The following is a 57671-nucleotide window of genomic DNA, read 5'->3' on the forward strand; positions in this document are numbered from 1 at the left end:
ATATAACAGGCTTTTATATATCTATTCCGTTTATAGCCAGTTACCAGGTAAATGTCTTAAAGCTTCCCTATACCTTTATGATGCTGGTGGGATTTTTCTGTAATCTGTACCGCATCTATATTACACCTAAGATCGGCAGAATGGCGGACAAATACGGCATGGCAAAAATGCTGCGCTACAGCCTGGCAATACTGGGTTTAAACCTCTTAGCGATAGCTTTTACAGTACCGGCAAATGCCTATCCCTTTCATATCCTGGGTGCCCTGTTATCCTCAACGGCCTGGGCTTTTGTAGGTATTGGTTTATTCGGAGTACAGTTGGACTTCTTTAAGAATGAAAAGAGAATGATATGGTTATCCTTAGTATCCTCTTTGTCCGGCGTATTGGGATTCTTTGTCTCGGTAGTTGGCGGAAGGCTGCTAAATTTCCTTGAGGGACATTCGGTTACAATCAACGGCATTTATATATATCCCCAGCAGATACTAAATGTGTTAGGCTTTCTTATACTGATTGGCTGCTCCATTTATATCAAGTTTCAGATTGAAACAGAGAAAATCGATACGAACAGACAGGATGGGAGGGTTTCCGTTTAAGGATTTGCGAAGGATTCAATATGAAGCATTCATTACACAGGAAAATGAAGCACTAATTAAATGAATAACAGATATCAATTATTGAATAACAAAAAATAAGTAAATATGACAGAAGAATTGAATATAATAGTAGAAGAACTGCTATTGAATAGTTTAGAAACAGGCTGTTCGATAGCAGTTTCTTATTATCATAGCTGTATTGAAAACGATATTTTAAGTTTGAGGGAGTATTATATATAAAGTTTGAGGAGTATGTATATATACAACAGGTAAGTATATATGCAAAAGTATATTATGGTCTTTAGACATGATATTGCTGACCGGCATCAAGCTTAAAATATGTTTAGCCCAGGAACGGAGAGAAGTATGGAATTCTTAAATCAATATGTAGTATTGATTATTGTTGGTATCTGTTACTGCCTTGGGTATATCATTAAACACAGCATAACTGTAGTTCCCAATAAATTTATACCTTTAATTATGGGTGTAATAGGTATTTTACTAAACATGTGGATGAATAAATGGATGTTCTCTCCGGAAATCTTATTGGGAGGACTGGCAAGTGGTCTTGCCAGCACCGGAGCTTTTGAACTCCTTCGAAATATAAAGAACAATAGTGATTGTTCAGATAAAAAGGTTATTAGAAAGAGCACAAGTAAGAGGACACCCCGTAAAAAGGAATAAAAGAATAAAGTTTAAATTACAGCCGGAAGAAGCCCTCTGTTACGAATAACAAAGGGCTTCTTTAGCAAAAGCTCCCCCCGATTGAGGGTGGAGCCCAATATATTGGAATTTATTTGTTTTTTTATTATTCACTGTTTTCTTCAACAAATGCCAAATATAATTTGTAAACATCATCAATCTTCAAATTAATTAAATGAGCAAAATTATATTTCTTAATAAGATGATGAACAAATTTCGTTCCAAGGTAATAACCTACATCTCCATATTCCTGATAATTTACCCAGTCTCCAAAATATCTCTGGTTTAATTTGTCCATAATCGGCAAATCATTATAGAAATCCATTACTATTTGTTGAAAATGATCATCGCACCATTTTTTCCATTCCTTCACATCTTGGTGATAATAATTAAGGTCATTAACCAGCATCTGTTCAAAATACATGGCAGTACCTTCTGTGAATAATTTCCATACGAAGTACTGTTTATTGTCATCACAATGTTGGTTTAAAATACCATGTTGTTTTTGATATACATGGCCTAATTCATGATAAATAAGACCATACATTGATTCTATATCCTGCCAATTCAGTTCGATTATCTTTTCTACGCCTAACAAAACAGTATCTTTTCCATTGATATTAGTTACCCATCCAGCTGCATTGCAAAGACCAAGGTATAATACAATTTCAACCTCAAACTCATTACCAAAGCATTCAATAATCCTCGCATTTAAATTTTTTGTCGCCTTAGTAAAAGAGTTATGTAATCGTTCTAAGGAAGGGTTTTTATTAACAGCATTAATTATTGGAAAAATATCGCTTTCGTAAGTATATGTTCCGTTATCAAGATATTCTTTTATGTCATCTTTGAAAATATGAGCAGAATTATCAAAAATCGAATTTATATATATTTCCCACTTATCGAAACTGAAATTTTCATTTTCAAATAATGAATTGATTTGCGAATAAGTATCAATAATTTTAACCATACACACCTCCACAAATACAAAAAAAAACACTACCAGAATCTGATAGTGTTTACAGGGGATGAGAGAATCGAACTCCCGCTAAAGGTTTTGGAGACCCTTGTCATACCATTTGACCAATCCCCTAAAGCTCAGCCGCTTGTCGCGACTGCTAATATAGAATACAATAAATTGTGTCAATTGTCAAGAATTTTTTATTAAATATTACTTATTGGACAAGGAGTCAGAGTTTCAAATAAAATATGTGGCAAAAGAGGCTTGCTGTAAATATATCCCTGAATAATATCACATTTATTTTTCTTTAAAGCCTCTAATTGTTCTGCCTTCTCAACACCTTCTGCGATAACCTCAAGCTTCATGCTGTGAGCCAGATGGATGATTCCGGAAGCTATCTGTGCATCTTTTTCATTGCTGCTGATGTTGTTCACAAAGGACTTGTCCATTTTAAGAGTATTAATTGGTATATTCGTCAGATAATTCAAGGAGGAATAGCCTGTACCGAAATCATCCAGTGATATACGGATACCCAAGTCCTGCAGGGAGGTTAATTGCACAGAGGCCTTTGTAAGAGAAGATACCAAAGTACTTTCTGTTACCTCCAGTTCCAGGTTGCAGGCAGGAAGACCGGTTTCCGCTAAAATATTACGAACCACATCGATAAAATTCGCCTTACTTAATTGAACACTGGAGATATTGACAGAGACAATAAGTGATGGAAATCCATGATCTATAAGGGTTTTATTAAATATACATGCTTCTTTTAGAATCCACTCACCAAGTTCTGTAATCATGCCGCTTTCTTCTGCTATCGGTATAAATTCCACAGGATTCAGTTCACCCAGTTTCTGGTTGCGGATACGCATAAGTGCCTCAAAGCCTGTCATCTTTTCTTTGCGGATATTGTATTGAGGCTGATATACCACATAGATTTCTTCGTTGGCAATGGCATGGCGTAAAACCTCGGTAATAAGGGAACTGCGGTTTAACTCTTCCTCCATGGTCACGTCAAAAAGTGTATATTTGTTTTTACCGGTATCTTTTGATTTGTACATGGCAATATCGGCATTTTTAATCAGTGTTGTATGAGTAAGCCCATTCTTTGGATACAAAGCAATTCCGATGCTCATGGATACATAGATGGACTCATTGTTTATATGAAAAGGAGTTTTTAGCGATTCAATAACAGAGGCCGCAAAATCCAGGGCTTCTTTCTCGCTGTCCAGATTCTCGCGAAAAAGAAGGAATTCATCCCCTCCGGCTCTGGCCAGAATATCGTCTCCGGAGGTAAGGGAGAGCAGATGGGCAGCTGTTTGTGACAACAGATTATCCCCGTATTCATGACCCAAGGTATCATTAACTGTCTTAAAATCATCCAGATCCACAAAATAAACGGCATGCAGCTTATTAGACCCCGGTGAGGAAGCAATAGTCTGATTAACTCTTTCAATAAAGGACATCTTGTTAGGAAGGTTCGTTAAAACATCGTGATAGGCGAGATATTCAATGTGATTATAATTAAGCCTCAATTGTTCTTCTTTGGTTATAAGCTCTTCGTGCATGGCAGAAAGTTCGTTGTAGCTGCTTCTGACAATATGCAGCATTTTATTTAGATTCCTGGAGAGCTCACCGAATTCATTCCTGGATTTTATATTACTTTGTGCTTTTAGGTTACCCTCGGAAGCAACCCGCAGCGTATTTTTGATTTCAATAATGGGTTCTGTGTAAATATCAGCTATACGATTGCCGGCGAGATATATAACCAGAGAACAGCCGATAATTCCAATGAGGAAAATATATAAGATAATTCTTGCAAGACCGGTCACACTTCCTACATCCTGTTTCATGATAATGACCCAGCCGGTATTTTTTAAGATGCTGTAGCCGTAGATGGTATCTGTTGCTTCAAAGACATATTGAAAATTTCCGGAGGCATTAGCCTTACCACTATAGAAATCAGTTACAAGCCTGCCCAGCTGATCGTCCTTTATATTGGTACCGATGTACCTGCTGTCAGGATGATAGATATAATTACCGTATTTATCCAGACAAAAGGCATAGTCCTTTTTACCGGAGGATAAAGTACTCATATAGTCATTGAGACTTTGGAGATTCAAGGTACTAACCAGATAACCCAGAGTTATCTTACTATTCGAACGGCTCTTAATGGGAGAACCGATTTCAATGAAATACTGACTGGAGCCATTCTCCTGCTTTTTCTTAATAATACCGCTGACGCCGCAGGCTGGATTGCCCGTGGCCTTCATATAGGATAACGTAAGGTTGTCGGATAATTTTGTATTGATGCGTTGTTTTTCTGTACTTAGGATAACGGTATTATTTGTATTAAATATTTGAATGTTCTGATAATAGGGCATAGTATTGCTCTGACGGATTAATAAATCCATAGCATTGTTATAGAGAATTTTTTCATCGTTTTTTCCTGTGGAATCAGAGGACAGGGCAAAGGCATAATCGTAAATATCACTTTCTGTAGCAAGAAGGCTGGTTTCTGACTGTTTACCGCTAAGAAATATCTGAAGTCCCTGCTGTCCTGTTACAGCTCGTTGCTCAAGGTTTGTTTTTTCGGTCCTGATCAGCTTTCCGGTCATCAGATGATAGGAAAGTACAGAAAGGAGGATAATAGGAAGGATAGATAATATAAATAAAGTAATCCGTAAATTATTTCGAATAGACATAATGGTCTTCTTTCATGTGTATTTTATTTATAATTTAAAACGCTTTAATTTAGGATTTATATTTACACATATTTTAGCTGGCCGGTACTGCTCTGCATAAGAAATGCTATTTAACACCGCAGTCCAGGCTGTTTTTTAGGTTGCAGACAGGTGCATTATTATTGTTTGGATAGAGTATGCTTCAACAGATTTTGGTAGTAAAACAACGATAAGTGTTTTACAAGGATGTTTTGTGGATATTATGATAATCGGATTTATATGTAATTATTTAACATATTAACAAATATACAGAAAAAAAGCAATAAAATTGGTAACAATACTATAAATTTTAGTTGAAAAAGCTTCCTGTAACAGGTATACTTGTACCAGTAGTGTGCGTCGTTTATTTTGCAGATGAACACGGGTGGGGCAAGAATTAGCAGAATCTTGTATTCTGTAATATACCCAGGGAATGAACAGATCGGAGAGTAAAATGTACAAGTTATTAAGAAGAGACGGAAGAGCCAAGCGTGGAGAATTCCACACCGTTCATGGTACCATTCAGACCCCGGTTTTTATGAATGTTGGAACGGTAGCAGCTATTAAAGGTGCGGTATCAACCCAGGATCTTCAAGAGATTAAAACCCAGGTGGAATTGTCCAATACTTATCACCTTCATGTCAGAACCGGTGATGAGGTAATCAAGAAACTTGGAGGACTTCATAAATTCATGGTATGGGATAAACCAATACTGACAGATTCAGGAGGCTTTCAGGTGTTTTCTCTTTCAGGACTGAGAAAGATAAAAGAGGAAGGCGTATACTTTAGTTCCCATATTGACGGCCGTAAGATATTTATGGGACCGGAAGAAAGTATGAGAATCCAATCAAACCTTGCATCAACCATAGCTATGGCATTTGACGAATGCCCTCCGCATCCTGCTGAAAGAAGCTACATGCAGAATTCAGTGGACAGAACTACGAGATGGCTGTTACGTTGTAAGACTGAGATGGACAGACTTAATACCTTACCGGACACAATAAATAAGCAGCAGATGTTATTTGGAATAAACCAGGGCGGCACCTATAAGGATATTCGTATAGAACATGCAAAAACCATATCAGAATTAAATCTTGACGGTTATGCACTGGGAGGGCTTGCAGTAGGAGAATCACATTCTGAAATGTATTATATTCTTGAGGAAACAGTACCTTACCTGCCTTTGGAAAAACCCACTTACCTCATGGGTGTTGGTACACCCGAGAATATCTTGGAGTCAGTAGAGAGAGGTGTGGATTTCTTTGACTGTGTATATCCCGCAAGAAACGGAAGACATGGTCATGCTTATACCAATCACGGTAAAATGAATCTGATGAATGCCAAATATGAACTGGATGATTCACCAATTGAAAAAGGCTGCGGTTGTCCCGTTTGCAGACAATATAGCAGAGCTTACATCAGACATCTGTTAAAAGCAAAAGAAATGTTAGGATTAAGATTCCTGGTAACACATAATCTTTATTTCTATAACAATATGATGGAAGAAATCCGCAGTGCCATTGAAGAACAAAGGTACGCAGAATATAAGAAAAACAAGCTGGAGGGTTTCGCCCAGGGTGAACTTGCCTAAGAAGGAATATTAAACACAAGAATTATATTATTTAGGAGGAACAAGATGCAAATCGGACTTTTAACACAACCAAGCGGTGCTTTGAACTTAGCCACATTAGTAATGTGGATCGTTTTCATGGTAGGAATTTTTTATTTCATGGCAATCCGTCCCCAGAAGAAACAGCAGAAGAAAATGGACGCTATGATGTCAACCTTGGAAAACGGTGACAGCGTGGTGACCACCGGAGGATTTTACGGTGTAATCATTGATGTAATGGAAGATGTAGTAATCGTTGAATTCGGTAACAACAAGAACTGCCGTATACCTATGAAGAAATCAGCAATCGTTGAAGTTGAGAAACCTCAGTCAGCAATTGCTTCAAAAGAATAAGGAACACAAAAGGGACGCCACGGCGTCCCTTATTTTAACCTCTTTTCCAATGACTCAAGGAGTGATTCAGGTATTTGTAAATTACCTTTTCCGCTACCCAGAGAAATATCCGGCTTATTCATACCATGAAAATCAGAACCGCCAGTAATAGCTAGATTATAACGATTGGCATAACGTCTGATTATGCCTTCATCAAAACCGGTATTCAAGGAATAAATAGCTTCAATGCCATCCAGCCCAAATCCGGCTAAAAGAGCAATAAGAACATCTAGCTGCTCTAAATTATACTTATACAATAAAGGATGGGCAAGCACTGCAAGCCCTCCCGCTTCATGAATCAAATCAATAGTGGCTTCCGGGGAGAGATAATCCCTGGGCACGTAATATGGAGAAGAATCATTAAGAAATCTGTCAAAAGCATCCTTGTTAGACTTCGTAAAACCATGCTCCGTCATATACTTGGCAAAATGTGCCCGGGTCAGGACAGCTTCACCTTCTGCAGCCTTTAACTTATCCACCGTGATATCAATCCCGGCACCTCTTAAATTAGCTGCCATTTTCTCATTACGTTCTTCTCTTTTGGCAACAGCCTCGTTAAGAGTCTTAATCAAAGCATTATTCTTCGTATCCAGAAACAGTCCCAGAATATGAATATCCCTGCCATTATAAGCAGCAGAGATTTCCGCACCGGGAATAATTCTTAAAGGATTGCTGGCATCGGACATTACAAGAGCAGCAGCCTGGGCTTCCGCTACACCGGCAACCGTATCATGATCCGTAAGAGCAATAGCGGATAAAGACAACGAAGCGGCAAGGCTGACAACTTCCGCCGGAGTAAGAGTACCATCCGAAGCATTAGAGTGCACGTGTAAATCAATATATTTCATAAGAGTTCTCCTATAGCACTGTATTTACTGTATATTAAGCTTTTGAGATATAGATTGACTGACTGAAAAAGAGTCAAAGTCAATCTTTAATTTTCTTTAACAAAATGTGTGGGCAATAGTGAGTTTTTTTCTTACTATTATGTGTTAACGCATCCATCTTTACTATTATGAAATAATAATCTAATTTTATTAGTGTAATAACTCACTCTCAAAGATTGGATACAAAGGTTCAAAAAATAAGTAATGTACGTATTCCAGCTTTTGACCATCAACTGTCAATCACACATTTATTGTTTTTAATTTTAAATCATTATCTTTTACTTGTAAAGATAATACTTCACCTTGCTCATTCCCGTATATAGTATTTGAAATGAGTATATCTGAGAATAATATAAAGTGATAACAGGTATAAGGTTGGAAAAAATATACTTTTTCTTGACTGAAATGTAAATATATGTTAATGTGGGTGAGGAACAAAGTATAAATAAATCATGGAGGGATGTAAATGAGTAGGAAATTGAAGTTGTTATTTAGTTTAATGGTTTGTGTAGTGATAATGGGTGTTATGCCAATGAATGTGCTTGCAGAGACGTATACTGACGAGTATCAAGCAGCAATAGTTAGAATTAATGAAAAATATGGAGTAGATTTTAAATTAAGTTATATACATAAAGAGCAAATTACTGTAGAAGAATTTGAATCAAAACTGAATGAATTAGCAATTGCCCAAACTGTTTCAAATAATAAAGAACGATTTGGAATTACAGCTGAAAGCACAATGTCTACTGTGACTAAAACAAGAACAAAAGATTCACAGGATTTACCTTCTCATTTTTCTCTTACACTAACATATGATGTGACTTCCAATAGAGTTAGTAATTTAAGAAATGCTGAAATTAATTACAAAGCAGCAGCTATATTGGGCAATGTATATCTTACAAATATATCAAGTCCAACGTATAAAACTTTAGATAGTGGAAGAACAGCGACCGTAAAATATACAGCGACAGTTCATTTTGATTCTATTTTTGGAGTTGATGCAACTTTATATGCAGAGTATGGATATGATGCATAAGCAATATCCTGTAATAAAGTAAAAATATTTAAGCACCCTAAGGGGTGCTTTTTCTATATGAAAAAACACCAAGATAATATAAAGGTAATAATATGTATTTTTATTGCAGAAAATAAACTAAGATTCCATCTTACCAGGTACCCAGATGATTGGAGGGGCTGTCTGGTAGTTTTGTATTGAAAGGTTCCTTATGACACTTAAGCGCCAGTAACTGTGAATAGGTTAAATAGTGCCACTGTCTGAGCACAATAACCTGCCACGGCCATAACCGTACAGCGAGTTTGGCACTCTTTAACCTGCCATGAACAGTTACTGGCGCTTTAGTGGAATAAGGGTCCTTGAACAACAAAACGGACAGACAGCCCCTCCAATCATCGTCCCCTTCCAAAGCCCCCCTCCCCCCCTTTTCCCACAATCATTCACAAAAATTCACATTCCAGGTCATATACTAAGGACATGAAAAATATAATACTGTATAAATGTATGGAGGTATTTCATGGACAAAGTACTTCACCGGAATTCCAAAGTAACCGTCGCGTTAAAGAATCTTCTCTTTTCTTATGTCATAACCGTACTTATGATACTGCTGCTCTCTTTCCTTATGCTTAAGCTGGACGTATCCAATAAAATATTAAGCGGAGGCATCATAGCGACCTATATCCTCTCGACCTTTCTGGGAGGCTTCCTGTTCGGGAAAAGTGCCGAGCATAAAAGGTTTCTGTGGGGACTAATGATGGGAGGGCTTTATTTTGCCATCCTGCTGTTAGCATCAATACTGACCGGTTCCGTAATGGGAATGGAACCTGCCAGAGTATTTACAGTCATGCTATTATGCCTGTTCGGAGGGATGCTGGGAGGCATGGTGAGCTGAAAATTTCTCTTTTCAAATCTTGGAGGCTATGGTATAATAAGCTTTGAATTTTGGATATTATCATCCATAGGGAAAATATAAGGAGGAAACTCATGAAACGTATTAAGACTTTAAATACAAGAAATCTTAAAGAGTCCATGAAGAAGGGCGGATGCGGCGAGTGCCAGACTTCTTGCCAGTCAGCATGTAAGACATCCTGCACAGTAGGAAATCAGAGCTGCGAGAACGATAATAGATAATAATCCTGCAGTATACATAAGTAATGCAAGGTAGTACTAAGGTTACTGATAAAGTTGATAATTAATCATGTAAACTAAGCAGCGTCTTACAGTCGCTGCTTATTCCTTGTGCATGGATAAATGCACATAGAAGGAGGAAATTTTGGTTCACCAGTATAAAAATAACGGCTATAATATTGTGCTGGACGTTAACAGCGGCATGGTCCATGTGGTGGATGATTTAATTTATGATATTATAGAAGGATACAACAAGGCTTCCAGAGATGCTAAGCATAAAGTAAGCAAGGAAGACAGAGAAGCCATAATCAATCATATAGCGGATAAATACAAAGGAGAGGAATATACCTCTTTATTTGAAGAATATAAGGAACAAGCAGACCCGGTAGTTACGGCGGTAACCGAAGCCTTATCCGAAGTAGAAGAGCTGATAACGGAAGGTGCTCTGTTTACTGAGGATATCTATGAGAATTACATATCGGAATTTAAGAACCGTTCAACGGTTGTAAAAGCACTTTGCCTTCATATAGCACATGACTGTAATCTTGCCTGCAAGTATTGCTTCGCGGAAGAGGGCGAATACCAGGGAAGACGTGCACTGATGAGCTATGAGGTTGGGAAGCAGGCCCTGGACTTCCTGATTACCAGTTCCGGTAACAGAAAGAACCTGGAGGTAGATTTCTTTGGCGGTGAACCGCTGATGAATTTTGACGTAGTGAAAAGACTGGTGGAATACGGAAGAGAGCAGGAAGTAATTCATAACAAAAAGTTCCGCTTCACCCTTACTACAAATGGAATTCTGTTAAATGATGATATCATGGAATTTGCTAATAAAGAAATGAGCAATGTGGTATTAAGCATTGATGGCCGTAAAGAGGTAAATGACATGATGCGTCCTTCCAGAAACGGTAAAGGAAGCTATGATGTTATCATTCCCAAATTCAAGAAACTTGCTGAAAGCAGAAACCAGAAAAACTATTATGTAAGAGGAACCTTTACCCATAATAATCTGGACTTCTCAGAAGATGTTATACATCTGGCAGAGAACGGCTTTAAGCAGATCTCCGTTGAGCCGGTAGTGGCTTTACCCGAAGAAAACTATTCCTTAAAGGAAGAGGACTTAGAAAAGATTTATGAAGAATATGATAAGCTGGCAGCTTATATTCTCGAAAGGAAACAAAAAGGGGAAGGCTTTAACTTCTTCCATTTCATGATAGATTTATCCGGCGGTCCCTGCGTTGCCAAAAGACTGTCAGGCTGCGGTTCAGGAACCGAATATATGGCGGTAACTCCCTGGGGTGATTTATATCCCTGCCATCAGTTTGTTGGAGAAGAAAAATACCTGATGGGAAATGTCTTTGAAGGAGTGAAGCAAAAGGAGATGCAGGAAGAATTCAAGTGCTGCAACGTATACTCCAAGGAAAATTGCAAAGAATGTTTTGCCAAATTCTATTGCAGCGGCGGCTGTGCTGCCAATTCTTATAAGTTCCATGGCAGCATCCATGATACTTATGATATCGGCTGCAAGCTTCAGAAGAAACGTGTGGAATGCGCACTCATGATAAAAGCAGCAGAGGCTTCTCTTTCAGAGGAAGCTTAAAAGATTATCAATAGAAGGATAATGCCTGTTGGGCAGTCAGTAATGAGACTGCCTTGTACAGGCATTCTCTGTTTTTAGTTACAATGAAATCGAAGATAGTTTTCGAACTTATTTATGGGGGTATTCTGTTTTGTCCGCCTCTTCGTGGCAGCTAGGATTGTACCATAAATTGAAAGGAGAAAATATCATACGATTTCAATGGAAAGGAGACACCTATGGCAGAAAAATGGGTACTCAAAAATAAAAAAGCAGATTTTCAAACGATTATGGCAAGGCACGGTATCAGTGAATGCCTTACGAGACTCCTTGTTAACAGAGGGTTAACAGAAGAAGAGGATATCAGCTTCTATCTGAACCCGGATTATGAGAGAACATACAATCCGCTGTTAATGAAAGATCTTGCAAAAGCCTGTGATATTCTGGAAAAGAAGATAGCAGAGGGAAAAAGCATTCGTATTGTAGGAGATTATGATGTTGACGGAGTTGCTTCGACTTACATACTGTATAAGGCGCTGAACTTATGCGGGGCAAAGGTTGATTATGAGATACCGGATCGAATCAGGGACGGTTATGGAATAAACGAACAGATTATAGATGAAGCCTATGAAGCAGGTATTGATACCATCCTGACCTGTGATAATGGAATTGCCGCCGCCGAGCAGGTGAAAAAGGCCAAAACCCTTGGAATGACAGTAATCATAACAGATCACCATGATATCCCTTTTCTCATTGAGGGAGAGAATAAGAGGCACATTCTTCCGGAAGCTGATGCCGTGGTTAATCCCAAGCAGGAGGATTGTTCGTATCCTTTTAAGCAGCTTTGCGGGGCTGCCGTTGCTTATAAACTCATGGAAGCGTTCTTTGACAGAAAACAGATACCAAAAGCAGAGCTGATTCCTTTAAGGGAAGCAACGGCCATAGCTACGGTATGTGATGTAATGGAACTGACCGGAGAGAACCGTATCCTGGTGAAAAAAGGCCTGGAACTGCTTAATAATACCCAGAACCTGGGGCTTCGTGCGCTAATGGAAAAGAACAGCATAGCAGCCGGGAATCTTGCCGCCTATCATCTCGGTTATGTAATCGGTCCCTGCCTCAATGCCGGCGGCAGACTTGATACCGCTAAGCAGGGGTTACGGCTTTTGCTGTCTGAGACCAAAGAGGAAGCAGATAAAAGGGCAGAGGAGCTTAAAGCATTAAATGACCTTCGAAAGCAGATGACGGAGGAAGGTTTAATAAACGCTATATCCCTTATAGAAGATTCTGAACTCAAAACGGATAAAGTCCTGGTAGTATATCTGAAAGAATGCCACGAGAGTCTGGCAGGAATCATTGCTGGCAGATTAAGAGAACGTTACTGTAAGCCGGCCATTGTGCTGACTGATGCCCATGATATGGTGAAAGGCTCGGGCAGATCCATTGAGAAATATAATATGTACGAGGAACTGACCCGCTGTAAAGAACATCTGGTGAAGTTCGGAGGTCATCCCATGGCAGCTGGAATGTCTCTGCAGCTTACCTCTGTGGAGACTTTAAGGATAGGTCTTAACGGTAATACAGTACTGACAGAGGAAGACCTGATTCCCAAAGTAGTAATAGATGTAGTGCTTCCACTGGGCTATATTACAGAGGAATTGGTGGAAGACCTTAAGATACTTGAGCCCTTCGGTAAAGGAAATGAAAAGCCCTTATTCGCTGACAGGAGCCTTAAGATATTAAAGCTGTCTGTTCTTGGCAAGAATAAGAATGTGATAAAATTATTGGTGAGAAATCAATATGGCAGAGAAATGGAAGCTATGTATTTTGGAGATGTGGCAGGTTTTCTGGAAGCTCTCAATGCAGCTTACGGCAAAACAGAAGTGGACAGGGCTTATCAGAACAGAGATAACAGCATGAAGCTTTCAGTAACCTATTACCCTACAATAAATGAATATAACGGGAATCGCAGCCTGCAGATTGTTATACAGAATTATTTGATAGAAAAAGAATAACCTGTTGAGTATTTAAGGCGTAAGCTACTTTGTTTCTGCTGAAAAGTTTGGTACAGATTGATATCTACAGTAGCTGCTTCAATTTTTTTCAGGTATATCTGAGGTTATCTTTTTCTGATATAACTGTATCATATGGCCTTTTATGTAATCTTTCTGCTCGTCACTAAGTCTTCTGTAATAGACTAATGTATTCCATTCATCTCTCGTTACGAATTTATCGGAATGATAGGCAGAGTCCTCTTTTATAAGGTCCTTTGAATTGTCCTGCTTTTCATGAAATAAATAGTCAACGGTAACATTAAAGTAGGTTGCTAGTTTTAATAAGATATCAGGAGCCGGAGTGCTGATGTTTCTTTCATAATTAGACATCGTAGATTTACTCACACCAAGTATATCCGCCAGTTCATTTTGGGTGAGGGGTTTGGAAAGCCTCAGGGTTTTAATTTTGTTACCAATATCCATAGAAATCACCTCTCCAATAAATAGTATCATAATTCGTAATGTTTAAAATGGCTTTCAATAAATACTGGAACTATTCCAATAAAACTGGATAAAGTGGCAAAAATATATTACATAAGAATGTATTGGGCAGAAAAATTAAAGATTTCGATAACCTATTATCATGTTAATAAAGAAGACGACAGGGATGACAGGCTGGAAAATTGTTAAACGGAATTATCTGATAGAAAAAAGATAAACGTCTGATGCTCTTTGCAGTGTAATAAGCTTTATTTCTGTTGATATGTTTAGGAAAAAATGATATAATCTAATCTGGATTGTTATGAGAATGTGAAGAATTTATCATTGAGATAAAAGTCGAAGTACTTATCGCGCCGGTAAGGATTAACAACTATTATAATGAAGTAATATAATAAGAAAGAGGCAAAAACCATGAAGAAGTTAGAAGAATATGTTAGGAGTATACCTGATTTCCCGGAGGAAGGAATCGTATTCAGAGATGTTACCAGTGTTTTACAGGATAAAGACAGCTTAAAACTGTCAATTGACCAGATGCAGGCGCTGCTGGACGGATTGGATATTGATGTAATTGTGGGACCTGAATCAAGAGGATTTATATTCGGAGTTCCCATTGCTTACAATCTCAATAAAGCTTTTGTACCTGTTCGTAAAAAGGGTAAGCTTCCCTGTGAAACCATTGAAATGGAATATGCACTGGAATACGGTACAGCAACCATCGAGATGCACAAGGACTCCATCAAACCCGGACAGAAGGTTGCTATTGTGGATGATTTGATTGCAACAGGAGGAACCATCGAGGCTATTACGAAATTAATTGAGAGCCTTGGAGGAGTCGTGGTTAAAATCATATTCCTGATGGAACTGGAAGGTCTTCATGGACGCGATAAGTTAAAGGGCTATGATGTTGAAGCTGTTATTAAATATGAAGGTAAATAAATAGAGAATGAAGGGCTGCTGCAGCGGTAATCTATCTGCAGAAGCCCTTTTTATTTTAAAAACCACTTCGATAACCCATGAATTGTCTGCCATGTTTCAAAAAAGAACAGCGTGGCATACTAATAATAAAGAGCCTGACAAAACAGGCTCTTTTCAGCTTAGCGCCTTTATATCCCCTGTACTTCGAAAACGGAGTCTGACTTGTCAGACTTTTTGTTGTTTCTGGGAAAAAACGACAACTTAGGTCAGAATATGCCATAATACAATAAAGGAATTGATTTTTTCTCATTATATGTTTATAATAAAAAGATAAATCTAAAACTGGTGGTGATTTCATGGAAAACAATGTAACAAGCAAACTGACGGACGACAATTTAAATAGAAAAAAGAATACAGATACAGTTATTCCCTCAGATTTTACGAGCCCTGACGAACTTTACGGACAGTTGATTAAAATCGTGGAAAGCTACCATCCTTCCGCAGATATTTCCATGATCGAAAAGGCCTATCACTGTGCTGCAAAGGCTCACCATAACCAGCTTAGAAAATCGGGAGAACCCTATATCATTCACCCTCTCTGTGTGGCAATAATTCTTGCAGAGCTGGAGCTTGATAAGGAAACTATTGTAGCAGGTCTTTTGCATGATGTAGTAGAAGATACTGTGTGTACGGTGGAAGAACTGGCCAAAGACTTTAATGACGAAATCGCCTTATTGGTAGATGGAGTTACAAAACTTACCCAGTTGAATTACTCAAAGGATAAGCTGGAGATACAAGCTGAGAATCTGCGTAAGATGTTTCTTGCCATGGCAAAGGACATCCGTGTTATTCTGATTAAATTAGCTGACAGGCTCCATAATATGCGAACCCTTCAATACCAGACGCCCATTAAGCAGAAGGAAAAAGCAAGGGAGACCATGGATATCTATGCTCCTATCGCCCAGCGCCTTGGTATATCTAAGATTAAGATCGAGCTGGATGACCTCTCCTTAAAATACCTGGAACCGGAAGTTTATAATGACCTGACAGAGAAGATAAACTCCAGGAAAGGTGAAAGAGAAGGAGTTATCGGTAAAATTGTTGAAGAAGTCCGCTTTCATGTTATGGAAGCTGATATTGAAGCCAAAATAGACGGCAGGGTAAAACATTTCTTCAGTATCTATAAGAAAATGGTCAACCAGCATAAGACGCTGGATCAGATATTTGATTTATTTGCTGTGCGTATTATTGTGGAATCCGTGAAAGACTGCTATGCAGCCCTTGGTGTCATCCATGAAATGTATAAGCCCATTCCCGGCAGATTCAAGGATTATATTGCCATGCCAAAGCCCAATATGTACCAGTCTCTTCATACTACCCTTATCGGCCCCGGCGGACAGCCCTTTGAAATTCAGATAAGAACCTATGAAATGCACCGTACGGCTGAATATGGTATCGCTGCCCATTGGAAATACAAAGAGGGCCAGGACGGAAAGAATTCTCAGGACACCGAAGAAGCTAAGCTTACCTGGTTAAGGCAGATTCTTGAGTGGCAGAGAGACATGTCTGATAACAAGGAGTTTCTGAGCCTGTTAAAGAGCGATCTGGATCTGTTTTCAGAAAGTGTATATTGCTTTACGCCAACTGGGGATGTTAAGAATCTTCCCAATGGTTCCACTCCCATTGATTTTGCCTATAGTATTCACAGCGCAGTTGGAAATAAGATGGTAGGAGCCAGAGTAAACGGCAAACTTGTTAATATAGATTATGTAATACAAAATGGTGACAGAATTGAAATTATAACTTCCCAGAACTCCAAAGGACCCAGCAGGGATTGGCTGTCCCTGGTTAAGAGTACCCAGGCAAAGAACAAGATTAATCAGTGGTTTAAGACAGAATTAAAAGAAGACAACATTGTAAAAGGAAAAGAAATGATTGTCGCTTACTGTAAGACCAAGGGTATTGTATTAAGCGATCTCATGAAGCCGGAATACATGAATAAGGTAATGTCCAAATATGGCTTTAGAGACTGGGATTCCATTTATGCTGCAGTAGGTCATGGCGGTTTAAAGGAAGGCCAGGTCATCAACAAATTAAAAGATGAGTATGACAAGAAGCATAAGAAAGAGATTACCGATGAGAAGGTGCTTGATTCCATTACGGAAGTAAAGGATAACAGACCGCCCTCACGTAAGTCAAAGAGTGGTATCGTAGTGGAAGGAATCCATGATGTTGCGGTTCGTTTCTCCAAGTGCTGCGGCCCGGTACCCGGTGATGAAATTGTAGGCTTTGTAACCAGAGGCAGAGGTGTATCCATACACCGTACAGACTGTGTCAATCTTATGAATCTTTCGGAAGAAGACAGGGCAAGACTTATTGAAGCCGAGTGGAATGTACCTCAGGATAAGGCTCAGGGTGAGCTTTATGCGGCAGAAATTAAGATTTATGCCAATAACCGCAGCGGTGTTCTGGTAGATGTATCAAAGATTCTTACAGAAAATAAGATCGATGTGACCTCAATGACTGTAAGAACCAGCAAACAGGGAACTGCCACCATAAGCGTTGGTTTTGAAATAAATGGAGTTGAGCAGCTGCGTTATATTATCGGTAAACTCAGGAGCATCGAGAGTGTATTGGATATCGAGCGTACTACCGGCTGAGGAAGAAAGGATAACTACCAATGATGATAGAAAATCTTGTGTTAGGACCAGTAAGTACTAACTGTTACTTTATAATAAATGAAGAGACAAAAGAAACAATAATAGTTGACCCTGCGGATAAACCGGAAAGAATCAATGCCAAGATCTCAGGGGAGCAGCTAATGCCTGTGGCGATTTTACTGACCCATGGGCATTTTGACCATATTATGGCGGTGGAAGAACTTAGCAGAACCTACACTATTCCCTATTACATCCATGAGCAGGAAGCGGAGCTCCTTGAGAGTCCTGATTTAAACGGAGCTTTTATGCTTAGAAGCAATATTTCAGCTAAGCGGGATAAAGTATTTCAGGACAAAGAGGTACTGAACCTTGGAGGAATGAACTTTGAGGTTATTCATACACCCGGCCATACTGCCGGAAGTGCTTGCTTTTATCTTTCAGAGGAAGGGGTTCTTTTTTCAGGAGATACCTTGTTTTTTGAATCTGTAGGAAGGACTGACCTGCCTACCGGCAACAATGTGATAATCTTAAAGAGCCTTCGTGAGAAGCTTTTTGAATTACCGGAAGAAACAAAGGTTTATCCCGGTCACGGTATGACAACTACCATTGGACATGAAAAGAACAACAATCCTTTTTTAAGGTGGTAAGATCGGGAGGCAATAGTGATTCAGATAATAATGACAGGGGATGAATATGAAAATGATATTTGTCCCTTAATAAAAGCCTTTTACCCGGAAGAGGAAATAAAGGTTATAAGAAACAGTGCGGATAGAAATGAGACAGAGAAAGAATCCATCACCATATCAGTGGAAATCGTGGATTCTTATCTTTGTGTTCAAGGGTTAAAAGGCCAGGAATTACTCTGCAAAGAGGAAGAAGAAGTCTTTCCGTCTGCACCGGATAAGGCTGGGACAGAACTAAGTTATACCCATGACCAACAGGTTACACGAAAAAAGGAAATCAGGAATCATCTAAAGAGAATGATATACCGCCTGTTACACAATATGACCGGCAGAGAGCTTCCCTGGGGAACCTTAACGGGAATCCGTCCTACCAAAATGGTTCTGGAGAAACTGGAAGCAGGGGAAAAGGAAGCGGATATCCGCAGGTTTATGAGCGAGGAATATTACTGCTCCCAAAAGAAAACAGAGCTGAGCCTGATGGTAGCAGGAAGAGAAAACAGACTGCTTAAGGATATGGATTACCGGAACGGTTATAGTATTTATATCGGTATTCCTTTCTGTCCAAGTACCTGTCTGTATTGCTCCTTTACCTCCTATTCCATTCAGAAATTTGGAAATCTGGCAGAGGCATATCTGGAAGCACTATTTAAGGAAATCAGCTATGCCGCAGGAGTATTAAAAAATAAGAAACTCACTACAGTATATATCGGTGGCGGAACGCCGACGACCCTCAATGAAGAGCAGTTGGAAAGACTGCTGACCCATATAGATAAGAAGTTAAAACCCAGCCAGACCATGGAGTATACGGTGGAGGCCGGAAGACCGGACAGTATCACAGGGGACAAACTAAAGATACTAAAGGCTCATGGAGTAACGAGAATTTCCATAAATCCTCAAACCATGGAGCAGAAAACCCTGGATCTGATCGGCAGAAGACATACAGTTGATGAGATAAGAGATGCCTTTGCTCTGGCAAGAAAAGCAGGACATGATAACATCAATATGGATATTATAGTAGGCCTTCCTGGTGAAAGAATGAAGGAAGTCACTTATACGCTGGAAGAAATAAGGAAACTGAAACCGGATAGCCTTACTGTTCATACATTGGCATTAAAGAGAGCTTCCAGACTCAATACGGAAAATGTAGAATATGATTCTGCAAATTACAAAGAAGCTTCCGAAATGGTAGATGCAACTGCTCATTTTGCAGAGGCACAAGGCTATGGACCTTATTATCTCTACCGGCAAAAGAATATGGCAGGAAATCTGGAGAACATAGGTTATGCCCTGGAAGGTAAGGAAGGACTTTATAACATTCTTATTATGGAAGAGAAACAGACAATACTTGCTTTAGGAGCAGGAGCTCAGTCGAAGTTTGTATTTCATGAGGAAAACCGTATTGAAAGAGTGGAAAATGTAAAGAGCCTGGTGGATTATATAGCTAGAATTGATGAAATGATAGAGCGAAAAAATATTTTTCTGACTGAAAATGGTCATCTGCTTTAAGGCCAGTACTTTGTTGACAGAGGGTACTATTAAGTAATATCTTAAGAAACGCCCTGGAGGAAAGGAGGAATCGATTATGGAAGCTTTCAGTGAATATGAAAACAATGATTACAGACAAGAAAATGTTCTGGCGGATGATCTGGAAGAAGCAATAGACCATGGAATCCTGGTCAGTAAGTTAGCTTATGTACTTGCAAAAGAAGCCGGCTGTGATGACAGTTTCTGTTATGATATGGCAGATGCCGGTCTTGTTCATGATATCGGTAAACTTCGCCTTGGTAAGTATCTTTATGCCAGTGACCGGAACACTTTAATTGTTGAAGAACTGAAATATATCCGGATGCATTCCGATTTAGGTTACGATATTTTGCGTAAATACGGCTATAAAGAAAGAATCATAGAAGCTATACTGCATCATCATGAGAATTATGATGGATCCGGTTATCCCAGAAATCTAAAGGGGAATGAGATTCCTCTTGGTGCAAGGATACTCAGAATATGTGATGTTTATGCTGCGCTGGTGTCCGACAGAAGATACCGTTGCTCCTATCATAAAGAGGCAGCAATTCAGTTAATGATTGAAGAAGTAAAGAATTTTGATATGAAGCTTTTTCTGAATTTTCTGAGCATTGTCTATTCAGAGGCTTTTGTAGAAATCGATAAATACGCCTGCGACATCAACCGAAAGAAATTTAGCTGGAAGAATATACTCCATGACGGAACTTACTAAATTATGGGGAGGAAATCAGGAAACGGATTCTGACACCTGGCTCCAAATGGTTGAAATTTAATATAAAAAGCATTATAATAAACCACGGAAAGAATATATGTATTGTAACTATTCGCAACAATGGGAGATTTATGACGTTTCCTGGGGCATATCTGAGGAAGCAAATCCTGATATGCATCTTTTTATAGATTTTGCATAATTATGTTTCGTGTACTGAAACACTGCAGAGGTAAAAAAATGAAGAGCTGAACAGTTACATCATTACAAAAATATAGAGAACAGAAAGGGAATAAAATGAGTAAAAATGCATGGTTAAAGTATGAAGACAGTCAATTAGCTGAGATAACTGCCTTCAGTGAAGGATATAAGAAGTTCATAACTGATTGCAAGACTGAGAGGGAATGCGTCAGAGAAAGTATTAAATTGGCGGAAAAAGAAGGGTTTAAAGACTTAAAAGATTATATCCGCGACGGAAAAGCATTAAAACCCGGTGATAAAGTTTACATATCCAATATGGAGAAAGCAATAGCACTTTTTGTAATCGGTTCACGTCCTTTAGAAGACGGCTTAAAGATACTGGGTGCCCATATAGATTCTCCCAGAATGGATTTAAAACAGGTGCCTTTGTATGAAGATGCGGAGATGGCTTTATTTGATACCCATTATTATGGCGGTATCAAGAAATATCAGTGGGTAACACTTCCCTTAGCTATCCATGGCGTAGTTGTTAAAAAGGACGGAACAGTGCTTAACATAGTAATCGGTGAAGCAGAAGAAGATCCGGTTATCGGAGTTACCGATCTTTTAATACATTTATCCGGTGCTCAGCTGGAGAAGAAAGGTGCCAAAGTTATCGAAGGTGAGGATCTTAATATCCTTATCGGAAGCATGCCTTTAAAGGGCGAAGAAAAAGATACTGTTAAGGCAAACATCCTGAATATCTTAAAGGATAAATACGATGTGGAGGAGGATGATTTCTTATCCGCAGAGTTAGAAATAGTACCGGCAGGAAAAGCCAGGGACTATGGTCTTGATAAGAGTATGGTAATGGGCTATGGCCAGGATGACAGAGTGTGCTCCTATACCTCACTGCTTGCAATATTAGAGGTAAAAGAAACCGACAGAACCTGTGCCTGCATTCTGGTAGACAAAGAGGAAATCGGAAGCGTTGGTGCCTCCGGTATGCATTCCAAGTTTTTTGAGAATACTGTAGCAGAGATGATTGCATTAACCGGTGATTACTCTGAGTTAAAGGTAAGACGTGCATTATCTAATTCCCATATGCTTTCCTCCGATGTTAGCGCAGCTTTTGATCCCAATTACCCTGCGGTAATGGAGAAGAAGAATTCAGCTTATTTCGGTAAAGGTATGGTATTTAACAAATACACCGGGTCCAGAGGCAAATCAAATTCCAACGATGCCAATCCGGAATTTATGGCAAGACTCCGTAAGATCATGGAGGATAATCAGGTATCCATCCAAACTGCTGAGCTTGGTAAAGTTGATGAAGGCGGCGGCGGTACCATTGCCTACATTATGGCTAACTACAATATGGAGGTTATCGATAGTGGTGTAGCGGTACTAAACATGCATGCTCCCTGGGAGATAACCAGTAAAGTTGATATCTATGAAACTTACAAGGGTTATATAGCTTTCTTGAGGGAAATTTAAGAAGATGTCAGTTATATAGCATTCTTGAAGGAAATATAAGATAATGTCAGTTATATAGCATTCTTGAGGGAAATAAAAGATAATATCAGTTATGTAGCATTCGTGAAGAAAATATAAGATAATATCACTTAGATAGCTTTCTTAAGGGATATCTAATATAATGTCAGTTAGATAGATTTATAAGAGCTGTTCTGATTAATTAATCTCAGAGAGAGTGCGTTCTCGAGAAATGTTACAGGTATAGAGTCAAAATGAAACAATAACAATAATATTGGAAGCTACAGTAGGTATTACTGTACGGAAAGGGGCAGGAATGGTTAGACATCTTGTTTTATGGAAGTATAAGGAAGAACTGACAGAGGAAGAAAGACTTAGACTTGGTGAAGAAGTAAAAGAAAAGTTAGAGGCCTTAAAGGGTAAGATTCCGGGTATACACTCCTTAGAAGTAATAACGAAAACTCTGCCCACCGGAACCGATAACTGTGATTTCATGCTGGACAGCATCTTTGAAAATGCAGAAGCACTGGCTGTTTATCAGAATCATGAGGAGCATTTAAAAGCTGCTTCCCTGGTAAGAAGCATAATCAGTAATCGTATTTGTGTAGATTACGATATTTAATAAATGAATTGACGTAATTATAAGGAATTAGCAGGAGGATATCATGGCAGAGTCTATGAAGGGCTTGCAGAGAAGCCACAGATGTACGGAAGTCACAAAAACCATGGCAGGTGAAAAAGTTACGGTTATGGGCTGGGTACAAAAAAGCAGAAACAAAGGAAGTATTATATTCGTTGATCTCAGGGACCGTTCAGGGCTCCTTCAGATAATTTTTGAAGAAGGAGATGTAGGCAGCGATAACTATACCAAGGCTGAAAAGCTAAGAAGCGAGTTCGTTATAGCTGTAACAGGTACTGTAGAACTTCGTTCCGGCGGTGTTAATGAGAATATGGCAACCGGAGAAATCGAATTAAGGGCTGAAAGCCTTCGTATTCTTTCAGAAGCAGATACCCCTCCTTTTCCCATTGAAGAGAACAGTAAGACCAAGGAAGAACTTCGTCTGAAATATCGTTATTTAGACCTTAGAAGACCGGATCTTCAGCAGAACCTTATTATGAGAAGCAAGGTGGCAACCCTTACCAGACAGTTTCTCTCAGAAGAAGGTTTCCTGGAGATAGAGACTCCTATGCTGACCAAGAGTACACCGGAAGGCGCAAGAGACTATTTAGTACCAAGCCGCGTACATCCCGGGAATTTCTATGCGCTTCCCCAGTCACCTCAGATCTTCAAGCAGTTGTTAATGTGCTCCGGATATGACAGGTACTTTCAGATTGTTAAATGCTTCCGTGATGAAGACTTACGTGCAGACCGTCAGCCGGAATTCACTCAGATCGATATGGAGCTTTCTTTTGTAGATGTAGATGACGTAATTGCAGTAAATGAAAGATTGCTGGCAAAGATGTTCAAGGAAACCATCGGTGTGGAAGTCAGCCTGCCCATACAAAGAATGACTTATAAGGAAGCGATGGAGAGATTCGGTTCCGATAAACCGGATATCCGTTTTGGTATGGAACTGAAATGTGTATCTGAGTATGTAAAAGACTGTGGTTTTTCTGTATTTACCGATGCCATTAAAAACGGAGGTTCTGTAAGAGGAATCAATGCAGAGGGACAAGGCGAGATGCCCAGAAAGAAAATAGATGCACTGGTTCAGTTTGCCAAGGATTTCGGTGCAAAAGGCCTTGCTTATCTTAGCATTAATGCAGATGGTACTTATAAATCCTCCTTTGCAAAGTTTATGACAGAAGAGGAATTAAAGCTCCTTACAGAGCAAATGGGTGCCAAACCCGGCGATTTAATGTTCTTTGCAGCAGACGAAGACGAGGTGGTATTTGATGTACTTGGTAATTTACGCCTTGAGCTGGCAAGAGGACTTGAACTGCTTAAGAAGGATGAGTACAAATTCCTTTGGGTAACAGAATTCCCGCTCTTGGAGTACTCCAAGGAAGAAGGCAGATATACCGCTAAACACCATCCCTTCACTATGCCTATGGAGGAAGATTTAGAGCTTCTTAATACTGATCCCGGTAAAGTACGTGCCAAAGCTTACGATATTGTATTAAACGGAACGGAAATCGGCGGCGGCAGCGTCAGAATATATCAGAATCAGGTTCAGGAGAAGATGTTTGAAGTACTTGGATTTACCAGGGAAGAAGCATATGAGCGTTTTGGCTTCCTGTTAAATGCCTTCAAATATGGTGTACCTCCTCACGCAGGACTGGCTTACGGATTGGATCGTCTGATTATGCTAATGGCGAAGGAAGACAGTATCCGTGATGTTATTGCTTTCCCTAAAGTAAAAGATGCTTCCTGCTTGATGACTGAGGCTCCCAATGTAGTGGAAGTGAAGCAATTAAATGAGTTGGGGATTGGGATTACTGAGAATAAATAGTGGTGTTGGGGAAGCAATTTAGATTTGGATTTGGATTTATTGTAGGATTGGAAAGAATAAAAAGATTGGGTTTTCACAAGGGGACGGCAAATAGCGCAAACCAGATAAACTCATGCTTCAATTCCAAGGTATAAGAAGTCCTAATTCTCTGAATATTTTGTGCTGGGCATATTCTAAAACAGATAACTCGCTTCGCTCAGACAATCTGTTTTAGAATATAGCACAAATTATTCAGAGAAAAGGACTTCTAATACCTTTCCATAGGCGCATTCGTTTACCTGGTTTGAGCTATTTGCCTGAAATCTTATGGATGCAAGGATTTTTGATGCTCAGACCAATATAGAATTTTAAATTCGAAGAATAGAATAGATATAAAGATTTATATAAAAGATAAGTATTCACATTTATAAAAAGATATTTATAAAAAGATATTTATAAAAAGATATTTAAAAAAAATATTTATAAAAAATATTTATAATGTTTAAATAGATATATATAGTGTTCTGGGGGTTAATCTATATTTGCTATAAAGTATTAAAGCGAAATTGCTTTTATAATTGCTTTTATCTTTTGAAAATAATAGTCGTAAAACTAGTATCTTTTATTGGAATATGAGAACTATTTTTTTATATTGTTTTCTAATTACTGTTTACTTATCATACCTCTATTTACATTATACAGTTAATGTAAATAGAACTTTTATTAATTGTCTCGTTAGTATTCGGGGGTTGATTCTCCAGAAGTAATACATAAAAATTGCTCAAGAAGGTGACTAATAATCGCCTGGCTTGAGCATTTTTAGTATTTTGTACCTATATTTACAGTAGCGTATGTCTGTTTACGGTACTGTATCTGTAGCCATAGATAATCTGCAGCAGCACAAGACTGCATTTATATATAGCAACAGAATTGTTAACGCATAAAGAATAAGAACATTACAGAAATATGTACAATTAAAATAACAGGCATTCCAATTATAAATTTTGTATGCTTTGTTTTGTGATGAAATAGGAACATACCAAGGAGTGAACCCAAACTGCCTCCAATTACGGAGGTTAGAAAAAGTGTACTTTCTTTTATCCTCCACAAACGTTTTCTGGCCTTGTGTTTATCCAATCCCATAAGCAGAAAAGAGAGTAAATTCGCAAAAATTAAATATATCAATAATAAATTAAGTAAATGCAATTGGTCTAATCCTCCTTAATATTATCTTGTTTTTTCTTTCGGACTTTGTTTTCCAAGAAAGCTAATATTTGCTTTTTTTCACTTTCGTTTAGCTTGCGAAAAAGGGTAAATAGTCGCTTTTCCTCCGGAGTTAACTGGATAATCCGAGATTTACCCTGTGGCATTGAATCTTTCTCCATATCAATATTATAATTCACAGATTCATGGAGAAGATCGCCGGACATAGGAACAGTTCTTGAATTTATGAAAACTTCTATGTCAACATTATATAGTTTGGATAATTTCAGCAATGTTCTATAATCGGGAGTGCGTTTACCGGCTTCGTAGTGGGCATAACCCTGCCGTGTCATGTTTAGGTACCCTGCCACTTTAGTCTGCGTATAGTGTCTGGAGGTTCTTAATTCCTTTAATTTGTCCTTAAGTAATAATTCTGGCATAGTAAACTCCCTTTATCACATATTTGTTAGAAAATAAAATGGATTGTAGAGCAGGATTTTTACCGGAATCATAAAACCTAACCTTAAATGCCAAATCGTATATTTTCCCTTCTTATCTCCCTCTTAATAGTGTATTATGCATCAATCTAAATTGATGTTGTTAAAATTATATACCAATTCTCGTATTATCTCAATTTAAACTTTGATACAGGGGAGCACCGAGGTAAAGGGAAAAAGTTAAAATTTTCATTATAATAACTGTCTGGTAAGACTTTAAGGGCTGGTATAAAAAGACAAATATGAAAATGGTTAAAATTTACTATTTACAGGAATGTCCTGTGTATATTTGGAGGATAGTGGAAGGCATAAATTCAAAGAATGCAGGCAAAAAGGGGCTGTAACATAGGAAAAAAGGGCTTAATTGTAAAGAATTTTCCAAAAAACCATTTGACATAAGTTCATTAAAGTGTTATTATAAAGTTGTTGCAGCAGATGCAATGTACTATAAATGTAGATTAATTTATTTGGAGGAAATAACATGAACAAAGGTACAGTAAAATGGTTTAACAATCAAAAAGGTTTCGGTTTCATCTCCGATGAGCAGGGAAATGATGTTTTCGTTCATTACTCAGGTTTAAACATGGATGGTTTCAAGTCTTTAGAAGAAGGACAAGAAGTTGCTTTCGATGTTGTTCAGGGAGCTAAAGGACCTCAGGCCACTAACGTAACAAAATTATAATCATCAAAGTTTCAGTGTACCTTTTTCTTGATATATAAATTTTAAGAATTATTATTTTTAAGAATTTTTATACAGAAATAGCTATATTGTAATCAACGAGAATGATTTAAAGGTTATCCTTCGGGATAACCTTTTTTTGAACATAGAAATATTAGGATAAAAGCACCTTTGCTACTTGCACAAATAGCTTTCTCGATGTGGACGTCAAACTAAATGAGGTATCTATATGGTAATCACGTTTCTTCCGGTAAATAAGAAAATAGAAACAGCTTCAGGTATAAGTGTAGAAGCAGCCGCAGTCAAAGCCAATATTGAAACGGGGGCTGTCTGCAACGCAAAAGGAACCTGTGGTAAGTGTAAGGTAATGGTAACAAAAGGGAATAACAGACTTTTTACGGCGGAAGAATTTAAGCATCTGACGGAAGAGGAAAGGGAACGGGGTTTTCGATTAGCCTGCTGTTTCATTCCTGAAGATGATACCTGCGTAATTGTTAATAAACCAACTCATGAGAGGGACACTTATACTTTGAGTGGTATAAAAAGAAATCTGATAACTTCCAAGGAGAATGAGAATTATGGTGTAGTTCTGGATATTGGAACGACAACCTTAGAAGCCATACTTTATCATATAGCCTCCGGTCAGCCTGTATTATCTAAAGGATTGCTGAACCCTCAGAGAATCTATGGAGGAGATGTAGTATCCCGTATTACCTATTCCTTAGCAGAAGAGAAAAACACAGAAATCCTGCAAAATATACTCCTCAAAGCCTGTAATAAACTCATAAATGAACTTGCATTCCAGTATGGAATAAATGTTAATACTATAAAAAGAGCAGCGATAGCCGGAAATACAACTATGACGGGGCTTTTTCTGGGCCGTTCCCTAAGGAAACTTTCAAGAGCTCCTTTTCAGCAGGACAGCTATAACGGAATTACTCTGACAGCCAGAGAGGCGGGCATAAATATAGGGGAGAACGGTTCCGTCTTTATAATGCCTGGAATTGGGGGACATGTAGGCGGGGATACCCTGGGATGTATATTAAGTACAGGACTTAATAAGGAAAATAAAAAGATTCTCCTTATGGATATCGGTACCAATGGAGAGATGGTGCTATGCAATAAGGGAAGGCTGACCGCTTGCTCTACAGCCGCCGGACCCGCATTTGAAGGCGGCAATATCTCTTGTGGAATGAGAGCAGAAACCGGTGCTGTAACATCAGCAAAAATGGTGAATGGAAAGCTGGAGCTTCATTATATTGAGGAAGAAGACGAAAAGGTATCTCCGACTGGTATCTGTGGTTCTGGCCTTATAGAATGTATCTACGAACTTTATAAAAATCAATATATGGATGAAACCGGAAGACTTTTAGGAGTGGCAGGAGAAGAGAATCTTTACCGAATATGGAAGAGGGATCGTGAAGAAATACTTCTCACTCAGAAAGACATCCGGGAGTTTCAGCTGGCAACAGGTGCAATAAAAGCAGGTATAGCACTTCTTTTACAGGAAGCGGGGCTTCAGGTTCAGGAACTTGATAAAATCTACCTTGCCGGAAACTTTGGTAGTAAACTATCTGTTACCAAAGCCATAGGTGTAGGTTTATTGCCGGATGTAAGTGAGGAAAACATAGAATATATCGGGAACGGAGCCTTAGCCGGTTCAGCAAAACTCTTACTGCAGGAAATAACCATGGAAGAAGCAGAGGCAATCAGCCGGAAGGTACACCATCTGGATCTATCAGGTAAAGAAACCTTTGAAGAGGAGTTTATAAAAGCGTTGTCCTTTCCGGTAATAAAAACAGAGCCTTCTCCCAAATCAATCTAAGGAGAAGGCCTTTTCTTTCTGTAAAAATACAATATATAATTAGGAGCTCATGGTCTGATAGCTGTCATCATAGTAATTCTTCATCAGACTGTTTAATATCTTATAAACAGGTTTGAATAAGACAAGAGCAACTATAAAATTGCCGATACCATGTATTATATCAAAAGTCAGACCGCTTACCCAATAACCAAAAGCGCTGTTAAGTCCCCCTTGAAATCCGCCGCTTTGCAACCCCATTAAAAAACTGATAAGGGCAAAAAAAGCACCAAAACACAAACCAAAACTACCGGAGGCCAAAGCCCATATTATGGAGGACTGTTCCAGGGGAGGTGTCTTTCTAATAATTAACCTGCCAATCAGGTAAAGAATAAACCAGACATACAGGTAACCAATAAACCAAATACTAAAGCCATAAAAGAAACCTTCCAGCAAAACAAATACTGCAATAATGAAAAGTGTTTTTCGCTTTAAGATGCAGGTATAAACAAGGATCAGCAAAGAAACCAGTTCGATGTTAGGAATCCCCTGGAGAATATACTGTACAGCAAAAAGTACAGAACTAAGCAGACCTATAATGACAGTATCTTTAATTTTCATATTAGCTCCCATTGCATGCCGTATCTGCCTGCAGATACGGCATTGCCATAAAATCAAGATGTGAATTATGTATTCAAGAATTCACATTAACACTCATACCCCAGGCAAGCTTGGGTACTGACCAAATAGGAAGTGTAAAGGTCTTATATTTCAAAAAACGCTCCTACATGCATTAATGTTTTTGTTAATATCCGACAGTCAGTGTAATCTCAAAATGATCACCATCAGCAATGGGAGTCGTGTCAACACCGGTATTTATGCTCTCTCCGCCTTTGGTAAAGCACCACCATTCCTGATTGCCATCATCAGCAGTTACACCACCAACAGTTTTAACATACAAACCGTATTCGGACTCTTCTCCTTCAATCAGTTTCTTCTCCTCCAGTGCCTGTCTTAAGTACTCCGCGTCGGTACTGATTTCATAGGATTTACTTGTACCATCCGTTAAAACAACCTCTGCGGTAATAGTCTTAGCGCCTTCACTGGTTTCGGGTTTGAAGACATTGTACAGAACAGCCATAGCTGCAATTACAACGATGAAAATAATAACACCAATAAGGGGCTTCTTAATTGATCTTTTGTTATCCATGATTCTCCTCCTTTAATATAATACTGAATATGTCAGAACCGAAGGGAAAAAAAATACCCTTATCCGTTGAACAGGAAAGAAGGGTGCACAAAAAAAGTACCATTCCTCCATCTTCCGTGGATCACATGCGGTACGGACAGCAAGCAGGTATTCTGGCTCATGAATCATCATCTGTAATAAATCTTCCCGGGATATCCCAGTGATTGCATGATTTCCCAAATCATGCGGCAATTACAGACTCCTCATATACAGCGGCGGGACCGCACAGGACTTTAACCTGTTTCCCTATTATGTCGCCACTAACAGCGACCACTTACTGCCATTTAAGACCTATAAAGTATATCATTAGTCTCATAGCCTGTCAACTTTGTAGGAGGGTATTACTGTTCTAAAGGGCAAAAGAGAAAGAGTTTTCGGGGACGGACGATAATTGAGAGTTTTGTTTTTTCGTTTTGTCGCTCAAGGCTCCGTATGTCACTAAAGCGGCAGCTGCCGTTCCTATAAGCGGAAAAAGTGCCAAACTCGCTGCCGCGCTGTGGCATCGGTAGCTTCCAGCGCTCAAACACTGGCACTTTTCCCGCTAGTCACGACATCTGCCGCTTAAGTGTCATATGGAGCCTTTCGATACAAAACGCTAAAACAAAACTCTCAATTATCTGTATATTCACTATAATTTTTCAATACATTTGCTATTTGTATCTCATCATACCTCAAATGTTAAATTGAAAAGCTGAAGTCAGCAGCATAAATTCCTATTGGCTAAGTAACATAAAATCTATTTATAAATTATGGGATTAATCTATATTATTTTCCCTGTAACTATTGATTAAGGAATAGAAAATGATCAAAATCAATATAAATGTTAATTGTATTCTCCTACAAATTAACAAACAAACCCTAAACCTCTAATATTACTCAACTACTGTTAAATATACGACTTAATAATATGAATAATACACAGGTTGGTTTCGTATGAAGACAACCAGATGGATGTGAGGGCATTTTAGGAATTTTGCATTGAGAGGTTCCTTATGATACTTAAATGGCAGTAACTGTGATAAGGGTAAGCAGTGCCATTGTCTGAGCACAATAAACTACCGCAGCCACAAATACCAAGCGAGTTTGGCACTGTTTACCCTGCTTTTGAACAGTTACTGCCATTTTAGTAGAATAAGGGTTCTCGAACAGCAAAATGGATAAATTGCCCTCATATCCATCGTCCGCCCCCACAACCCAGCCGTTACAAACAGCAAATAAACACTTGCACTTTTCAGGGATATGGATTATTCTAGAAGGTATAAATGAATAGAAGGAGAAGACTATGAGCATTAAAAAACATTCTTTTGGCAAAACTTCAGCGGGTGAAGAGGCTACTCTATATACATTGATCAACAAGAAAGGCATGTCAGTCAGCTTAACGGACTTTGGTGCCAACATCGTAAATATTATTGTACCTGACAAAGACGGCAAATATGATGATGTTGTCCTTGGTTATGATAATGTAAAAGGATATGAGGGGAACCCGGCAGGCTATGGTTCTTTCATTGGAAGACATGCTAACAGAATAGACGGCGCATCGTTTGAACTGAGCGGAAAGACATATACCTTAGAGAAAAACGACGGAAACAACAATCTGCACGCCGGTTCAAAGAGTTATAATAAATTTATCTATGAAACTGAAACATTTGAAGAAGAGGATGCGGATTCCGTAGAATTCTCCAGGTTAAGCCCTCATATGGAACAGGGTTTTCCCGGAAATCTTGATATCAGCGTAACCTATACCTTAACAGATGATAATGAACTGGTTATAGAATATATGGCAGTATCTGATAAAGATACCATCTGTAATCTTACCAACCATTCCTATTTTAATCTTAACGGACAAGCTTCCGGTTCTGTCTTAAGTCAGAAGGTTATGATAAATGCTGATACATTTACCCCTACCAATGATGCCTTGATTCCTACAGGTGAAATCATAAGTGTTGAAGGAACACCTATGGACTTCCGTAAATTAAAAGCCCTCGGAGAGGATATCAATGCAGATTATGCACCCCTTAAGATAGCAGGCGGCTACGACCATAACTATGTATTAAATATCAGCGGTACAGAAGTTGAAAAGGTAGGAGAGCTTGTAAGTGATGAAAGTGGACGAACCATGGAAATCTTTACAAACAAACCCGGCATGCAGCTATATACCGGAAATTTCATCAGTGGTACAGAAGCCGGCAAGAAGAATTTCGTATACCAGAAAAATGGTGGTGTATGTTTTGAGACACAGTTCTTCCCTAATTCCTGCAACAGACCCGAATTTCCTTCCTGTGTATTGAAGGCAGGCAATGAATATGATTATGTAACCGTATATAAATTCGGTTTAAAATAATGAAATAAAAAAAGTGCTTATTCTTTTTGCGGAAAACAAAAGGAATAAGCACTTTTTTTATTTACTGTAATATAATTATTTCGTACCGTATATTCTGTCACCGGCATCACCGAGACCGGGAAGAATATAACCTTGTTCGTTCAGTCTTTCATCAAGGGCACCTACGAAAATATCAACGTCCGGATGTGCCTGTGTAAGGCGCTGTACACCTTCCGGAGCAGCGATAAGACATAAGAAATGTATTTTGCTGATGCCTTTATCTTTTAGAAGAGTAATAGCAGCAGAAGCAGAACCACCGGTAGCTAACATGGGGTCTACTACAAAAATTTCTCTTTCACTTGCATCAACGGGAAGTTTACAGAAATATTCAACAGGCTCAAGGGTTTCTTCATTGCGGTACAGACCAATATGACCAACCTTGGCATTAGGGATGAGGTTTAAGATACCGTCAGCCATATGAAGGCCGGCTCTTAAGATGGGAACGATACAAAGTTTCTTTCCTTCGATTTCCTGTGCGATAGTCTTTACAAGAGGAGTATCGATTTCGATATCTGTTAAAGGAAGTTCTCTTGTAGCCTCATAACAGATTAACATGGCAACCTCAGAAACCAAATCACGGAATTCCTTGGTGGAAGTAGCTTTGCGTCTCATAATACCAATTTTATGCTTAATCAACGGGTGATCCATAACAACAACTTTAGACATAATTTTGCCTCCAAATTTAATATTTACAAGGTTGTCCTACAAAGGGGCCTTGTTTGCTCTACCTGCCATTATATCAAACTTCCTGCCTCAAGAAAAGTAGAAAATTATATTTTTTGGCTGGAAATTGGCTCCTTACTGGTAAAAATGACCATATTTGGACAGAGGAGAAGCCCGGTAGAGGGGGGAGGGTTACTACCAGGCTTTGTTTTATGAAAAAAATTATCTTGTTAGCATTATTGTATAACATATTATTTGTAATATAGCTATTTGCTATGTTTAAATTATATCGGACATATATGATTATAGTATGGATGATTTATGAACATTTTGTGAATATTAGAACTGGGTTTTTTATGAGAAAATATCAGAATTTACCAAGGCTACATTTCGCTTGATTACAGATAATAATTGAAAGAAAATGAAAGCAGAGGGAGTATTTTTGGTGGCCAGCGTATTTCGTAAACTGATAAGCAGAGAGTTTGGGGAAAATATTTATTTCAAATACTTTTACGTTTGTCAGAAAAGCTTAAAGGATAAATTTTTTGACAGCAATGAGATCTATCAGGATATTTATAAACGTGTAGAAAGAAAGGACAAAGGAGATATCAGGAAAATGCAGTCCCGCTTAAATGAATCTCTGATAATAGCGGTCAGAATAATAAAGACTTACATGATATTTCTGGTTTATGTATTAGCAGCAATATTTTATCTTGTTACCTTAGGGCTTCATCCGCTGTTCACGATAGTGGGAATACTGTTGATTATCCTGGTGCTCCTGCAAAAAACCTATGAGTATCTGATAAATAAATACTGCTATATTGATGCGCAGATTGTTTTAATTTATAAGAATGTACTGGAGAAATTACTTCTTCCGGAGGACAAAAATGAAAGATGAACCTTTTTGAACCCTTTCAGGAATAAAACATAATATATTCAATTGCTTAAAGAAATGGAAGCGGTGAAAGTGAATTATAAGCAACAAATAAATAAGTTGAATTAAGTTTCCAGACCTAAAAGCTTTAAAACCGGGTATTACAGGTATCAATAAGCAGGTTAGAGGATACTTAATTCAACTTATATAATTTATAAGAACATTACAGATAATGAGGACAGGGTATTAAAGGTTCCATGCATCAACCAACTTGGAATAAGGGAACCTTCTGCCTGCTTTTCACATACATAACCCATACAAATTCCAATTGCACCGGTAAGTACAGAAATAATGACAGCTTTTAAAAGCCCTGCAGAGGAGTATAGCATTATGCCATGCATTGATCCAAATATAACCCCTTGCAGTGTATTACCAAATGCAAATCCAAATTTCTTAATCAGACGCTTGCCAAGAAAACCCCTGAAAAATAACTCTTCGTTAAAGGAAGTCTGAAAAAAAGCATATATCAGGGCAGGAATGATAGCGGATATTCCCATACCATAAAATTGTGAAGTTGCAAGGCTGGTATTATCATACACCAAAGGCATTATCACAAGGAAAGCACTTAAAAAAACTATTTCAATAATTATAATTATAGACCAGAATCTTTTTCTGTCTGAAGTATGCGGTTTTTTATATCCTATCCATTGAAAAAAGGTGTTTTCTTTTCTGGCTGTAATCAGCCACCAAATGAAGGGGATTACTGATAATAATATAAACTGTACAATTGAACTAATGGCGATGTTTGTAAATAACTGCATTAACAGCCTCCTGTGTATACATCTGAAGCATTTTAAGCTGATGCTTCTTTATTCCAGATTAAGTTTCTTTTTCAGAACATTAATGGTACCAACATAGCTGGCTGCAGTTAATATTAATATAAAGATCGTCATACCCAGGAAAAGGGCAAAGTCCGGCTCATCAATATACCCAGGACCGTTAATCAGAACGAATACCATCATCATAGCAAATAGTAAAAGCTCCATTACTACATAAATAGCGCCGTAAGAGACAAAAGCACCTATTATCCTGTGACTGGTAAACAGCTGTCCTAAGGCTATTGCGAAATACACCAGCACAATACTGGAGACTATAGAGAGAATTACAAGTACAGCAGCTATTATCAAAAGAAGAGGTTCGGCTAATCCTGATTCATGAACAAGTTCCTCTCTGACAAGGTTTATACCTGCTCTTACAGTATCATGATGGCCACTGGCATATGCAAGGGCCAGTAAGGATAATATAACGGCTATTATGCTGGCAATTGTATGGAAACAGGATATGATTAATTTGGATAATACCAGATCATTTGTTCTTACTGGGAGGGTGAACATCAGATAGCCCTCATCGGTAAGCAGATTTTTGTAAAAGCGTACATATAAAAGGATTGTAGTTCCTGCGGCAATCAATACGAGAGAGATACCATAGGTAAAGGTTGACAATCCTGTTATTAGGTTACTAAAATCCTTATCCCAGTGGGCCAGTAAGCTGGTTATCAACGTGGTACAAACCAGAATCATATAGAGGGGAAGCAAAATACGAATGGTTGCTTTCCATTCCTGTTTAATAAGTTTTCCTAACATTTGTACACCTCCCTGAAATAGGAATCAATTGATTTTCCGGTATCATTCCGCACTTCGTCAACCGGTGAATGGAATAATACACTTCCGTTCTGGATAAAAATAACATCATCCAATACTTTTTCCACCTCTGCTATCAAATGGGTTGAGATCAGTACAGTGGCATTCTCGTTGTAGTTGGTAATAATCGTATTTAGTATATAATCTCTTGCAGCGGGGTCAACACCGCCAATGGGTTCATCCAGACAGTAAAGGTCTGCCTTTCGGCTCATTACCAGTATTAGCTGTACCTTTTCTTTTGTACCTTTCGATAAAGTCTTTAATTTCAGTTCCGGGTTAATATTTAAACGCTTTAGCATTTCCAATGCTTTGTGAATATCAAAATCAGCATAAAAATCACGGAACAGGTCCAGCAGATTTTTGATACGCATCCAGTCTGCCAGATAATTTCTCTCAGGCAGATAAGAAACACATCTTTTGGTCTCTATTCCCGGTGCAAAGCCGTTGATAAGCAGATCCCCCGAATCTGGAACCAAAAGGCCGTTAATCAGCTTGATAAGTGTTGATTTACCGCTGCCATTTGGCCCTAAGAGACCGGTTATCCTACCTCTTTCGAGAGTAAGATTAATATCCTTTAGTACTCGTAAGCCGGAGTAACTCTTGTTAACTCCCTTACATTCTAAGATAGCATTCATTCTTTCTCCTCCTTATATTTACGCATCCGGACGATAATATCCTCCGGAAGGAAACCCAAAAACTCCATATCTCTTAAAAAGACTCTAATACGGTTATCTGCTTCGGACTCTTTCATAGCCTGAATCAGAGCGGTATCGTTCGTAATAAATTTACCATTGGTACGGTAAGTTGATATCAGCTCCATTCGTTCAAGCTCTGACAAAGCCTTTTGCATCGTATTAGGATTCACTCCGGCATCTGCCGCCAAATCTCTGACAGAAGGGAGTTTAGAACCCGGTTCTATTTGACCGGATATGATCCCTCTTTGTATCTGTTCGATTATTTGAAGGTAAACGGGTCTCTCAGAATCAATATTCCATTCCATTCTTTACTCCTCTCCTATTAATTGTATCATTGTATTAAGTGATTAATACAATGATACAATAGAGTGAAAGTTTTGTCAATACAGTTATGAAATATTTGGAGAGTAAAAATATAAGCATTAATTAAGCTGAATAAGCTATAAAAGCCATTAAGCCATAAAAGTGATTAACTCAAACTTCGCACATGGATTTTAGCTATGCACCTTGAAAATTCAATACCTGGCAGTAATTAAGTTGTCAATGTTCAGCTCGTTTTACGCTGCTAGTAAGCGTTCCTTTAGTACCGATGGAATCGCACTCATGAATGCATCCGTGAGTTCACAGATTTTTTCGTCTGATAGCTCACAATCATTTACAAGCAGTGCTCTGAACATTTGAAGCATCACTTGAAAGGCCTGAATCCATGTGATATCAGACAATTCGTCAGAAAAGTATAAGAATAACTCACCTAGAGAACGTTCATCCTTTGTTTCCCGATTCTCAACGGATAACATCATATATCTGGTGAAAACAACCGCTACATGGGCAGTCATTGCGTCATAAGAAAGTGAATGACATTCTTTGCTGAGTCTAAGATAACTTTTACAAATTTTAAAGAATACTTCGATATCCCATCGTTTTCCGTAAATGCGGATGATTTCATCCTCATCAATCGTTATGTCGGTGGAGATTATGCAGAGATATTCCTTACGATTGTTTTTATTCCGGACATAAATTACTTTAGCAGGTACGGTTTCTCCGTCTTTGATAACATCTACCATAACAGACAATAGGAATCGCGATTTACCACGACGCTTCTTATTCTGATTATAGATTTTCGGCAAGGATATATCTGTACCATTATAGCGGAAGAACATTTTTGGTGTCCTCTTAACCATCGCCACAACATCATAACCGATTTCCTTCACGGCATGTATTGTGCTAGGGGATGTAAACCAACTATCAAACAGGACATATTTTGCTGGAATGGATGCTATTTTGGCAGATTCCAACAGCTTCAACATGGCTTTCGTACCCTTGGTCATAGAAAGTTTACGACGTTTATATCCCGCTGTTCTTTTATCCAGTATTGCTGCTTCATTGATACGTTTTTTCTGTTTCTCGGAAGTCAGAAGAATGCTGTTAATTGGCAGAAATGTGCTTCCATCTGACCACCCGAGTGTCAGCATACGAAATCCGTAACGGTACGCATGTTTCGCATGGTCATATACTTTAGCAAGAAGTTCTACCTTCTTTGAACGGCTTCGCTCAAACATCGAGTCATCAATAATCAGGACATTTACCCTGTTCTCATCATTCAAAGGAAGAATGGCATCCCTGATGATTCTGGAACAAAGCACCGATGTGAAGCGAATCCAGTTGATATGAATCATCTTCATAAAACGATAGACAGTATCCTTGGCAAAGGTCGGAGTATTTCGTCCTGTCAACATGTTCATATACATGCTTCTATTTGAAAAAATCAAAAGAAATAGATACTGATAAATCTCGGTTACAGGAAATCCTTTCGTTTTATATGCGTTAGCAGCCTTGAGAGCCGATGAAAGATGAAATCTTGTAAAAAACTTTCTGATTGATGCAGAAATCTGGTTATCATTCTGGTTGTTTTGTGTTATACTTTTTGTCATAGCATGAACCTCCGATTGTTTGATTTTGTGTGGTAACTTAATTATAACAAAACCAGCGGTTTCATGCTATTTTTATGCCAGTTATTATTGAATTTTCAAGGTGCATAGGCACTTATTCAAGTGCGAAGTTTGAGTGATTAAGCTATAAAAGTGATTAAGCCATAAAAGTGATTAAGCTATAAAAGTGAATAAGCCATAAAAGTAATTAAGCCATAAAAACCATTAAGCCATAAAAGCCATAAAAGCTTACTACCTGTCCAAAAGTTCATAACCGATTAGATATCAAAAAGAAAATAATCAGCCTTTATTAACATGGATCAGAAATAAAATACGAGCCATTTAGTCAATAGTAATACTATATGTATAAAAGTTACTAATTTACAGGAGGACAAAAGAATTGCTAACAAGAGTAAATAAAAAAATACCGGAAACAGTACAACCGTTTCCGATATTAGATATAAATTAGATTTCTCCATAATTACATATTCTCTGTAAAAATCGTATTTTAGTTTACCATATAAGTCAAAGAATGGTTTTAAATATACTATCATCATATTAAAACTAATTACTTAGTCAGTAATGAATTAACTATAAAAACTTCAGTTAACTTATTGAGAATTCTGTACAGGTCTCTCTTCATAATCAGATACTGCCTCCATGCTGATATTCCTGCTTTTCAGATGAAATACTGTTTGGTCCTTCCATCTGAATTGAAAAGATCCTTCACATAGATGAGCTTCTTTGATGACACGACTCATCTTACCTTTCTTTGGTGCATTTAAGCTGTAGGAACTCATTGCTGGGTTATCCTTTATTTTAATCAGCATAAAATAATCACCTTGTCTTAGGATTATAAGTTCAGGTGTGGCTTTTAAAATACGGACACCCAGATAGGTGGCAAGGCGGTATTCCCGGTCTCGGTAGTGTATGGCACAGATACAGCCGGTAAACTCAGTCCCCCATAACGGGATATGTGCAATGGAAAGAAATACAGAGCAGCTGTCCGTATTGAAATTATTGCACTGGAGCCATAGATAGGAACTGGGGAAGGAATGTCCCCAATCTTTTTCAATATAGCCAATTCCCTTGTTAAGGTTATAGGTCTTATTGTTTAATTGAAGACTGCCGGATAAATGATGATTCATACTGATGATCTCGTGTTTACATTCCATGAAAGGAAAGTATCTGAAACAACCCATAATACTGTAAGCAATAGGTTTTGGATGGCGGTATAAAAGATTACCTTTTAACTTCAACTCCTCGTTATCGATATCCAGCATTATACCATCCTTTGTAAAGACATTCTTTCCTAAACGGATATAGCAGGCTTTTCTGTCCATATAACAATCATCTTGAGAATAATTGATACAGTAAGCATTCTTTCCTGCAATAACCTGCAGAAAGACACGTGTTTCACTGCCATACTCTCTGTTGATACCAGGAATGAATGCCAGTATTTCATCTCCTATCTGATGTTTAAAATACCAGCCTTCAAAGTATGGTTTCTGCTTCAGGAGATTCTTCATGAAATTCCCTCCTTGTAATGGAATTGTTAGAGGGTTCGTCAAATAACTGACCATCATAATTAAAACGGGAGCCGTGGCAGGGGCAGTCCCAGGTCTGCTCTTCTTCATTCCATTCCAGCTGGCATCCCAGATGGGGACACATGGGGTCCACGGCAAACAGCTGGTTATTCTTATCTTTATATACGCCGACCTTCTCGCCCTCCAGCTCTATAACCCGGCCGGTACCCTCTTCGATTGCAGAAAGACTGGAAGGGACAGGTTTTAATTTCTTTAAGACCAGTCCCACAGCACTGTGTCCGGTTTCGTTAAGAAGGCTGGTTATGGAAGCAGTCAGTTTAAACCGCTGAGGAGTAAAGACCTCTTCATAGGGATTTTCTTTTCCCGTAATCATATCGCTGATTAACTCTGCAGCCACCATTGCTGTGGTCATACCCCATTTATGAAAACCTGTTGCCACATACCAATTAGGTGTCTGATCCGAAAATTTACCGATATAAGGAATTCCGTCAAGAGTCTGACAATCCTGAGCTGACCAGAAGTATTTCTCCTCAGCCTCGGGAAAATGCTCCCTGGCAAAGCTCCTTAAGGCCTCATACTGACCGCCGGTTTTATTTTCACCGGTTCTGTGACCGCTGCCGCCAAGTATTAAGAAATCCTCATAACGACGGAAGGAGTACCCGCTTTTTTTATCCTCCTTATAGGTTCCGTCCAGTGGGTAGGGAGTCTTAAGGCCAAGGCAATAAGAACGTTCCTGATGCATTCTGGCAAAGTAGTATCCTGGGGTAATCAGGAAGGGATAATGTGAAGTCATTATAATATGTTTGGCTTTTATTTTTCCGTTAAGAGTAGTTACAGTATCCTTATCAATTCCTATGACTCTGGATTTTACATATATAGTAAGCGGTTTTTCTATAGTCTGGAGGAACTTAAGAGGATGAAACTGTGCCTGTTCCGGGAATTTCACAGCACCTTTTACCGGAAAGGGCAGAGTGGTTTTATCTGTATATTCTGCCGGGATGCCACAGGCAGCTGCAGCCTTTACCTCTTTCTCGAGGGAAGAAATATCTCCAGTGGAATATACATAAGCCGGGAGCCTGCTAAAGTTACAGGAGATGGAATTCTCTTTTATTAAATTATCATATTTCGTTATGGCTTCTTCATTTGCTTTGGCATAAAGAGAAGCTTTTTCCTCACCAAAATCTTTTATCAGCTGATCATACATAAGTCCATGAAAAGATGTGATTTTAGCGGTTGTATTTCTTGTCTGCCCCGAGGCGGTTTCATTTGCCTCTAGAATAATGCAGTCAACACCCTTTTGCTTTAAGAGAAAACCGGTGAGTAAGCCCGTTATGCCACCACCTATTATAACTGTATCGACACTGGCTTCTCCCTGCCATTGTTCTCTGGCTTCAAAAGAAACATCTTTTTCCCATATTGAAGTAAAGCGATTACTTGGCATATTTCTGTCCTTTCTGTGATAAACCATTATTAGGATAGGTTTTCCTTTTCTGTGAAGTTTTAAACATATGAGAATTTTCTTATAAGAATTACAGGCATTATATCTTTATTTCTGTTTTGTCCTGACGCAAAAAATCCCTGCAGAATGCTTCATCTGCAGGGAAGGAGAATAGGGTTAAATTTTGTAATTATATTTATTTCATATACAAACCGATTAATTCCATATCTGTGTTAAAGCTGATGGTAAAAGTTATGCTCTGCTCCTCATATTTGGCAACTACAACTGCTACGGCACTGTCTTCTTTTGTAGCTTTGATCTTCTGACCTAAAACCGCTATGTTTTTGTATTCTTTAAACTCACCGGCATTGCTATAGGTATTCTCAACAGCGTCCTTTAAGACATCAGCTGACAGCTGTTCTTGCAGGTCTTCCTGACACATTTGGCTGACCTTGTCATATTCGGCATTGTTCAAATATTCTATTACCTGTTTTGCTGATTTTTCTACGGTCTCTTTATCAAAAGCATCTGATAACTTACCGGAGGAACAGCCTCCGAGTAAAACAGTAGCAAAGAGCGATATAAATAATACAGATACTAATTTTTTCATTCTATTCCTCATTTCTGCGTGTAAACGCTTATTTTAATCTAAGTATCAACTGTGTTCCCTGGTAAAGGAATAATCAGGAATGTGAAAACCGATATTTAGACCTTTAACATACTCACATTCATAAGCAGCTTTCAGATAATCTGCCGTAAGTAGGCGCTATAAATACAGGGCAGTTCTGACCGTTTTCTATTTTTCATGGCTATAAGTAATTACCAGTAGTTTTTATCCATTCTTTGTTCTGTGACTAAAAAGGCGAAGCCCGAAGAGCAACACGAGAAAGGATACAACCATAATATAAACTTCAAGGCCTGCAACACTTATGGAAAAGGCTGCCGGCAGAATTACCAGCATACTGTCTAAGAGACCATGGAGCAGAATTGCCAGTAGAGTATATCTTCCGGATTTTTGTACCCTTATGCCATGCAGCACTACTAAAGTGGCACCGGTATGAAAGGCTATTGCAAAAATTCTTTCAATACCGCCCAGCAATAAGGAAAAATAACTGCTTTCAGAAAGGTTAAGGTATCCTAAAGGATAGAGAAACATGGCTGCTAAATTGTTGATACCCACCAGTAAGATTGCTTCAATTCCTCCATGTCCAAGTCCAAAGGATAAACCGTCCCAAAGTCGGGTGCCGCCTTTCAGGAATTTCTTAAGGAAAAGAAGTCTTGCAGTTTCTTCAAATACTCCGGCTGTCAGTCCAAGGAAGATACCATATGCGTAAGGCTGTGTCTGAAGCATAAGAAACCATTGGAAATTTGGCAGTACATATTGAAGCAAAGGGATACGTAGTAACATCTGGCTGATTACAAAAGCAGTCATACCAAGGAGAAAAGGTTTCAACATACGATCAGCTTTCTTACGCAGCAGCAGGAATCCCGCAAGGGGGATACCAAAACACAGTAAAACATCAAAGCCCAAGCATAATTCTTGTAATAAAATATTGCTCTCCCCACTCATACTGAACATCTCCTTTATAATTTGCTATTACCCGTTCCACGTTCTTAAGTCCCAAACCCTCATGAGAGAGTTTCGTTGACAGAAAACCCCTACTAGTCTTAACAGGTTCCTTTAACATGGAATTTTTCAGGTTAATGGATATAAAATCATGTATCATGACAACACGAAGAATAATTCGTTTATCCTGGCTGTCTGATGCAGCTTCAATGGCATTGTCCAGTATATTGGCAAATAACGTGGTAATATCCACCTCCCGGATAAAGCTTAAATCCACCTCTGAGATCTTGATATCAGCCTCAATGTCATGAGCCTGCATAATCTGCACCTTGTCGTTAAGTATAATATTTAGGATTTTACAGCTGGTGTAATATTTCTGTCCCAGCTGATTGAGTATGTCATGAACATCTTTGGTGTATTGGCAGCCTATGAAATTCTGCTGTTCCTCGTACAGATGCTCCATAGCCAGAATATGATTTCTGATATCATGGACAAGCTTTCTGGTATTGTCATATTTCTGTTCCAGACTTTCATAATAACGGGAATGTATTACCTGCTGCTGTACATAAAGATTTAATTCATTTTCCAAATGCGTATTCTGGGTAATGATGTCAAATACACTGGTAAAGTATATATTAAGTCCAATCAGAAGAGCTATATTGATCTCAAAAAGAAGGATGGAGCCTTCTGATGGATAGACCTGCATGAAATACATCATACTGAACAAATTAATGATACTAAAAACGGGAAGAAGGAAGGAGTTGAGCATCTGCCTTCTGGTAATCTGTTCTTTCTGCCTTCTGCGTATAACATTCACCAGTATTTTTAACACAATAAATTCCACAAAACGTATGGTAATGATAAGTACCATATAATAGGCTGTTTCATTGATAAAATAAATAATTCCCGCCTGAAACATTAGCTGCAGGAGTAAAATGGAAAGAATGTCTGTCAGATAAAAGGCAACAACAAGGCCTGTATAATACACGATATATAATCGCAGGTTATTGTAAAGATAGTGGCCTATTACTGGAATAAACAGCAATGCAATAAGGTTGACCAGTCCGTTACCTGTAAATGAAAGCAGGAGAGTTATTAACATATATACAGTCAGTATAAGGTTTTTCTTAGATGCAGTGACGGTTATATTAGTACCGATGCTTTTCATACCATTGAAGATAGAGGTAAGTATGAAAACACTTCCAAGCAGGGGGAGGACAAAATATAGCAATGTTTCGATCATAAGCGTAATCCCATTCCTTCCGACAGATAATGATTGAGTGCCTTGCGAAATTCCATGGACTTTTTCTGTGAAAGAGGAATCGTAAGCCCGTTTGACAGATAGATATCATATCCTTTGATGCTCTTAACCGAATAAAGATTAACCACAAAACTCTTATGGGGCATAAAAAACCCTTTATCCTGTAATTCCAGCGCAAGTTCCGTAATCTTACGATTCAGTATATGTGTTCCCTTGGCTGACCTTAAGTACACCTTTCGGTTCAGATATTCGAAAAATAATATATCCTTCGGGTTAATACGTATAATTCCGTCAATGGTATGAAATTCCAGCAGCGTATCTGCAGGCAGCAGCATGTATTCAAAGGCTTCATCCAGCTGCCTGTATAACTCCTCACGTTTCAGGGGTTTCAGAAGATAGGCAAAAGCATGTACTGCAAAGGCAAATACTGTATAATCACTGTAATTGGTTACATAGATTAATTTGACCTTTTTGTTCCTTTGCCGTATCAGCTGTGCAGTTTCTATACCGTTTAACTTCAGCATATCGATATCTAACAGAATAATTTCATATTCCAGGGTACTATTAAGAAGGGACTCTCCGCTGGTAAAGACCTCAATCTGCAGTTCTCTCCCCGGATACTCCTTTAATAACCTTTTCGTATGCTGCAGTACAGTTATTTCATCATCACAGATTGCTATACTAATCATGTACTTCTTAAATATCCTTTCTTTACAGGCGCCATAATCACATTATAGGTACCTGCCATAAAATTGCAATACATCTGGTCTAAGGTATGGCGTTTTCAGTCTAAGGTAAGCTTAAATCATGGTTTCACTTATTTTACCATTTGAGACCATAAAATACAAATCACAGGAAATTGACATTGTTAAAGGAATCTTGTATAGTTTAGAATATCACTTGAAAGTCAGGTACACACTATGGATATTAACTTAATAACCTTTTTGATTGTCTGTCCGCTGGTATTCCTGGCAGGAGTTATTGATTCCATTGCCGGAGGAGGAGGTCTTATCTCATTACCAGCTTATCTAATCGCAGGAATTCCACCCCATTATGCACTGGGAACCAATAAACTATCCTCCTGTATCGGAACTTTTGCTTCAACAGCAAGATACATAAAGAATAAATCCGTCAATTACCGAATAGGAGCAGTATCAGTAATTCTTGCACTGGCAGGTTCTTTTCTTGGTGCTAACCTTGCGCTTATGGTAAGCGAGAGTGTTATTAAGAACCTGCTGCTGTTTGTACTTCCTTTTACGGCTTTTTTTGTGCTTAAGAATAAGAAAACTGACGATAACAGAGCACCCTTATCCGATAAGCTGACCTTTCTGATAGCCTGTATGGCTTCCTTTGTGATAGCTGTTTATGATGGCTTCTACGGACCCGGAACAGGAACCTTCCTCATATTGTGCTATACGGTTTTTGCCAGAATGGATATTAAGACGGCCTCCGGTAATACGAAGATCGTGAATCTTTCTTCTAATATTGCGGCAGTTATAACTTTTCTGCTACATGGCAAGGTGATATTCCTCTTAGGCCTTACGGCTGCAATCTTTAGCATAGCAGGCCATTATATCGGTTCAGGACTTGTACTGAAGAAGGGTTATAAAATTGTAAAGCCAGTTATGCTGCTGGTTCTGGCACTGCTGTTCCTGACTATATTAACTGAAAGATAATAGATCCTTTACAAGGGCTCTTGCAAAAGCAAGAGTCTTTTTTGATAATTTCTATTAATAGATTTTTGTGACTTGTAAATTGCAGTAAATAGTATAAAATATATTTAAAGTTAGAAGTGACAAACATTTATGCGTTAAGACGCACACAGACAGGAGTCAAAATGAAATATAATCCGATTAACTTACTATTTATTATCCTTGGCTTTTTGGCTATGGGGCTTGGATTTATCGGCATCCTTCTTCCGGTACTTCCGACTACACCGTTTCTATTGCTGGCATCCTTTTGCTTTGCCAAGGGTTCTAAAAGATTTCACCAGTGGTTCTGTTCTACGAAGCTTTATAAAAAGCACCTGGATAGTTTTCTAAAGAACAGGGCAATGACCCTGAAAACCAAATTTTCCATACTGATACCGGCATCTTTCATGCTGATTTTAGCTTTCTATTTTATACCTGTTATATATGGGCGTATAGTTATTGCTATGGTTTTCGTATTTAAGTATATCTATTTTTTTACCCGTATAAGAACCATACCAGCCCAGGAAAACATAAACAGGGCAGCAGGGCTTGAGCAGGATACAGAGCTTTGATTATTAAAAATGAAAGAGGACTATTCGATATTATGATAAACAAAAGACTGATCAATACAGTTGAGGATTGAGGTAGTTTTTTCGATGTAAGACAAGCTGCCGATTTCGTTAAAATAATCGTACAGTAATTGTACGCTTTCTGTAAACAAAATTGGCAGCTTGTTAATTGTCTGCATATTTTTATAACCATGGAAAGAATCAGCTAGCTTATTAAGCCCGGAAGCCACGGCCAACGATTTCACTGGTATTGGTTATCAAGATAAAGGCATCGGGTTCAGTTTCTTTGATGAAGCGCCTCAGCTGTACTGCCTGGCTGCGGTTCATAACGGCAAAGATTATCTTTTTCTCCTGATTACTGAAGGCTCCTTTGGCATCGCTGATGGTAGCGCTGCGGTGAAGCGTATTTAGAATAAATTCCGAAATAGGTTTAGGATCTTTGCATATAATCGTCAGGTATTTATGAAGATTCAGGTTCTCAATAATGGTATCTACCATAGTTGATTTCACTAATAGACCCAGCAGGGATAATAAGCCTGTTGTGATGTCAAAGATCAGGAAGGAAGCCAGTGTCAGGAACAGATCCGTAATAAAAAGTGATCTTCCGATATCAATATTTGAGTATTTTTTAAGTATCATGGCAACAACGTCCGTACCGCCGGTAGAAGCTCCAATATTAAAGAGAATAGCGGCACCAACTGCCGGTAACAGAACGGCAAATGCCAGTTCTAACATGGGTTCACTGGTTAAGGGACCCTTTAAGGGGAAGAGATATTCTAATAAACTCAAAGAAGCAGACATCAAGATGCTTCCGTAAGCAGTTTTATTGCCAAAGCTCCTGCCTATTACCAAATATCCTACAACCAGCAGAATCATATTAATTACAAATACAACGGTACTGGTGCTGATCTTTGGCCCTAAGAGGCTGCTTAATAAAATGGCTAAACCTGTAACACCGCCAATGGAAAAATTATTGGGAAATTTAAAGAAATAAACACCCAAAACCACCAATTCCACACCTGCCGATATCAGCAGATATTCTTTTAAATTGTCAACGAGTTTCTTTTTTAGTTCCACAAGGTCCTCCTTAGATAATACCCAGAAGTATATCCTGAAACGGTACCATATCACCTAGCCTATCGTTTTGGGATAAATACTGCGGTATTTATCATTTGTATTTAATAAGGCTTTCATTCACAGGTGATTAAATTGGTTTAAGCCCTAAAATAGTATGATAGTAAGCTCTTAAAAAGTCAAGAGAGAATAAAAAATTATGAAAATAATAAAGAAAAAATTAAGATATATTTTCATCTGTACTGCGATATATGGATTTGGTCAGGGAACTGTAAAAAAACCGAAAACACAAAAAACGGTGCTTTCGGTTGATGAAGAAAGAAATCAATGTCTGGATTCAAAATGTTTACCATAACCTGAATTCTTTATTAATAAGATGTGATAATTTCTTAAAAAATTGGTAGTATTCTTCTTTACAAGACTCTTATCTCAATCTGTTTCAGACATAGAAATGCTCCTCGCATGGCAGAACCTTTGATAATTATCTTTGTCCGCCATAGGAGAAGCAAGCATATCAAACTTTGTAACTGCTTCACTTTAATTAGTCATTTGATTTACTGTTTTATATTTGTAAATTCTTTCTGCATGATTTTGTTCCTCTGTCTCAATATCGTTTAGGAGTTTTCTTACATCAGAATCTCCAAACTGGAAAAGATCAAAATTATAAGCAGATGCAACATATTTTTCAGTAGTGATAGCATCTGTACATAAAAAGGCATCACTGTCTTTATCAGCCTGATTAAAGCCTCCGACATAAGTTGCTGTCGGGTTATAGTCTTTGCCTGCTGAGTCCTTAGAATTTACAGATGGCACAGTTCCGTTAAGAAGTCGATCTAAGGAATCGTAATGTTTTTGTTCTTCTTTTTTTATAGAGTTAAATAAATTTTTTAACTCAGTATCTTTTGCAGCATTCTCGTTTTTGGTGTACTTATCGATACACAATTTCTCCTGATCCTGTAAATCTTTAATAATAAAGCGCTCTTTCTCTGAAATATTTAACATAAAATCTCTTTTATCATAAGTGAAATTCATTTCAATTGAAGTCACTTATAATATGCCTCCTTTTATTCTTTAATTTAAGAATATTGTTTGGTAAAGCTGTGAAATTTATGCAGAAAATAGTAATTAAAATCAAGGCATATTAGAGTAAAATCAATTTTACATGAAAGAAATTATTCCCTTCCTTTCCAGGCAGGCAGTTTCTTCAATGTACGTATTGCAAGTTCATGAGCAGCCTTTTGGTGTAATCCTTGAGTTCTTATAATAAATTCTGTGGTACCCTTAAGTTTTTCCTCATAGGATTGAAGTGTGCCGTCGGGTCTTGCACAATAGATACAGTAATCTTTGCTTTCATCCTGTAGAGGATAATCATCTGCTTTCTCCATGGGCATTCCGCAGGAAATACAAATTTTCATATATGCTCCGATCTGTGCGCTAGCACATAGTGCTAATTTAGTTCATTGAATCAAAACATTCAAGTGCCGGAACCAGGCAATGGCTGATTCCCTGGAAACCGGATATGGCAAGTGTCATAACGATGGAATCCCGGATTTCCTCTCTGGTGGCACCGGCTTGTCTTGCCATTGGTACATGGGCAGTAACAGCTGCTGTATCACCTTGAGAGGCTTTAATGCCGATAAAGATAAGCTGCCTGGTCTTATCATCTAAAGCGCCTGCTGTTCCTATAGCAGCAAGTAGGTTATTATAGGCTCCTGCAATTTCGGGTGATTCTTTCAGAAATACCTGAAAGGGATTGACATTATTCATAATTATTTGCTCCTTTCAAAGGGATCTACTCCCAGTTTTATCAGCTCTTTCATACCAAGCTCTGTTATTTCATATTCCTTCTGGTTACTCAGGTTCTTCTCGAACCAGCCAAGCTCTACTAATCGGTTAAATAACCGGTTTCCCAGAGTACCACCAAGATGTTCATAACAACATTTGGCTTTCAGCAGTTCTTCGTTTTTTGACGGCATATATCCTTCCTCCCTCCTTCCAGAATCTGTAGGTTTAAGTTTTCCGTTTTAATAAGTTCCTATAGGCTTTAGTATATAGTCTTAACAGAAAGGAATGCGGGAAAACGTAACTTTATTATCAATATACCTTTGACTAATTTGCCTGTATCAGCAATGAAGTAAAGGAATCTGTCAGAGTAGCTTTATATGCAGCAATTACGCTGCCTTCCGGTGCAAAGATATCTCCATTTAAAAGATAATGGTGTATAAAACCAATCCACATATTAAAGAGAAGCTCAGGAGAGGGAAAGGATTTGCTGCTCTTCTTAAGAACTTTACTAAAATGCAGGGAAATAGCTGATTGGACTATAATAAAGGTATCTCTGACCTCCTGGGATAACATACGGTTCTCAATTACCAGACGGGTGTAGAAAGCTTCATATTCAGAGATTGCCTCTAGGTGGGCTGACAGCAGTTCCTTAAGCGAGGAACTGGACTCAGACAGTTCATGGGTACGGAAGGCTATCTTATTGCAGAAATGGTTTACCACCTCTGCTATAAATTCTTCCTGGGTGTTGAAATGAAGAAATACTGTTCCATGTGATACTCCGGCAGCTTTTGCTATATCAGACATTCGGGTATTTAGAAAACCCTGGCTGGAGAAAATATCGAAGGCGGTATTGATAAGCAATGCCTTTGTCTGTTCTTTTTTTTGTTGTCTTGCAGTTGGTTTGTTCAATATAATGACCTCTCAATCACTGACTGTACAGTCAGTATATTCCTGTGCATCGGCATTGTCAATATTTTTGTAAAAATATTTCCTTCAGATTCTTTTTATGATAAAATATCTGATAAAAGCGAAGCCTTATAATTTCCGTGGTATAAGAAATATACAAGACGAAAGATATTATTTCTTTGTGTTCGTAAAGCCGCAAAAATAATAGTAATCATTAGAAGCTTATGAGAGGTATACCAATATGCAGTACCTGACAGGGTTCAGCCTTCCCACTCAATATGATATGGATCTATACGGTTTAACATCAGCCTATCCCTTTGGTGTGTTGTATTTTAAGGAATTAAATCATATATCCTTTGATAGGATAACAATATTCTATGGAGGAAACGGCAGCGGGAAATCCACGCTGCTAAATCTGTTATCCGATAAGCTGGAGCTCCCCAGACGGACGACCGTCGACAGAACCAAAGAGTTCATCGATTTTACCAGAAAATGCAGTGTAAGCCTGAATGAGGAAGAAGGCATTAAAAAGATACCCTCCGGAAGTAAGATAATTACCAGCGAAGATATTATAGATGGTATTCTTGCCCAGAGAAAAGTGAATAAATCAACAGGGATTAAGCAGGAACAATCCTATGAAGAATACAATAATTTAAAATACACGCCTTTTCAGTTCACCTCGATAGCAGACTTTGACCGATTGAAGAAAGTAAATCAGACCAGGTCAAAAACAGCAACGAAATATATTAAACTGAATGCAGGGGAAAAGACCAGAGAGTTCTCCAACGGAGAGAATGCCCTTCGCTTCTTTGACAAGGAGCTGACTCCGGGTAATGTCTATCTTCTGGATGAGCCGGAAAACAGCCTGTCCCCTAAGTATCAATATGAGCTGACAAAGCTTTTATTCGATTTGGCTAGATTTTTTGATGTACAGTTTGTAATAGCTACCCATTCACCTTTTGTACTGTCCCTTGAAGGTGCACGTATCTATAATCTGGATGAGGAACCTGTAGAGATCAGAAGGTGGGAGGAACTTGAGAGCATCAGGTTCTATCATGATTTCTTTATGAAAAAGGATCATTTATTTTAAACTTTATAGCGATAAGCTATAAGGTAAGGCTTATCCGGTATAAGAATATGATAGATTAGAGGCTATATGCAGCTATCCAAACAATAAATTATAAAGAAAAAATATGAAAGGCTATAAGGAAAGAAAATAAGCATAGATAATAAGCAAAGAAAAATAAACAAAGAAAAAAGAATATAAAGAAAGAAAAATTAAGAAAGATAATAAAGAGATTATTGATATGCTTTCCCTTTATAGGACAGGACAATGAGATATATAAGCTCTATATGGGATAACAGACAATGATACACTTATTATCTTTCTTATTTTTATTTAGATTGTAACTCTTCTCTGATAAGTTCGAACTGTGACAGATAACAGGAAGCAGATAATAAAATAGGTGGCTGCCAGGAATCCGAACAAAGCCATAATCTCTGCGGCTGTAACAGCTTTTCCCATTACAATATCAGTGTTTCTTGATAGTTCTGCAATATCCACGGCTTTGAGATAAGCAGTATCTTTGATTACTGTAATCATCTGTGACAGAACAGAAGGTATTATCTGTTTATAGGTCTGGGGTAAGATGATGAAACACATCATTTGAACAAAGTTAAAGCCTTGGGAACGCGCCGCCTCATATTGACCTTTATGAATTCCGTTAAGCCCGCCTCTTATAATTTCTGCCATTACAGCTGAGGTAAAAAGTGTAAAAGCGAAGATTTCCTTGCCCAGTACGTTGCCTGGTATGACAAAGCGAAAGAAAAAGACCCAGAGGATATTTGGCGTGCAGCGAAAGAATTCGATATAAGCACCTACGATCTTATTAAGGGGCATCAGGGGGCCATGAGCGTAATTTCTGATAACAGCAAAAAGCGTTCCAAAGAGAAGGCTTAGGAGGATAGTACAAACAGACAGAAAAAGAGTAAGCCTTAAACCGTCCAGCATAAAGAGGATATTGCTCCGGCTGAATATATCACTCATTAGTCCACCTCCATAATCTGCAGTGGTTTAGCTGTGGGAAGCTGTCTGGCTTTGGTTTCTAATCTTGCAGTTAAGCGGGCCAGCGGATAGCAAAGCAGAAAGTAAAGCAGTCCTGCTGACAGATACCCCTGATAGAAATACCCGTTGTTGCCGGCCCAGGATTTGGCGAAGTACATAATGTCCATTCCTGCAACCATTGCAAGTACAGAGGTATTCTTTATCAGGTTCATCGCCTGGTTAGTAAGAGGCGGAAGAATGACTTTTAGGGTCTGGGGCAGTATGATGTACCACATGGTCTGAAGATAATGAAAGCCCTGGGACTGAGCGGCTTCCGTCTGTCCTTTGCTGATAGCTTCAATACCGCTGCGGAATACTTCGGCAATATAAGCACCATGATACAGGCCCACACCAATAATACCTACGAAAAAGTCCGGTATGGGGATTCCCAGAAAAGGTAAACCAAAGGAATAAAAGAAAACCTGAACTACCAGAGGAGTATTCTGAAAAAATTCAACATAAATTCTTGCCAGCAGCTGTAACAGCTTTACTCTGGTGCAGGATAAGATACCAAAGAGGAGCCCAAGTGCCAATGCCAGCAAGAGTCCCAAAAGAGCAACCAATGCAGCTTTTTTATTATATATTATTGTATGATAAATGATCAGAAAACAGCAAGATAATATGAGGAAAGAAAATTTGCAGAAATACTATATCACTCAGTTATGTAAAAATTGGTAAAAATACTGAATTATACAGAATTTTACGGATATAACCACGAAAAAGGATATCATTGGCAAAAATTACATAGGTCTAAATATCTATAAGAAATATGTCGAGAAGTGTTGAAAAAAATATTATAACAGGTTCATAAATTTGCTTGATAAGCAAACTATAAAAGCCGAAGGATGACAAAAATTAATGTTTCTAAGGAGGGCATATGCCAAGCAGTGTGTTAATCGTAGATGATGCTATTTTTATGAGACGTGCTATAAGAGAAATGTTGGAGAAAAACGGCTATGAAGTAATAGGAGAGGCAGAGAACGGAAGAACAGCCATACAAAAATACAAGGAGTATAAGCCAGATATTGTGACCTTGGATATTACAATGCCGGAAATGTCCGGAAGTATGGCGCTCAAGGAAATCATGAATCTGGATAAGGATGCAAAAGTAATTATGGTTACTGCCATGGGGCAGGAGGAGCTGGTAAAAGAGGCAATAATAGCAGGAGCCAGATCTTTTATCGTAAAACCTTTTACAGAAGAAAAGTTAATACAGGTATTACAAAAAATCACATAAAGAGGGGCTTTTATGGATTACAACAACGATTCTTTGTTAGACATATTCTTGTTTGAAACAGATCAGCTGATTGAACAATTAGAGGACAGCATGCTGACCAGTGAGAAAGAGAACAGCTACTCCGCTGAATTTGTAGATGAAGTATTCCGTATCATGCATACGATAAAGGGGTCCGCAGCCATGATGATGTATGAAAGCATCTCACTTCTGGCTCATTCTATGGAGGATTTATTTTATTATGTGCGTGGAAACAGAAACTGCAGCATCAACCACTCCAAACTGACAGATCTGATATTGGAAGGGATTGACTTTATTAAGTCAGAAACGGATAAAATAAAGCAGGGAGTACCCGCAGATGGTAATTCCGCTGTCTTAATAACCAATATACAGTCATATCTAATAAGCTTAAAAGAAGAAGATTCAAATAAGGCAGCGGCAACAGCTACCGATCAAAAAGATATTTCAAATTCTATTAATACCCATAGTTATAAAAATACATATACATATCGGATATCACTTAATTTTGATGAAGGCTGTGAAATGGAGAATATCCGGGCATATGGTGTGGTGCACCATCTTAAGCCTTTGGTATCAGAACTGTTTTATTATCCGGAAGAGATAATAGATGATGATGCCACTGTCATGGAAATCAGAAACAATGGATTTCATATGTGTGTCAGAACAACAATGGAGCCTGGGGAAATCTCTGCGTATATCGACAATGTTTCCTTCAAAAAATCCTCTGAGATTCTGGTTCTTGACACCTCTGACCTGAGTAAGTCTTGGTTTGAGTTACTTCAAGATATAAAAGCAGAAGCACTGGAAAATGAGGTATATTTTGAAACTGACGCCAACAGAGAAGAAACCGGAGAGTCAGGGAAAAGAGCAAAAACTGCAGGTACAGCAGATACTTATGAGATAAAAGACACAGAAGATAACTTAAAGGAAGCTATTAAGGCTGCAGTAAAAGAAACAAAAGAAAACACAAATAAAACCATTAAGGTAGTAGATAAAGAAACAAGTAATAGCACAAATGAAGCAATGAGTGTGGCAGCTGAAAAAGCAAAAGATAACGTCAGTGAAATAATCACTGCAAAAGATAACGTCAATGAAATAATCACTGCAAAAGAAGCAATAAATGGAGCAGCCAGAGGAGCAGCGAAGGAACCCGTAAGAGAAACCGGTACCGGGAATACACAAAGTCTTATCAGTGTTAATGTTGGCAAGCTGGATAAACTAATGGATCTGGTAGGGGAAATGGTTATTGCCGAAGCTATGGTTATTGAGAATTCTGATTTGAAGGGCTTAGAGCTTAACAACTTTCATAAGGCAGCCAGACAACTGAGTAAAATAACGGATGAAATACAGGATATGGTAATGTCAATACGGATGGTTCCACTGGCAGCTACCTTTCATAAGATGCAGCGTATTGTAAGGGATATGTGCAAAAAGCTGGATAAAAAAGTTAATCTTATCGTCAGCGGAGAAGAAACAGAAGTGGATAAGAGTATTATCGAGCATATTTCAGATCCTCTGATGCATCTGGTAAGAAATGCATTAGACCATGGGATAGAAATGCCGGAGGACAGAATTGTAAATGGTAAGAATCCTGCCGGCACTATATCATTGGAAGCGAAAAATGCTGGCAGTGATGTACTGGTTATCATTAAAGATGACGGTAAGGGCTTAAGCAGAGAAAACCTCCTGCGAAAGGCCAGGGAGAAGAACCTGCTTACGAAAGCAGTAGAAGAGTATAGTGACAAAGAAGTATTTGGACTAATAACCTTGCCCGGATTCTCCACAAAGGATGAAATCTCCGAGTTCTCAGGCAGGGGTGTGGGAATGGACGTTGTAACGAAGAATATTGAAATGGTAGGCGGCTCTATTACCATTGAAAGTAGTGCAGGTAACGGGACCACCATAACCCTTAAGATACCTTTGACGCTGGCTATTATAGACGGTATGAACATTAAGGTCAAGAACAGTTATTATACACTTCCGACCATTGGCATCAGGGAGTTTTTCCGACCTGATGCGAAAGATATCATCATGGATCCAGGCGGCAACGATATGATAATGCTTCGTGGGAACTGTTATCCCATAGTTAAGCTATATGAGTATTTCAAAGTAAGTGACGGTTACCGCAGCTACGAAGAAGGCATAATGATAATGATTGAGCATGATGACAAGGTTATTGGTATTTTTGCAGATGAGCTTTTAGGACAGCAGCAGGTAGTCGTAAAAGCCATGCCGGAATATATAAGAAGACTAAAACGAATAAAGGGACTTGCGGGGTGTACCCTCTTAGGGGATGGAAACATCAGTCTGATACTGGATGTGTCCTGGCTGATTAATATTTAGCGTCAGCTGAACTTTAAAGTGTGCCTGCAGCATTATTCATGAAAGGAGCAGGATAAATGGAAAATGTGACAGATGAAATCATGGAATGGGAGGAGGATACACAAAAAGGAAGATATTTGACTTTTCTGCTGGGTAAAGAGATATACGGAATAGAGATAAAATATGTTACCGAAATCATAGGCATGCAGGTTATAACGGAAATGCCGGATCTTCCGGAGTATATTAAGGGAATCATCAATCTTCGAGGGAAAATTATCCCCCTTATGGATGTCAGGCTTCGTTTTCATAAAGAACCGGTTGCATATAATGACAGAACCTGCATTATTGTTATTGATATCGATTTAATAACGATTGGGCTGATAGTAGACAGTGTTGCTGAGGTACTTGCCATTGAGGAGCATAACCTGGTTGAACCCCCTAAACTTAACAAGAATTTTCAAAACAGATACATAAAAAATATCGGGAAATCCGATACGGACGTCAAGCTGCTTCTGGACTGCGAGAAATTAATCTCGGAAACGGAAGCTATGGAAATTAATGAGGCATTATAATTTTGCGGAGGGTGAAGGAATGAAATTATTTAACAACTTAAAGATTGCTGTAAAACTAATAATCAGTTTTGTATTGGTGGCTCTTGTTGCGGGTATGGTAGGAGCAGTTGGAATTTTCTATATTAATCAGATAAATACGCTGGATACTCAAATGTATGAAAGACATACGGCTACTATGGATGAGATAGCGTCTATCTTAAGGGATTTTGGTTCAGAACGTGCGGGAGTACGTGAATTACTAATCAATACAGGAACAGCTGAAAGAGAAGGAGTAATAGCAAACTTGGCTGAGCTGGATAAAGCGATCCAAGAGAATATGTTAAGCTTCAAAAACCAGTCCTATGATAAGGAAGTCCTTAAAGCCTATGATAGCCTGGAAGAGGTATTTACAAGATTCTATGCTTACAGGGATAATATCATAACAGCAGTAAATGCAGGAGATTTGGAGAAAGCAAAGACAAGCATCGTTACGGATGGTAAGAGTATTACCAAAGAGGTGGAAGATGCCTGCAACAACCTGCTGGAATTAAAGATGAATCTTGCAAAAGAGACTTCCGAATCCAATGACCGTGCAGCCAGCGGTGCCACTTTTACTATGTTAGCGATTATAGCTGCAGGAATGGTGGTAGCTGTAACACTTGGTGTTTTTATTTCCAGGTTAATCAGCAAACCGGTTAATAAAATGGTGGAAGCCGCCAACAAACTGGCTCTTGGCGATGTAAATGTCAATATTGAGATTCACAGTAAGGACGAAATAGGAAGTCTTGCAGATTCCTTTGATAAAATGATTGCCAATATCAGAAATCAGGCACTTACGGCAGAAAGGATGGCAGCGGGTGATCTGACAATTGAAGTGGAGGTCCGCTCTGAAAACGACTTACTTGGCAAAAAGTTAGCGGAGATGGTTGATAGAAACAATGAAGTCCTGAATAAGATTGCAGTTGCTTCCGATGAAGTATCAATAGGTTCCAAGCAGGTATCAGATTCCAGCATTGCATTATCTCAGGGGGCAATGGAACAGGCAAGTACCATTGAAGAGCTTACAGCATCCTTAGAGGAAATTGCTGCTCAGACGAAATTAAATGCAAAAAATGCAAGTCAGGCAAATGATCTGGCAGGTGTGGCTAAGAATAACGCACTTCAGGGAAATGAACAGATGAAGGAAATGCAAAAGGCAATGGAAGAGATAAACATTTCCTCTTCAAATATTTCTAAAATCATCAAAGTAATCGATGAAA

The 57671-nt window shown here is 38.5% G+C and carries 58 protein-coding genes, 1 tRNA gene and 1 riboswitch (2 of these 60 cut by a window edge); of the genes, 29 read left to right on the forward strand and 30 right to left on the reverse strand.

The window, feature by feature from the left end:
- Positions 1-593: the end of an MFS transporter gene (locus tag BR73_RS0107780; RefSeq protein WP_033165077.1), read on the forward strand. 847 nt of this gene lie to the left of the window's left edge; 593 of the gene's 1440 nt are visible here — the last part of the coding sequence; its start codon lies off the left edge, out of view; it ends in the stop codon at positions 591-593.
- A gap of 366 nt (positions 594-959) precedes the next feature.
- Positions 960-1277 carry a phage holin family protein gene (locus tag BR73_RS0107785; protein WP_081848571.1) on the forward strand — a complete coding sequence of 106 codons (318 nt, stop codon included), beginning with the start codon at positions 960-962 and terminating at the stop codon, positions 1275-1277.
- 124 nt (positions 1278-1401) lie between these two features.
- Here BR73_RS0107785 and BR73_RS27235 read toward each other — a convergent pair whose 3' ends face one another.
- The 3 genes from BR73_RS27235 to BR73_RS27240 all read right to left on the reverse strand — a co-directional run bounded on the left by BR73_RS27235 (position 1402) and on the right by BR73_RS27240 (position 4958).
- Positions 1402-2265 carry a hypothetical protein gene (locus tag BR73_RS27235; protein WP_051685043.1) on the reverse strand — a complete coding sequence of 288 codons (864 nt, stop codon included), beginning with the start codon at positions 2263-2265 and terminating at the stop codon, positions 1402-1404.
- Positions 2266-2317: 52 nt separating this feature from the next.
- A tRNA-Trp gene (locus BR73_RS0107795) sits at positions 2318-2388 on the reverse strand.
- 71 nt (positions 2389-2459) lie between these two features.
- Positions 2460-4958 carry an EAL domain-containing protein gene (locus BR73_RS27240; RefSeq protein WP_051685044.1) on the reverse strand — a complete coding sequence of 833 codons (2499 nt, stop codon included), beginning with the start codon at positions 4956-4958 and terminating at the stop codon, positions 2460-2462.
- A 472-nt stretch (positions 4959-5430) separates the two neighbouring features.
- Here BR73_RS27240 and tgt point away from each other — a divergent pair, with 472 nt between their 5' ends.
- Positions 5431-6567, forward strand: a complete 1137-nt coding sequence (tgt, locus tag BR73_RS0107805) for a tRNA guanosine(34) transglycosylase Tgt (RefSeq protein WP_033165078.1) — start codon at positions 5431-5433, stop codon at positions 6565-6567.
- Between the two features lie 45 nt (positions 6568-6612).
- A complete protein-coding gene (yajC, locus tag BR73_RS0107810; protein ID WP_051685045.1) occupies positions 6613-6939 on the forward strand; it encodes a preprotein translocase subunit YajC in 327 nt (108 codons plus the stop codon).
- A gap of 29 nt (positions 6940-6968) precedes the next feature.
- On the opposite strand, the gene BR73_RS0107815 is transcribed toward yajC, so the two are convergent.
- Complete coding sequence (locus BR73_RS0107815; RefSeq protein WP_033165079.1) at positions 6969-7826, reverse strand: PHP domain-containing protein; 858 nt, start codon at positions 7824-7826, stop codon at positions 6969-6971.
- A gap of 505 nt (positions 7827-8331) precedes the next feature.
- Here BR73_RS0107815 and BR73_RS0107820 point away from each other — a divergent pair.
- Complete coding sequence (locus BR73_RS0107820) at positions 8332-8901, forward strand: hypothetical protein (protein WP_033165080.1); 570 nt, start codon at positions 8332-8334, stop codon at positions 8899-8901.
- 130 nt (positions 8902-9031) lie between these two features.
- Here BR73_RS0107820 and BR73_RS0107825 read toward each other — a convergent pair whose 3' ends face one another.
- A complete protein-coding gene (locus tag BR73_RS0107825; protein WP_033165081.1) occupies positions 9032-9289 on the reverse strand; it encodes a hypothetical protein in 258 nt (85 codons plus the stop codon).
- Positions 9290-9397: 108 nt separating this feature from the next.
- Between BR73_RS0107825 and BR73_RS0107830 the strand changes: the two genes are divergently transcribed.
- From BR73_RS0107830 to recJ, 4 genes are all read left to right on the forward strand, one after another.
- Positions 9398-9772, forward strand: coding sequence for a TIGR04086 family membrane protein (locus BR73_RS0107830; RefSeq protein ID WP_033165082.1), 375 nt, complete (start codon positions 9398-9400; stop codon positions 9770-9772).
- 92 nt (positions 9773-9864) lie between these two features.
- Positions 9865-10011 (forward strand): six-cysteine ranthipeptide SCIFF, encoded by a 147-nt coding sequence (gene scfA / locus BR73_RS0107835; RefSeq protein WP_033165083.1) that lies wholly within the window; start codon positions 9865-9867, stop codon positions 10009-10011.
- A 142-nt stretch (positions 10012-10153) separates the two neighbouring features.
- Positions 10154-11608 carry a thioether cross-link-forming SCIFF peptide maturase gene (gene scfB, locus BR73_RS0107840; RefSeq protein ID WP_033165084.1) on the forward strand — a complete coding sequence of 485 codons (1455 nt, stop codon included), beginning with the start codon at positions 10154-10156 and terminating at the stop codon, positions 11606-11608.
- Positions 11609-11823: 215 nt separating this feature from the next.
- Positions 11824-13599, forward strand: coding sequence for a single-stranded-DNA-specific exonuclease RecJ (gene recJ, locus BR73_RS0107845; RefSeq protein WP_033165085.1), 1776 nt, complete (start codon positions 11824-11826; stop codon positions 13597-13599).
- Between the two features lie 78 nt (positions 13600-13677).
- On the opposite strand, the gene BR73_RS27245 is transcribed toward recJ, so the two are convergent.
- Complete coding sequence (locus BR73_RS27245; protein WP_051685046.1) at positions 13678-14061, reverse strand: helix-turn-helix transcriptional regulator; 384 nt, start codon at positions 14059-14061, stop codon at positions 13678-13680.
- A 429-nt stretch (positions 14062-14490) separates the two neighbouring features.
- Between BR73_RS27245 and BR73_RS0107855 the strand changes: the two genes are divergently transcribed.
- The 8 genes from BR73_RS0107855 to aspS all read left to right on the forward strand — a co-directional run bounded on the left by BR73_RS0107855 (position 14491) and on the right by aspS (position 24694).
- The gene (locus BR73_RS0107855) at positions 14491-15015 is read left to right on the forward strand and encodes an adenine phosphoribosyltransferase (protein ID WP_033165086.1); all 525 of its coding nucleotides are present in this window, start codon (positions 14491-14493) and stop codon (positions 15013-15015) included.
- Positions 15016-15350: 335 nt separating this feature from the next.
- Positions 15351-17654: a bifunctional (p)ppGpp synthetase/guanosine-3',5'-bis(diphosphate) 3'-pyrophosphohydrolase gene (locus tag BR73_RS0107860; RefSeq protein WP_033165087.1), complete on the forward strand. Its 2304-nt coding sequence runs from the start codon at positions 15351-15353 to the stop codon at positions 17652-17654.
- A gap of 20 nt (positions 17655-17674) precedes the next feature.
- Positions 17675-18301, forward strand: a complete 627-nt coding sequence (locus BR73_RS0107865) for an MBL fold metallo-hydrolase (RefSeq protein ID WP_033165088.1) — start codon at positions 17675-17677, stop codon at positions 18299-18301.
- Positions 18302-18316: 15 nt separating this feature from the next.
- Positions 18317-19843: a coproporphyrinogen dehydrogenase HemZ gene (gene hemZ, locus BR73_RS0107870; RefSeq protein ID WP_033165089.1), complete on the forward strand. Its 1527-nt coding sequence runs from the start codon at positions 18317-18319 to the stop codon at positions 19841-19843.
- Between the two features lie 76 nt (positions 19844-19919).
- The gene (locus BR73_RS0107875) at positions 19920-20573 is read left to right on the forward strand and encodes an HD domain-containing phosphohydrolase (RefSeq protein WP_033165090.1); all 654 of its coding nucleotides are present in this window, start codon (positions 19920-19922) and stop codon (positions 20571-20573) included.
- A gap of 294 nt (positions 20574-20867) precedes the next feature.
- Complete coding sequence (locus tag BR73_RS0107880) at positions 20868-22244, forward strand: aminopeptidase (protein WP_033165091.1); 1377 nt, start codon at positions 20868-20870, stop codon at positions 22242-22244.
- A 313-nt stretch (positions 22245-22557) separates the two neighbouring features.
- Positions 22558-22863 carry a Dabb family protein gene (locus BR73_RS0107885; RefSeq protein WP_033165092.1) on the forward strand — a complete coding sequence of 102 codons (306 nt, stop codon included), beginning with the start codon at positions 22558-22560 and terminating at the stop codon, positions 22861-22863.
- Positions 22864-22906: 43 nt separating this feature from the next.
- Complete coding sequence (aspS, locus tag BR73_RS0107890; protein ID WP_033165093.1) at positions 22907-24694, forward strand: aspartate--tRNA ligase; 1788 nt, start codon at positions 22907-22909, stop codon at positions 24692-24694.
- 912 nt (positions 24695-25606) lie between these two features.
- On the opposite strand, the gene BR73_RS0107895 is transcribed toward aspS, so the two are convergent.
- Both BR73_RS0107895 and BR73_RS0107900 read right to left on the reverse strand, forming a co-directional pair.
- Positions 25607-25879 carry a DUF1294 domain-containing protein gene (locus tag BR73_RS0107895; RefSeq protein ID WP_033165094.1) on the reverse strand — a complete coding sequence of 91 codons (273 nt, stop codon included), beginning with the start codon at positions 25877-25879 and terminating at the stop codon, positions 25607-25609.
- A gap of 5 nt (positions 25880-25884) precedes the next feature.
- Entirely contained in the window at positions 25885-26316 is a 432-nt protein-coding gene (locus tag BR73_RS0107900; RefSeq protein ID WP_033165095.1) for a helix-turn-helix transcriptional regulator, read from the reverse strand.
- A 538-nt stretch (positions 26317-26854) separates the two neighbouring features.
- Here BR73_RS0107900 and BR73_RS0107905 point away from each other — a divergent pair.
- Together BR73_RS0107905 and BR73_RS0107910 are read left to right on the forward strand one after the other, a co-directional pair.
- Positions 26855-27055: a cold-shock protein gene (locus BR73_RS0107905; RefSeq protein ID WP_033165096.1), complete on the forward strand. Its 201-nt coding sequence runs from the start codon at positions 26855-26857 to the stop codon at positions 27053-27055.
- 226 nt (positions 27056-27281) lie between these two features.
- Positions 27282-28877: an ASKHA domain-containing protein gene (locus BR73_RS0107910; RefSeq protein WP_033165097.1), complete on the forward strand. Its 1596-nt coding sequence runs from the start codon at positions 27282-27284 to the stop codon at positions 28875-28877.
- 39 nt (positions 28878-28916) lie between these two features.
- Here BR73_RS0107910 and BR73_RS0107915 read toward each other — a convergent pair whose 3' ends face one another.
- Positions 28917-29474, reverse strand: coding sequence for a hypothetical protein (locus BR73_RS0107915; RefSeq protein ID WP_033165098.1), 558 nt, complete (start codon positions 29472-29474; stop codon positions 28917-28919).
- Between the two features lie 184 nt (positions 29475-29658).
- Entirely contained in the window at positions 29659-30063 is a 405-nt protein-coding gene (locus BR73_RS0107920) for a DUF4430 domain-containing protein (protein WP_033165099.1), read from the reverse strand.
- A 124-nt stretch (positions 30064-30187) separates the two neighbouring features.
- Positions 30188-30395, reverse strand: a riboswitch (cobalamin riboswitch).
- Positions 30396-31384: 989 nt separating this feature from the next.
- Between BR73_RS0107920 and BR73_RS0107930 the strand changes: the two genes are divergently transcribed.
- Positions 31385-32443: an aldose epimerase family protein gene (locus tag BR73_RS0107930; protein WP_033165101.1), complete on the forward strand. Its 1059-nt coding sequence runs from the start codon at positions 31385-31387 to the stop codon at positions 32441-32443.
- Positions 32444-32518: 75 nt separating this feature from the next.
- On the opposite strand, the gene upp is transcribed toward BR73_RS0107930, so the two are convergent.
- Positions 32519-33148 (reverse strand): uracil phosphoribosyltransferase, encoded by a 630-nt coding sequence (gene upp / locus BR73_RS0107935; RefSeq protein ID WP_033165102.1) that lies wholly within the window; start codon positions 33146-33148, stop codon positions 32519-32521.
- A gap of 442 nt (positions 33149-33590) precedes the next feature.
- Here upp and BR73_RS0107940 point away from each other — a divergent pair, with 442 nt between their 5' ends.
- Entirely contained in the window at positions 33591-34043 is a 453-nt protein-coding gene (locus tag BR73_RS0107940) for a hypothetical protein (RefSeq protein ID WP_156034644.1), read from the forward strand.
- Between the two features lie 188 nt (positions 34044-34231).
- Here the strand turns inward: BR73_RS0107940 and BR73_RS0107945 are convergent, their stop codons facing one another.
- From BR73_RS0107945 to BR73_RS0107995, 11 genes are all read right to left on the reverse strand, one after another.
- Entirely contained in the window at positions 34232-34840 is a 609-nt protein-coding gene (locus BR73_RS0107945; RefSeq protein ID WP_033165104.1) for a CPBP family intramembrane glutamic endopeptidase, read from the reverse strand.
- A 48-nt stretch (positions 34841-34888) separates the two neighbouring features.
- A complete protein-coding gene (locus tag BR73_RS0107950) occupies positions 34889-35662 on the reverse strand; it encodes a hypothetical protein (protein ID WP_033165105.1) in 774 nt (257 codons plus the stop codon).
- Positions 35656-36354: an ABC transporter ATP-binding protein gene (locus BR73_RS0107955; protein WP_033165106.1), complete on the reverse strand. Its 699-nt coding sequence runs from the start codon at positions 36352-36354 to the stop codon at positions 35656-35658. The genes BR73_RS0107950 and BR73_RS0107955 overlap by 7 nt, the downstream gene beginning before the upstream one ends.
- Positions 36351-36719 carry a GntR family transcriptional regulator gene (locus BR73_RS0107960; RefSeq protein ID WP_033165107.1) on the reverse strand — a complete coding sequence of 123 codons (369 nt, stop codon included), beginning with the start codon at positions 36717-36719 and terminating at the stop codon, positions 36351-36353. Before BR73_RS0107960 ends, BR73_RS0107955 begins: the two co-directional genes overlap by 4 nt.
- Before the next feature lie 252 nt (positions 36720-36971).
- A complete protein-coding gene (locus BR73_RS0107965; RefSeq protein WP_033165108.1) occupies positions 36972-38345 on the reverse strand; it encodes a transposase in 1374 nt (457 codons plus the stop codon).
- A gap of 608 nt (positions 38346-38953) precedes the next feature.
- Entirely contained in the window at positions 38954-39871 is a 918-nt protein-coding gene (locus tag BR73_RS0107970) for a tocopherol cyclase family protein (protein ID WP_051685047.1), read from the reverse strand.
- Entirely contained in the window at positions 39837-41330 is a 1494-nt protein-coding gene (locus BR73_RS0107975) for an FAD-dependent oxidoreductase (RefSeq protein WP_051685375.1), read from the reverse strand. The genes BR73_RS0107970 and BR73_RS0107975 overlap by 35 nt, the downstream gene beginning before the upstream one ends.
- 193 nt (positions 41331-41523) lie before the next feature.
- Complete coding sequence (locus tag BR73_RS0107980) at positions 41524-41937, reverse strand: DUF3887 domain-containing protein (protein WP_033165109.1); 414 nt, start codon at positions 41935-41937, stop codon at positions 41524-41526.
- A 222-nt stretch (positions 41938-42159) separates the two neighbouring features.
- On the reverse strand, positions 42160-42897 hold the full coding sequence (locus BR73_RS0107985; RefSeq protein WP_051685048.1) for a YhfC family glutamic-type intramembrane protease: 738 nt from the start codon (positions 42895-42897) through the stop codon (positions 42160-42162).
- Complete coding sequence (locus tag BR73_RS0107990; RefSeq protein ID WP_033165110.1) at positions 42848-44137, reverse strand: GHKL domain-containing protein; 1290 nt, start codon at positions 44135-44137, stop codon at positions 42848-42850. Before BR73_RS0107990 ends, BR73_RS0107985 begins: the two co-directional genes overlap by 50 nt.
- Positions 44134-44844, reverse strand: a complete 711-nt coding sequence (locus BR73_RS0107995) for a LytTR family DNA-binding domain-containing protein (protein ID WP_033165111.1) — start codon at positions 44842-44844, stop codon at positions 44134-44136. The genes BR73_RS0107990 and BR73_RS0107995 overlap by 4 nt, the downstream gene beginning before the upstream one ends.
- A 231-nt stretch (positions 44845-45075) precedes the next feature.
- Here BR73_RS0107995 and BR73_RS0108000 point away from each other — a divergent pair, with 231 nt between their 5' ends.
- Positions 45076-45831 carry a TSUP family transporter gene (locus BR73_RS0108000; protein WP_033165112.1) on the forward strand — a complete coding sequence of 252 codons (756 nt, stop codon included), beginning with the start codon at positions 45076-45078 and terminating at the stop codon, positions 45829-45831.
- Positions 45832-45992: 161 nt separating this feature from the next.
- A complete protein-coding gene (locus BR73_RS0108005) occupies positions 45993-46418 on the forward strand; it encodes a YbaN family protein (protein ID WP_197032633.1) in 426 nt (141 codons plus the stop codon).
- A 210-nt stretch (positions 46419-46628) separates the two neighbouring features.
- Here BR73_RS0108005 and BR73_RS0108010 read toward each other — a convergent pair whose 3' ends face one another.
- A complete protein-coding gene (locus BR73_RS0108010; protein ID WP_033165113.1) occupies positions 46629-47492 on the reverse strand; it encodes a YitT family protein in 864 nt (287 codons plus the stop codon).
- Positions 47493-47688: 196 nt separating this feature from the next.
- Between BR73_RS0108010 and BR73_RS28685 the strand changes: the two genes are divergently transcribed.
- On the forward strand, positions 47689-47844 hold the full coding sequence (locus BR73_RS28685) for a hypothetical protein (RefSeq protein ID WP_156034646.1): 156 nt from the start codon (positions 47689-47691) through the stop codon (positions 47842-47844).
- A 182-nt stretch (positions 47845-48026) separates the two neighbouring features.
- Here the strand turns inward: BR73_RS28685 and BR73_RS0108015 are convergent, their stop codons facing one another.
- The 5 genes from BR73_RS0108015 to BR73_RS0108035 form a co-directional block, all read right to left on the reverse strand.
- Complete coding sequence (locus tag BR73_RS0108015; RefSeq protein WP_347463289.1) at positions 48027-48536, reverse strand: ferritin-like domain-containing protein; 510 nt, start codon at positions 48534-48536, stop codon at positions 48027-48029.
- A 125-nt stretch (positions 48537-48661) separates the two neighbouring features.
- On the reverse strand, positions 48662-48904 hold the full coding sequence (locus tag BR73_RS0108020) for a zinc ribbon domain-containing protein (protein ID WP_033165114.1): 243 nt from the start codon (positions 48902-48904) through the stop codon (positions 48662-48664).
- Positions 48905-48941: 37 nt separating this feature from the next.
- The gene (locus tag BR73_RS0108025; RefSeq protein ID WP_033165115.1) at positions 48942-49256 is read right to left on the reverse strand and encodes a carboxymuconolactone decarboxylase family protein; all 315 of its coding nucleotides are present in this window, start codon (positions 49254-49256) and stop codon (positions 48942-48944) included.
- A 2-nt stretch (positions 49257-49258) separates the two neighbouring features.
- Positions 49259-49465, reverse strand: a complete 207-nt coding sequence (locus BR73_RS0108030; protein ID WP_033165116.1) for a hypothetical protein — start codon at positions 49463-49465, stop codon at positions 49259-49261.
- A 133-nt stretch (positions 49466-49598) separates the two neighbouring features.
- The gene (locus BR73_RS0108035; RefSeq protein ID WP_033165117.1) at positions 49599-50183 is read right to left on the reverse strand and encodes a TetR/AcrR family transcriptional regulator; all 585 of its coding nucleotides are present in this window, start codon (positions 50181-50183) and stop codon (positions 49599-49601) included.
- 238 nt (positions 50184-50421) lie between these two features.
- Here BR73_RS0108035 and BR73_RS0108040 point away from each other — a divergent pair, with 238 nt between their 5' ends.
- Positions 50422-51270, forward strand: coding sequence for an AAA family ATPase (locus tag BR73_RS0108040; RefSeq protein ID WP_033165118.1), 849 nt, complete (start codon positions 50422-50424; stop codon positions 51268-51270).
- A 309-nt stretch (positions 51271-51579) separates the two neighbouring features.
- Here BR73_RS0108040 and BR73_RS0108045 read toward each other — a convergent pair whose 3' ends face one another.
- Together BR73_RS0108045 and BR73_RS0108050 are read right to left on the reverse strand one after the other, a co-directional pair.
- Entirely contained in the window at positions 51580-52227 is a 648-nt protein-coding gene (locus BR73_RS0108045; protein ID WP_033165119.1) for an amino acid ABC transporter permease, read from the reverse strand.
- A complete protein-coding gene (locus tag BR73_RS0108050) occupies positions 52227-52835 on the reverse strand; it encodes an amino acid ABC transporter permease (RefSeq protein ID WP_242860638.1) in 609 nt (202 codons plus the stop codon). The genes BR73_RS0108045 and BR73_RS0108050 overlap by 1 nt, the downstream gene beginning before the upstream one ends.
- A gap of 326 nt (positions 52836-53161) precedes the next feature.
- On the opposite strand from BR73_RS0108050, the gene BR73_RS0108055 reads away from it, so the two are divergent.
- The 4 genes in view from BR73_RS0108055 to BR73_RS0108070 are tightly spaced (at most 56 nt apart) and all read left to right on the forward strand, a layout consistent with a single transcriptional unit that may run on beyond the window.
- The gene (locus BR73_RS0108055; protein ID WP_033165120.1) at positions 53162-53521 is read left to right on the forward strand and encodes a response regulator; all 360 of its coding nucleotides are present in this window, start codon (positions 53162-53164) and stop codon (positions 53519-53521) included.
- A 12-nt stretch (positions 53522-53533) separates the two neighbouring features.
- Positions 53534-55882, forward strand: coding sequence for a chemotaxis protein CheA (locus tag BR73_RS0108060; RefSeq protein ID WP_033165121.1), 2349 nt, complete (start codon positions 53534-53536; stop codon positions 55880-55882).
- Between the two features lie 56 nt (positions 55883-55938).
- Positions 55939-56433 carry a chemotaxis protein CheW gene (locus tag BR73_RS0108065; RefSeq protein WP_033165122.1) on the forward strand — a complete coding sequence of 165 codons (495 nt, stop codon included), beginning with the start codon at positions 55939-55941 and terminating at the stop codon, positions 56431-56433.
- A 19-nt stretch (positions 56434-56452) separates the two neighbouring features.
- Positions 56453-57671, forward strand: partial view of a methyl-accepting chemotaxis protein gene (locus tag BR73_RS0108070; RefSeq protein ID WP_081848760.1) — the 5' portion only. The gene runs 464 nt beyond the window's last position; only the first 1219 of its 1683 coding nucleotides appear in the window; its start codon is at positions 56453-56455; its stop codon lies off the right edge, out of view.

Source organism: Clostridium sp. KNHs205 (assembly GCF_000702945.1).
In the GTDB taxonomy this organism is placed as follows: domain Bacteria; phylum Bacillota; class Clostridia; order Lachnospirales; family Lachnospiraceae; genus Anaerocolumna.

What these genes read in the sequence shown, in the direction of transcription:
- BR73_RS0107785 (WP_081848571.1), top strand. Translation starts at nt 960, where the DNA reads ATGGAATTCTTAAATCAATATGTAGTATTGATTATTGTTGGTATCTGT.
- BR73_RS27235 (WP_051685043.1), bottom strand. Translation starts at nt 2,265, where the DNA reads ATGGTTAAAATTATTGATACTTATTCGCAAATCAATTCATTATTTGAA.
- BR73_RS27240 (WP_051685044.1), bottom strand. Translation starts at nt 4,958, where the DNA reads ATGTCTATTCGAAATAATTTACGGATTACTTTATTTATATTATCTATC.
- tgt (WP_033165078.1), top strand. Translation starts at nt 5,431, where the DNA reads ATGTACAAGTTATTAAGAAGAGACGGAAGAGCCAAGCGTGGAGAATTC.
- yajC (WP_051685045.1), top strand. Translation starts at nt 6,613, where the DNA reads ATGCAAATCGGACTTTTAACACAACCAAGCGGTGCTTTGAACTTAGCC.
- BR73_RS0107815 (WP_033165079.1), bottom strand. Translation starts at nt 7,826, where the DNA reads ATGAAATATATTGATTTACACGTGCACTCTAATGCTTCGGATGGTACT.
- BR73_RS0107820 (WP_033165080.1), top strand. Translation starts at nt 8,332, where the DNA reads ATGAGTAGGAAATTGAAGTTGTTATTTAGTTTAATGGTTTGTGTAGTG.
- BR73_RS0107830 (WP_033165082.1), top strand. Translation starts at nt 9,398, where the DNA reads ATGGACAAAGTACTTCACCGGAATTCCAAAGTAACCGTCGCGTTAAAG.
- scfA (WP_033165083.1), top strand. Translation starts at nt 9,865, where the DNA reads ATGAAACGTATTAAGACTTTAAATACAAGAAATCTTAAAGAGTCCATG.
- recJ (WP_033165085.1), top strand. Translation starts at nt 11,824, where the DNA reads ATGGCAGAAAAATGGGTACTCAAAAATAAAAAAGCAGATTTTCAAACG.
- BR73_RS27245 (WP_051685046.1), bottom strand. Translation starts at nt 14,061, where the DNA reads ATGGATATTGGTAACAAAATTAAAACCCTGAGGCTTTCCAAACCCCTC.
- BR73_RS0107855 (WP_033165086.1), top strand. Translation starts at nt 14,491, where the DNA reads ATGAAGAAGTTAGAAGAATATGTTAGGAGTATACCTGATTTCCCGGAG.
- BR73_RS0107860 (WP_033165087.1), top strand. Translation starts at nt 15,351, where the DNA reads ATGGAAAACAATGTAACAAGCAAACTGACGGACGACAATTTAAATAGA.
- BR73_RS0107865 (WP_033165088.1), top strand. Translation starts at nt 17,675, where the DNA reads ATGATGATAGAAAATCTTGTGTTAGGACCAGTAAGTACTAACTGTTAC.
- BR73_RS0107875 (WP_033165090.1), top strand. Translation starts at nt 19,920, where the DNA reads ATGGAAGCTTTCAGTGAATATGAAAACAATGATTACAGACAAGAAAAT.
- BR73_RS0107880 (WP_033165091.1), top strand. Translation starts at nt 20,868, where the DNA reads ATGAGTAAAAATGCATGGTTAAAGTATGAAGACAGTCAATTAGCTGAG.
- BR73_RS0107885 (WP_033165092.1), top strand. Translation starts at nt 22,558, where the DNA reads ATGGTTAGACATCTTGTTTTATGGAAGTATAAGGAAGAACTGACAGAG.
- aspS (WP_033165093.1), top strand. Translation starts at nt 22,907, where the DNA reads ATGGCAGAGTCTATGAAGGGCTTGCAGAGAAGCCACAGATGTACGGAA.
- BR73_RS0107900 (WP_033165095.1), bottom strand. Translation starts at nt 26,316, where the DNA reads ATGCCAGAATTATTACTTAAGGACAAATTAAAGGAATTAAGAACCTCC.
- BR73_RS0107905 (WP_033165096.1), top strand. Translation starts at nt 26,855, where the DNA reads ATGAACAAAGGTACAGTAAAATGGTTTAACAATCAAAAAGGTTTCGGT.
- BR73_RS0107910 (WP_033165097.1), top strand. Translation starts at nt 27,282, where the DNA reads ATGGTAATCACGTTTCTTCCGGTAAATAAGAAAATAGAAACAGCTTCA.
- BR73_RS0107915 (WP_033165098.1), bottom strand. Translation starts at nt 29,474, where the DNA reads ATGAAAATTAAAGATACTGTCATTATAGGTCTGCTTAGTTCTGTACTT.
- BR73_RS0107920 (WP_033165099.1), bottom strand. Translation starts at nt 30,063, where the DNA reads ATGGATAACAAAAGATCAATTAAGAAGCCCCTTATTGGTGTTATTATT.
- BR73_RS0107930 (WP_033165101.1), top strand. Translation starts at nt 31,385, where the DNA reads ATGAGCATTAAAAAACATTCTTTTGGCAAAACTTCAGCGGGTGAAGAG.
- upp (WP_033165102.1), bottom strand. Translation starts at nt 33,148, where the DNA reads ATGTCTAAAGTTGTTGTTATGGATCACCCGTTGATTAAGCATAAAATT.
- BR73_RS0107945 (WP_033165104.1), bottom strand. Translation starts at nt 34,840, where the DNA reads ATGCAGTTATTTACAAACATCGCCATTAGTTCAATTGTACAGTTTATA.
- BR73_RS0107950 (WP_033165105.1), bottom strand. Translation starts at nt 35,662, where the DNA reads ATGTTAGGAAAACTTATTAAACAGGAATGGAAAGCAACCATTCGTATT.
- BR73_RS0107955 (WP_033165106.1), bottom strand. Translation starts at nt 36,354, where the DNA reads ATGAATGCTATCTTAGAATGTAAGGGAGTTAACAAGAGTTACTCCGGC.
- BR73_RS0107960 (WP_033165107.1), bottom strand. Translation starts at nt 36,719, where the DNA reads ATGGAATGGAATATTGATTCTGAGAGACCCGTTTACCTTCAAATAATC.
- BR73_RS0107965 (WP_033165108.1), bottom strand. Translation starts at nt 38,345, where the DNA reads ATGACAAAAAGTATAACACAAAACAACCAGAATGATAACCAGATTTCT.
- BR73_RS0107970 (WP_051685047.1), bottom strand. Translation starts at nt 39,871, where the DNA reads ATGAAGAATCTCCTGAAGCAGAAACCATACTTTGAAGGCTGGTATTTT.
- BR73_RS0107975 (WP_051685375.1), bottom strand. Translation starts at nt 41,330, where the DNA reads ATGCCAAGTAATCGCTTTACTTCAATATGGGAAAAAGATGTTTCTTTT.
- BR73_RS0107980 (WP_033165109.1), bottom strand. Translation starts at nt 41,937, where the DNA reads ATGAAAAAATTAGTATCTGTATTATTTATATCGCTCTTTGCTACTGTT.
- BR73_RS0107985 (WP_051685048.1), bottom strand. Translation starts at nt 42,897, where the DNA reads ATGAGTGGGGAGAGCAATATTTTATTACAAGAATTATGCTTGGGCTTT.
- BR73_RS0107990 (WP_033165110.1), bottom strand. Translation starts at nt 44,137, where the DNA reads ATGATCGAAACATTGCTATATTTTGTCCTCCCCCTGCTTGGAAGTGTT.
- BR73_RS0107995 (WP_033165111.1), bottom strand. Translation starts at nt 44,844, where the DNA reads ATGATTAGTATAGCAATCTGTGATGATGAAATAACTGTACTGCAGCAT.
- BR73_RS0108000 (WP_033165112.1), top strand. Translation starts at nt 45,076, where the DNA reads ATGGATATTAACTTAATAACCTTTTTGATTGTCTGTCCGCTGGTATTC.
- BR73_RS0108005 (WP_197032633.1), top strand. Translation starts at nt 45,993, where the DNA reads ATGAAATATAATCCGATTAACTTACTATTTATTATCCTTGGCTTTTTG.
- BR73_RS28685 (WP_156034646.1), top strand. Translation starts at nt 47,689, where the DNA reads ATGAAAATAATAAAGAAAAAATTAAGATATATTTTCATCTGTACTGCG.
- BR73_RS0108020 (WP_033165114.1), bottom strand. Translation starts at nt 48,904, where the DNA reads ATGAAAATTTGTATTTCCTGCGGAATGCCCATGGAGAAAGCAGATGAT.
- BR73_RS0108025 (WP_033165115.1), bottom strand. Translation starts at nt 49,256, where the DNA reads ATGAATAATGTCAATCCCTTTCAGGTATTTCTGAAAGAATCACCCGAA.
- BR73_RS0108030 (WP_033165116.1), bottom strand. Translation starts at nt 49,465, where the DNA reads ATGCCGTCAAAAAACGAAGAACTGCTGAAAGCCAAATGTTGTTATGAA.
- BR73_RS0108040 (WP_033165118.1), top strand. Translation starts at nt 50,422, where the DNA reads ATGCAGTACCTGACAGGGTTCAGCCTTCCCACTCAATATGATATGGAT.
- BR73_RS0108045 (WP_033165119.1), bottom strand. Translation starts at nt 52,227, where the DNA reads ATGAGTGATATATTCAGCCGGAGCAATATCCTCTTTATGCTGGACGGT.
- BR73_RS0108055 (WP_033165120.1), top strand. Translation starts at nt 53,162, where the DNA reads ATGCCAAGCAGTGTGTTAATCGTAGATGATGCTATTTTTATGAGACGT.
- BR73_RS0108060 (WP_033165121.1), top strand. Translation starts at nt 53,534, where the DNA reads ATGGATTACAACAACGATTCTTTGTTAGACATATTCTTGTTTGAAACA.
- BR73_RS0108065 (WP_033165122.1), top strand. Translation starts at nt 55,939, where the DNA reads ATGGAAAATGTGACAGATGAAATCATGGAATGGGAGGAGGATACACAA.